This is a genomic window from Leptolyngbya sp. UWPOB_LEPTO1 (assembly GCF_017302695.1).
Lineage (GTDB): Bacteria > Cyanobacteriota > Cyanobacteriia > Leptolyngbyales > Leptolyngbyaceae > Leptolyngbya > Leptolyngbya boryana.
In genome coordinates this window covers 57,672-114,092 of the sequence record NZ_JAFLCJ010000015.1, presented here as the reverse complement: position 1 = coordinate 114,092, position 56,421 = coordinate 57,672, and the positions used below count along the sequence as shown (strand labels likewise).

General features: G+C 46.9%; 56 protein-coding genes and 2 tRNA genes (2 of these 58 running past the window's edge). 32 read left to right on the top strand and 26 right to left on the bottom strand.

The window, feature by feature from the left end:
• Together J0L70_RS21435 and J0L70_RS21430 are read right to left on the bottom strand one after the other, a co-directional pair.
• Positions 1-718, bottom strand: partial view of a DUF6671 family protein gene (locus tag J0L70_RS21435; protein ID WP_287455800.1) — the 5' portion only. It extends 98 nt beyond the left edge of the window; 718 of the gene's 816 nt are visible here — the first part of the coding sequence; its start codon is at positions 716-718; the stop codon falls past the left edge of the window.
• A gap of 80 nt (positions 719-798) precedes the next feature.
• On the bottom strand, positions 799-1,056 hold the full coding sequence (locus J0L70_RS21430) for a hypothetical protein (RefSeq protein ID WP_287455799.1): 258 nt from the start codon (positions 1,054-1,056) through the stop codon (positions 799-801).
• Positions 1,057-1,245: 189 nt separating this feature from the next.
• On the opposite strand from J0L70_RS21430, the gene J0L70_RS21425 reads away from it, so the two are divergent.
• The gene (locus tag J0L70_RS21425) at positions 1,246-1,857 is read left to right on the top strand and encodes a Uma2 family endonuclease (RefSeq protein ID WP_287455798.1); all 612 of its coding nucleotides are present in this window, start codon (positions 1,246-1,248) and stop codon (positions 1,855-1,857) included.
• Between the two features lie 77 nt (positions 1,858-1,934).
• Here J0L70_RS21425 and J0L70_RS21420 read toward each other — a convergent pair whose 3' ends face one another.
• On the bottom strand, positions 1,935-2,867 hold the full coding sequence (locus J0L70_RS21420; protein WP_287455797.1) for a HEAT repeat domain-containing protein: 933 nt from the start codon (positions 2,865-2,867) through the stop codon (positions 1,935-1,937).
• Positions 2,868-3,029: 162 nt separating this feature from the next.
• Between J0L70_RS21420 and ldpA the strand changes: the two genes are divergently transcribed.
• Positions 3,030-4,136 (top strand): circadian clock protein LdpA, encoded by a 1,107-nt coding sequence (gene ldpA, locus J0L70_RS21415; RefSeq protein WP_287455796.1) that lies wholly within the window; start codon positions 3,030-3,032, stop codon positions 4,134-4,136.
• Positions 4,137-4,220: 84 nt separating this feature from the next.
• Entirely contained in the window at positions 4,221-6,047 is a 1,827-nt protein-coding gene (locus J0L70_RS21410) for a R3H domain-containing nucleic acid-binding protein (protein ID WP_353736655.1), read from the top strand.
• Between the two features lie 65 nt (positions 6,048-6,112).
• Here the strand turns inward: J0L70_RS21410 and acs are convergent, their stop codons facing one another.
• Complete coding sequence (gene acs, locus J0L70_RS21405) at positions 6,113-8,080, bottom strand: acetate--CoA ligase (RefSeq protein WP_287455795.1); 1,968 nt, start codon at positions 8,078-8,080, stop codon at positions 6,113-6,115.
• A gap of 152 nt (positions 8,081-8,232) precedes the next feature.
• Between acs and J0L70_RS21400 the strand changes: the two genes are divergently transcribed.
• Positions 8,233-9,465, top strand: coding sequence for a glycosyltransferase family protein (locus tag J0L70_RS21400; RefSeq protein ID WP_287455794.1), 1,233 nt, complete (start codon positions 8,233-8,235; stop codon positions 9,463-9,465).
• Here the strand turns inward: J0L70_RS21400 and J0L70_RS21395 are convergent.
• Complete coding sequence (locus J0L70_RS21395; protein WP_017290946.1) at positions 9,451-9,660, bottom strand: hypothetical protein; 210 nt, start codon at positions 9,658-9,660, stop codon at positions 9,451-9,453. The two genes, J0L70_RS21400 and J0L70_RS21395, sit on opposite strands and share 15 nt — an antisense overlap.
• Positions 9,661-9,686: 26 nt before the next feature.
• The gene (locus J0L70_RS21390; RefSeq protein WP_287455793.1) at positions 9,687-10,592 is read right to left on the bottom strand and encodes a pentapeptide repeat-containing protein; all 906 of its coding nucleotides are present in this window, start codon (positions 10,590-10,592) and stop codon (positions 9,687-9,689) included.
• Positions 10,593-10,629: 37 nt separating this feature from the next.
• On the opposite strand from J0L70_RS21390, the gene J0L70_RS21385 reads away from it, so the two are divergent.
• From J0L70_RS21385 to J0L70_RS21370, 4 genes are all read left to right on the top strand, one after another.
• The gene (locus J0L70_RS21385; protein ID WP_287455792.1) at positions 10,630-11,556 is read left to right on the top strand and encodes a phosphodiester glycosidase family protein; all 927 of its coding nucleotides are present in this window, start codon (positions 10,630-10,632) and stop codon (positions 11,554-11,556) included.
• Positions 11,557-11,665: 109 nt separating this feature from the next.
• A complete protein-coding gene (gene mug / locus J0L70_RS21380) occupies positions 11,666-12,220 on the top strand; it encodes a G/U mismatch-specific DNA glycosylase (protein ID WP_017290943.1) in 555 nt (184 codons plus the stop codon).
• A gap of 148 nt (positions 12,221-12,368) precedes the next feature.
• On the top strand, positions 12,369-12,938 hold the full coding sequence (locus J0L70_RS21375) for a cytochrome b (RefSeq protein ID WP_242044268.1): 570 nt from the start codon (positions 12,369-12,371) through the stop codon (positions 12,936-12,938).
• Entirely contained in the window at positions 12,935-13,633 is a 699-nt protein-coding gene (locus tag J0L70_RS21370; protein ID WP_287455791.1) for an SGNH/GDSL hydrolase family protein, read from the top strand. Before J0L70_RS21375 ends, J0L70_RS21370 begins: the two co-directional genes overlap by 4 nt.
• Here J0L70_RS21370 and J0L70_RS21365 read toward each other — a convergent pair.
• Complete coding sequence (locus J0L70_RS21365; RefSeq protein WP_017290940.1) at positions 13,630-13,812, bottom strand: hypothetical protein; 183 nt, start codon at positions 13,810-13,812, stop codon at positions 13,630-13,632. The genes J0L70_RS21370 and J0L70_RS21365 overlap by 4 nt on opposite strands.
• Positions 13,813-13,954: 142 nt before the next feature.
• Between J0L70_RS21365 and J0L70_RS21360 the strand changes: the two genes are divergently transcribed.
• Positions 13,955-15,022 (top strand): glycosyltransferase family 2 protein, encoded by a 1,068-nt coding sequence (locus tag J0L70_RS21360; protein ID WP_287455790.1) that lies wholly within the window; start codon positions 13,955-13,957, stop codon positions 15,020-15,022.
• A 16-nt stretch (positions 15,023-15,038) separates the two neighbouring features.
• Here the strand turns inward: J0L70_RS21360 and J0L70_RS21355 are convergent.
• Together J0L70_RS21355 and J0L70_RS21350 are read right to left on the bottom strand one after the other, a co-directional pair.
• Positions 15,039-15,123 (bottom strand) — tRNA-Ser (locus J0L70_RS21355).
• 23 nt (positions 15,124-15,146) lie between these two features.
• Positions 15,147-17,369: a ComEC/Rec2 family competence protein gene (locus tag J0L70_RS21350; RefSeq protein WP_287455789.1), complete on the bottom strand. Its 2,223-nt coding sequence runs from the start codon at positions 17,367-17,369 to the stop codon at positions 15,147-15,149.
• 225 nt (positions 17,370-17,594) lie between these two features.
• Between J0L70_RS21350 and J0L70_RS21345 the strand changes: the two genes are divergently transcribed.
• The gene (locus J0L70_RS21345) at positions 17,595-18,761 is read left to right on the top strand and encodes an ETX/MTX2 family pore-forming toxin (protein WP_287455788.1); all 1,167 of its coding nucleotides are present in this window, start codon (positions 17,595-17,597) and stop codon (positions 18,759-18,761) included.
• Between the two features lie 205 nt (positions 18,762-18,966).
• Here the strand turns inward: J0L70_RS21345 and J0L70_RS21340 are convergent, their stop codons facing one another.
• Positions 18,967-19,443, bottom strand: coding sequence for a DUF4079 domain-containing protein (locus tag J0L70_RS21340; RefSeq protein ID WP_268179825.1), 477 nt, complete (start codon positions 19,441-19,443; stop codon positions 18,967-18,969).
• A 231-nt stretch (positions 19,444-19,674) separates the two neighbouring features.
• Between J0L70_RS21340 and J0L70_RS21335 the strand changes: the two genes are divergently transcribed.
• From J0L70_RS21335 to J0L70_RS21325, 3 genes are all read left to right on the top strand, one after another.
• Complete coding sequence (locus J0L70_RS21335; protein ID WP_017290935.1) at positions 19,675-20,238, top strand: DUF3727 domain-containing protein; 564 nt, start codon at positions 19,675-19,677, stop codon at positions 20,236-20,238.
• A gap of 259 nt (positions 20,239-20,497) precedes the next feature.
• A complete protein-coding gene (mltG, locus tag J0L70_RS21330) occupies positions 20,498-21,613 on the top strand; it encodes an endolytic transglycosylase MltG (protein ID WP_017290934.1) in 1,116 nt (371 codons plus the stop codon).
• A gap of 194 nt (positions 21,614-21,807) precedes the next feature.
• Entirely contained in the window at positions 21,808-22,335 is a 528-nt protein-coding gene (locus J0L70_RS21325) for a YqeG family HAD IIIA-type phosphatase (RefSeq protein WP_287455787.1), read from the top strand.
• A 229-nt stretch (positions 22,336-22,564) separates the two neighbouring features.
• On the opposite strand, the gene ccmA is transcribed toward J0L70_RS21325, so the two are convergent.
• The gene (gene ccmA / locus J0L70_RS21320; RefSeq protein WP_287455786.1) at positions 22,565-23,416 is read right to left on the bottom strand and encodes a heme ABC exporter ATP-binding protein CcmA; all 852 of its coding nucleotides are present in this window, start codon (positions 23,414-23,416) and stop codon (positions 22,565-22,567) included.
• Positions 23,417-23,710: 294 nt separating this feature from the next.
• Here ccmA and J0L70_RS21315 point away from each other — a divergent pair, with 294 nt between their 5' ends.
• Positions 23,711-23,983 (top strand): hypothetical protein, encoded by a 273-nt coding sequence (locus J0L70_RS21315; protein WP_071596191.1) that lies wholly within the window; start codon positions 23,711-23,713, stop codon positions 23,981-23,983.
• Positions 23,984-24,072: 89 nt separating this feature from the next.
• Positions 24,073-24,459 (top strand): response regulator, encoded by a 387-nt coding sequence (locus J0L70_RS21310; RefSeq protein WP_017290930.1) that lies wholly within the window; start codon positions 24,073-24,075, stop codon positions 24,457-24,459.
• 7 nt (positions 24,460-24,466) lie between these two features.
• On the opposite strand, the gene J0L70_RS21305 is transcribed toward J0L70_RS21310, so the two are convergent.
• The 5 genes from J0L70_RS21305 to J0L70_RS21285 form a co-directional block, all read right to left on the bottom strand.
• Complete coding sequence (locus J0L70_RS21305; protein ID WP_287455785.1) at positions 24,467-25,198, bottom strand: peptidylprolyl isomerase; 732 nt, start codon at positions 25,196-25,198, stop codon at positions 24,467-24,469.
• A 21-nt stretch (positions 25,199-25,219) separates the two neighbouring features.
• Complete coding sequence (locus J0L70_RS21300; protein ID WP_268179836.1) at positions 25,220-25,495, bottom strand: hypothetical protein; 276 nt, start codon at positions 25,493-25,495, stop codon at positions 25,220-25,222.
• Between the two features lie 134 nt (positions 25,496-25,629).
• A complete protein-coding gene (locus J0L70_RS21295) occupies positions 25,630-25,848 on the bottom strand; it encodes a CTB family bacteriocin (RefSeq protein WP_017290927.1) in 219 nt (72 codons plus the stop codon).
• 193 nt (positions 25,849-26,041) lie between these two features.
• Positions 26,042-27,118 carry a DUF1822 family protein gene (locus J0L70_RS21290; protein WP_287455784.1) on the bottom strand — a complete coding sequence of 359 codons (1,077 nt, stop codon included), beginning with the start codon at positions 27,116-27,118 and terminating at the stop codon, positions 26,042-26,044.
• Positions 27,119-27,120: 2 nt separating this feature from the next.
• The gene (locus J0L70_RS21285; RefSeq protein ID WP_287455783.1) at positions 27,121-28,293 is read right to left on the bottom strand and encodes a sigma-70 family RNA polymerase sigma factor; all 1,173 of its coding nucleotides are present in this window, start codon (positions 28,291-28,293) and stop codon (positions 27,121-27,123) included.
• Positions 28,294-28,390: 97 nt separating this feature from the next.
• Between J0L70_RS21285 and J0L70_RS21280 the strand changes: the two genes are divergently transcribed.
• The 8 genes from J0L70_RS21280 (at position 28,391) to J0L70_RS21245 (ending at position 35,810) form a co-directional block, all read left to right on the top strand.
• Entirely contained in the window at positions 28,391-28,828 is a 438-nt protein-coding gene (locus J0L70_RS21280; protein ID WP_287455782.1) for a hypothetical protein, read from the top strand.
• A 5-nt stretch (positions 28,829-28,833) separates the two neighbouring features.
• Entirely contained in the window at positions 28,834-29,193 is a 360-nt protein-coding gene (locus J0L70_RS21275; RefSeq protein ID WP_353736654.1) for a VOC family protein, read from the top strand.
• Positions 29,194-29,197: 4 nt separating this feature from the next.
• Complete coding sequence (locus J0L70_RS21270; RefSeq protein WP_287455780.1) at positions 29,198-30,466, top strand: recombinase family protein; 1,269 nt, start codon at positions 29,198-29,200, stop codon at positions 30,464-30,466.
• 88 nt (positions 30,467-30,554) lie between these two features.
• Positions 30,555-31,904, top strand: a complete 1,350-nt coding sequence (locus J0L70_RS21265) for a 1-acyl-sn-glycerol-3-phosphate acyltransferase (protein WP_026148980.1) — start codon at positions 30,555-30,557, stop codon at positions 31,902-31,904.
• 56 nt (positions 31,905-31,960) lie between these two features.
• Entirely contained in the window at positions 31,961-33,586 is a 1,626-nt protein-coding gene (gene murJ / locus J0L70_RS21260) for a murein biosynthesis integral membrane protein MurJ (RefSeq protein WP_287455779.1), read from the top strand.
• Positions 33,583-33,993 (top strand): thiol-disulfide oxidoreductase DCC family protein, encoded by a 411-nt coding sequence (locus tag J0L70_RS21255; RefSeq protein ID WP_287455778.1) that lies wholly within the window; start codon positions 33,583-33,585, stop codon positions 33,991-33,993. Before murJ ends, J0L70_RS21255 begins: the two co-directional genes overlap by 4 nt.
• Positions 33,990-34,415, top strand: a complete 426-nt coding sequence (locus tag J0L70_RS21250; RefSeq protein ID WP_017290918.1) for an MEKHLA domain-containing protein — start codon at positions 33,990-33,992, stop codon at positions 34,413-34,415. Before J0L70_RS21255 ends, J0L70_RS21250 begins: the two co-directional genes overlap by 4 nt.
• A 72-nt stretch (positions 34,416-34,487) precedes the next feature.
• Positions 34,488-35,810, top strand: coding sequence for an alpha-amylase family glycosyl hydrolase (locus J0L70_RS21245; RefSeq protein ID WP_287455777.1), 1,323 nt, complete (start codon positions 34,488-34,490; stop codon positions 35,808-35,810).
• A 15-nt stretch (positions 35,811-35,825) separates the two neighbouring features.
• On the opposite strand, the gene J0L70_RS21240 is transcribed toward J0L70_RS21245, so the two are convergent.
• Entirely contained in the window at positions 35,826-36,167 is a 342-nt protein-coding gene (locus tag J0L70_RS21240) for a winged helix-turn-helix transcriptional regulator (RefSeq protein WP_017290916.1), read from the bottom strand.
• 76 nt (positions 36,168-36,243) lie between these two features.
• Here J0L70_RS21240 and J0L70_RS21235 point away from each other — a divergent pair, with 76 nt between their 5' ends.
• From J0L70_RS21235 to pgmB, 3 genes are all read left to right on the top strand, one after another.
• Positions 36,244-36,690: a cupin domain-containing protein gene (locus J0L70_RS21235; protein ID WP_287455776.1), complete on the top strand. Its 447-nt coding sequence runs from the start codon at positions 36,244-36,246 to the stop codon at positions 36,688-36,690.
• 168 nt (positions 36,691-36,858) lie between these two features.
• Positions 36,859-39,264, top strand: coding sequence for a sucrose synthase (locus J0L70_RS21230; RefSeq protein WP_287455775.1), 2,406 nt, complete (start codon positions 36,859-36,861; stop codon positions 39,262-39,264).
• Positions 39,265-39,293: 29 nt separating this feature from the next.
• Positions 39,294-42,200, top strand: coding sequence for a beta-phosphoglucomutase (gene pgmB / locus J0L70_RS21225; protein WP_287455774.1), 2,907 nt, complete (start codon positions 39,294-39,296; stop codon positions 42,198-42,200).
• A 95-nt stretch (positions 42,201-42,295) separates the two neighbouring features.
• Here pgmB and J0L70_RS21220 read toward each other — a convergent pair whose 3' ends face one another.
• From J0L70_RS21220 to J0L70_RS21210, 3 genes are all read right to left on the bottom strand, one after another.
• Positions 42,296-43,336 (bottom strand): fatty acid desaturase, encoded by a 1,041-nt coding sequence (locus J0L70_RS21220; RefSeq protein WP_017290912.1) that lies wholly within the window; start codon positions 43,334-43,336, stop codon positions 42,296-42,298.
• Positions 43,337-43,533: 197 nt separating this feature from the next.
• The gene (gene panB / locus J0L70_RS21215; RefSeq protein WP_017290911.1) at positions 43,534-44,316 is read right to left on the bottom strand and encodes a 3-methyl-2-oxobutanoate hydroxymethyltransferase; all 783 of its coding nucleotides are present in this window, start codon (positions 44,314-44,316) and stop codon (positions 43,534-43,536) included.
• A 77-nt stretch (positions 44,317-44,393) separates the two neighbouring features.
• Positions 44,394-45,440 carry a ligand-binding sensor domain-containing protein gene (locus J0L70_RS21210; RefSeq protein WP_268179866.1) on the bottom strand — a complete coding sequence of 349 codons (1,047 nt, stop codon included), beginning with the start codon at positions 45,438-45,440 and terminating at the stop codon, positions 44,394-44,396.
• Between the two features lie 139 nt (positions 45,441-45,579).
• On the opposite strand from J0L70_RS21210, the gene J0L70_RS21205 reads away from it, so the two are divergent.
• The 4 genes from J0L70_RS21205 (at position 45,580) to J0L70_RS21190 (ending at position 50,378) form a co-directional block, all read left to right on the top strand.
• A complete protein-coding gene (locus J0L70_RS21205; RefSeq protein ID WP_287455773.1) occupies positions 45,580-47,700 on the top strand; it encodes a PP2C family protein-serine/threonine phosphatase in 2,121 nt (706 codons plus the stop codon).
• A 63-nt stretch (positions 47,701-47,763) separates the two neighbouring features.
• On the top strand, positions 47,764-49,380 hold the full coding sequence (locus J0L70_RS21200) for a CHAT domain-containing protein (RefSeq protein ID WP_287455772.1): 1,617 nt from the start codon (positions 47,764-47,766) through the stop codon (positions 49,378-49,380).
• A gap of 166 nt (positions 49,381-49,546) precedes the next feature.
• Positions 49,547-50,170, top strand: coding sequence for a hypothetical protein (locus J0L70_RS21195; protein ID WP_197693229.1), 624 nt, complete (start codon positions 49,547-49,549; stop codon positions 50,168-50,170).
• 123 nt (positions 50,171-50,293) lie between these two features.
• A tRNA-Ser gene (locus tag J0L70_RS21190) sits at positions 50,294-50,378 on the top strand.
• Positions 50,379-50,381: 3 nt separating this feature from the next.
• Here the strand turns inward: J0L70_RS21190 and miaB are convergent.
• From miaB to J0L70_RS21165, 5 genes are all read right to left on the bottom strand, one after another.
• Complete coding sequence (gene miaB, locus J0L70_RS21185) at positions 50,382-51,734, bottom strand: tRNA (N6-isopentenyl adenosine(37)-C2)-methylthiotransferase MiaB (RefSeq protein WP_017290906.1); 1,353 nt, start codon at positions 51,732-51,734, stop codon at positions 50,382-50,384.
• Positions 51,735-51,814: 80 nt separating this feature from the next.
• A complete protein-coding gene (locus tag J0L70_RS21180; RefSeq protein ID WP_017290905.1) occupies positions 51,815-52,132 on the bottom strand; it encodes a slr1957 family protein in 318 nt (105 codons plus the stop codon).
• Between the two features lie 330 nt (positions 52,133-52,462).
• Positions 52,463-53,218, bottom strand: a complete 756-nt coding sequence (locus J0L70_RS21175; protein ID WP_287455771.1) for a DUF6816 family protein — start codon at positions 53,216-53,218, stop codon at positions 52,463-52,465.
• Positions 53,215-54,420, bottom strand: a complete 1,206-nt coding sequence (locus J0L70_RS21170; protein WP_287455770.1) for a 4-hydroxy-3-methylbut-2-enyl diphosphate reductase — start codon at positions 54,418-54,420, stop codon at positions 53,215-53,217. The genes J0L70_RS21175 and J0L70_RS21170 overlap by 4 nt, the downstream gene beginning before the upstream one ends.
• A gap of 39 nt (positions 54,421-54,459) precedes the next feature.
• Positions 54,460-55,305: a GDSL-type esterase/lipase family protein gene (locus tag J0L70_RS21165; protein WP_017290902.1), complete on the bottom strand. Its 846-nt coding sequence runs from the start codon at positions 55,303-55,305 to the stop codon at positions 54,460-54,462.
• Positions 55,306-55,418: 113 nt separating this feature from the next.
• Between J0L70_RS21165 and J0L70_RS21160 the strand changes: the two genes are divergently transcribed.
• On the top strand, positions 55,419-55,643 hold the full coding sequence (locus J0L70_RS21160) for a DUF433 domain-containing protein (protein ID WP_017290901.1): 225 nt from the start codon (positions 55,419-55,421) through the stop codon (positions 55,641-55,643).
• Positions 55,640-55,972 (top strand): DUF5615 family PIN-like protein, encoded by a 333-nt coding sequence (locus J0L70_RS21155; RefSeq protein ID WP_017290900.1) that lies wholly within the window; start codon positions 55,640-55,642, stop codon positions 55,970-55,972. The genes J0L70_RS21160 and J0L70_RS21155 overlap by 4 nt, the downstream gene beginning before the upstream one ends.
• A 17-nt stretch (positions 55,973-55,989) precedes the next feature.
• On the opposite strand, the gene J0L70_RS21150 is transcribed toward J0L70_RS21155, so the two are convergent.
• A protein-coding gene (locus J0L70_RS21150) for a sterol desaturase family protein (protein ID WP_017290899.1) crosses the window boundary here: on the bottom strand, positions 55,990-56,421 show its 3' portion. It continues 66 nt past the right edge of the window; the window shows 432 of its 498 coding nt (coding positions 67-498); its start codon lies off the right edge, out of view — the gene reads right to left on this strand; the stop codon is at positions 55,990-55,992.

Below are 56,421 nucleotides of genomic sequence, written 5' to 3'. Positions count from 1 at the left end.
CCAAAATCAAATCAGTCGGTGCATGACACCAGCCACAGGGTAATCCTCGTTTGATGTCCGAGACTGAGAATCCCGGTTTTGAGCAGTTAGGACAGCTCGATTTCAGTTTTTTGACGAGATCCTGTGTGGCTTGTGCGATCGCGCTCATTCGCGTTGGATTATTCATAGCTCGCATATCGGTCTCCAGATGAACGGGCTTCGACGCTGCATTAATCAATTGCTCAAGCTGCTGAAAATCGCAAACGCCTTTGGTGATTTGATCTTGATCAATCACAACGAGCTTATGCTCTGGAAATCCAACTTTGATGGCAAATTCGCGAGCCTGCTCAAAGTTAGAAACGCTGCGATGAGCAAAATTTGTTTCAAGTGAAATTACTTCGCCAATGATTTCTAAATCGTGAACCGTATCGATTAAGAGTACAATTTCGCGATCGCTCGGCAGCATGGGCATGGCGGGATGCGGTGCGAAGCTCCCTTCTGACGCGATCGCGAAATCGAGTCCGGTTTGCTCGATCGCAGACAACGCTTTTCTGCGTGCAGCTTCGATCTGATCACCAGTTCGAGCAATTTCTCTGGTAAATGTTCCAAACTGATCGGTGTTGAAATCAGGTGGAACGATGATTTTGAGATCGAATTCAGATTCTAAGATGGGCGCGATCGCTTGTTCTTTGCAGTGCATTGTGGCAAGGACAGCCGTTCGACCTTTGAATAAATCCATAGCTCATTCATCTGCTTTTAGCGTTCATATGGTTGTTCGGTTACAAGCCCCGGAACAACTCGGTAATCTTAACTCTCTGCCTACTGCTCTCGCGTTTCAGCTTCAGCCCGCAGCTTTCGGACGTAAGTTTGGCTATCAATGATATCAGGTCGCGAATTAATGACTCCTTCACGCTGCCAGTAAGCAACTAATTCTGTACCTGTTTTAGGTAGGTTTTCTGGTACTTGCCTTGTTGTAAGAATACGCAGAACATACTCAGTTAGGGGCAAGTTTAACCGCGAAGCTTCCGTACAGAGTTCGTGCTCTAGTTCTAGTGGTAGGTTAAGGTTGAGAGGCATTTTTGCGCTCCTGAGTGGGCTTTGCTTCTACATTGATAGTAGCTTGAGCAGAAGACGGAAATCTTTACAAAATCAGCCAGTCGCGATCACACAAGCAGCTATCGGAGACAAAATCGCAGGTTTTTGAATTGGGCTTTGCCTTAGAAGGTTCCTATAATTGAGGCAAGACTTTTCTGGATGGAGCGGCTCATGCCTAGCCTAGTGGTCAAATCGGAACAGATGCCATTACCGATCGATCTTTCTTCGCTCACATCGATGCCAAAGCTGAGTGATCAGCAGTTCTATAATTTTTGCCGAACCAATCCAGATCTAAGAATTGAGCGCAATGCGAATGGAGAGATTATTGTAATGCCGCCAGCTTTTTCCGATACAGGAAACCGCAACGGTAGAGTTTTTGGACAGCTTTTTGTTTGGTCTGAAGCAGATGGAACTGGAGAAGCCTTTGATTCTAGTGCTGGCTTTACTTTACCGAATGGTGCAGTGCGATCGCCTGATGCATCCTGGATTTTGTCTGAACGTTGGAATGCGTTACTTCCAGAAAAACAGGCATCTTTTGCAGAGATTGTGCCTGACTTTGTTGTGGAATTGCGATCGAGCAGCGATACGTTGGTGAGTCTGCAAGAAAAGCTGGAAGAATATGTTGCCAATGGGGTGCGGTTGGGGTTGTTAATCGATCGGAAGAATTGTCAAGTTCATGTTTATCGATCGAATCAAGAACCCGAAATTTTAGATCATCCCGATTCTGTTAGCTGTGAACCTGAAATGCCAGGATTTACGCTGAAGATGGCAAAGATCTGGTAAGCCGGATAAGACCTTTGCATGATTTGCTGGTCAGAAATAAAGCTTGAAGTGTCAAACTCCTTCGTATCTATACAGTTTTAGAAATAGAAATTTTTCTGTGGAAAAGATGAGTTAGGGCTAAATACAGTGATTTGGAAATCTTGCGAGAGATTGTATCTGCGTAAAACCTTTTGAACGGCTGAAGATTTTAGTGCTGTGACACTGGCGCTGAGAAATAATTCCAAGCATCCTAATGATAGTCTGGACTTCTCAAACTCCTTCTGCATCCATTCTCCTAGAGTGCTAATTTCATACCCATGAAAGGGCAAATCATTTAATCGCCATTGGTAATAGTTTTTGTCATGGTAGGCTTCTGTCAGATCAAAATCTTCTTGGGCTGTGAGAAAACTCAATTCAAATTGCCCATACCAAGGAGTGCAGCGCAAGTCCAAACCATGCATGGTTTCAAACTTTAAACGCTTCTGCCATTGATATAACTCTTGCCGAAGTCCATCCGTAAGACGTTTCGTGAAATCATCAATTCCTTGGATTGTCTCTTCGTGGACTATTCCGATCGCAAATTTTCGCACTGCTTCATTCGGATGATCCACTGCTAATTCTAGGACAGACATCATCTCTTCATCGTTAATCTCACGCCAGAAAGACATTTGATCCAAAATCTCAGTAACATTCTTTTGTATGTGAGCATCTGGATCAGCAAGCAATTCAGGAATGTATTCTAAAACTTCTCGATTAGAGGTGTACTTCAGAAGCCATACGGCACTGCGCCGCTTTTCAATGTCATGGCTAGTTTTATAAATGTTGTAGCAATGTTTCATTCCTAGCGGTCTGAGAATTCGTAATATTCCTTCTGCTAGACCCCAGCCTTCTTCTAAATTAATGCAGCATTCAACAGCTTGGGCAAAGAAATCTTCACCAAGTAGTGTCTCGATTGCTTCCAAACTCACCTGACTGCCGTGAATATGAATTGCCCCAAGTTCTGTAGCTAATTTCTCCCAATCAACTTGCATAGCATTTCTAGAAAATCCAAAATCGCGATCGCTTGGCAGTGTAATCAAAGGTTGAGCATAATTTGCCCGAGGTGACCAATAGTCCTAGACTTTGCTCCTAAATTATAGCGATCGCCCAAAATTAATCGTCAAAAATCGCTCTAGGCGGATTAGCATAGAGGAGTGATAGATTTTAACTTGCCTCAACGATCGCTAAATCAAGGGCACTGGTTCAAACTTATCTGTGGAGCCAGTTTCCAACATCTGCCCGCCATTCGCACCTTGTCACTGGTCTATGCGCTTGCGGGGGCGGATTGTGTCGATGTCGCCGCAGATCCAGCCATCGTTTCAACGGCAAGAGAAGCTTTTGCAATTGCTAATCAACTTGCACCAGAAGCCATCCAGCGCGGATTCACCCCCTCAAATCCCTGGCTCATGGTCAGCCTTAACGATGGCGAAGACCCGCATTTTCGCAAAGCAGAATTTAACCCAGAAATTTGTCCGCCAGACTGTTCAAGACCTTGTGAATTGATTTGTCCAGCCGATGCGATCGATCAGACAGGCGTAATCGACGATCGCTGTTATGGCTGTGGGCGATGCGTGCCCATTTGTCCAATCAACCAGATTGTGACTCGATCGTATGTCTATACTCCGGAAGTGATCGCGCCGATGTTACTGCAATCAGGCATTGATGCGATCGAAATCCATACCCAGGTTGGTCGATACGATGACTTTAAACGAGTGTGGAATGCCATCCAACCAGGACTCGATCGCTTGAAACTCATCGCGATTAGCTGTCCAGAAGGCGAAGACTTAATTGATTACCTCTGGGCACTCTATGAATTAATTCATCCCCTACCCTGTGCCTTAATCTGGCAAACCGATGGTCGTCCAATGAGTGGGGATATTGGCGATGGCGCAACCCGCGCCTGTGTGAAATTGGGTGAAAAAGTTCTCGCTACAGACATACCCGGATATATTCAGCTCGCAGGAGGAACAAATCGGCACACTGTACCAAAGTTAGAAGCATCAGGGATGTTGCACAATAGAGATAGTACACCCGCTTCAAGGTGGGTTTCTGGAATCGCATATGGCAGCTATGCCCGCAGTTTACTTTCACCCGTTCTCACTCAACTAGAAGCAAAGGAGATGATGCCCCTGAGCGATTGCTCGAACCTTTCCCCAGGCGCGATAGAAACCGTTCCTGATTTACTCTGGCAAGCTGTTGAACTTGCATCCGAACTTGTCCACCAAATCAAATCCCCAAATCGAGTTCTGCAAGTGATTTAGCATACACAGAGATAGATCAAGCTCCCGTACTCTAAACACCAGATAGGTCTTTTTTCCTATCGTTTTCTCCCATTCTTAGAACACATGGTAGAACAAAGTTTCGTCCCTTTCGAGTCCAATGCCAGTCAGTCTTCTGACCCCGTGACCATGACCGCTTCAGAACATAATCGGATGCAAACAACTGACGACTTAACCAAGCTTTTAGACATTCTGCCGACTCACTTGCGCGATCGTTTAATCGAACATCCTGAACTCGATCGCTTAGTAGAAGTGGTGATGGATTTAGGACGATTCCCCGAAGCCCGTTTTCCAGGCAGAGCTGAATACCTCTCGGATACACCGATTACCAAAGAAGACCTTGCAGAAAGTACGCAAAAAGTCGGTGATTTTGGCGGGGACAACCGGGCAGGAATCGAGAAAACCTTGCACCGAATTAGCGCAATTCGCAATCGGCGCGGTGAAGTCATTGGCTTGACTTGCCGAGTTGGACGAGCCATCTTTGGCACGATCGGGATGATTCGCGATTTGGTCGAAAGTGGTCGATCGATTCTCATGTTGGGTCGTCCTGGGGTGGGTAAAACGACAGCATTGCGAGAAATTGCACGAGTGCTAGCCGATGAACTCGATAAGCGTGTCGTGATTATTGACACATCGAATGAGATTGCGGGTGATGGAGATGTGCCGCATCCTGCAATTGGTCGAGCAAGACGGATGCAAGTTGCACGCCCGGAATTGCAGCACCAAGTCATGATCGAAGCAGTGGAAAACCACATGCCGGAAGTGATCGTGATCGATGAGATTGGAACCGAGCTAGAAGCTTTAGCCGCTCGAACGATCGCGGAACGCGGTGTGCAATTAGTCGGAACAGCACACGGGAACAAGCTGGAAAACTTGATCAAAAACCCGACGCTTTCGGATCTCGTGGGTGGGATTCAATCTGTGACGTTAGGTGATGAAGAAGCTCGCAGACGAGGTTCTCAAAAGAGTGTTCTAGAACGCAAAGCACCGCCGACATTTGATATTGCAGTTGAAATGGCTGAGCGGCAAAAGTGGGTTGTGCATGAAGAAGTTTCAGACACGATCGACCTTTTACTCCGAGGCAGACAGCCTAGCCCTCAGACGCGTGCAACCGATGATGAAGGCAACATCACGATCACTCATGAAACTCCGCAGCCAGAGCCGGGAAAGACTCGTTTAAAAGCGCTTCCTGACAGTGGAGGCTATTCTGACTCGATGCAGGCGCGCGGTTGGCGATCGACGGGTCGGATGAAAGCCGTTGCCAGTTCGACGAATGTTCGCACCTTAACGCCGGAACAGCAATCGTTTGAACGGATGCTGGATGAATCGTTAGGACGCACTTTTGATTCGATGGAATCGGAATCTTTTCCGGGTCCGAATGGAGAAGAATTGCCCCTGCATGTTTATCCGTATGGCGTGAGTCGGCAACAGCTCGATCAAGTGATTCGGACATTGAATTTGCCGATTCATTTGACGAAGGATATGGAGGGAGCAGATGCGGTTTTAGCCCTGCGATCGCATGTGAAAAACCACGCAAAACTGCGTCACTTGGCGAAGACTCGTCAGATTCCAATTCATACTGTCAAGTCGAACAATGTGCCTCAAATTGCGATCGCGCTGAGACGATTGTTGAATATGGAGGAGCCAGGGTTGCCGAGCGAAGCAGAATTGAGTCTGATTGTGCGCGGGGACAATGAGGACGAGATGGAAGCTTTAGAAGAAGCGCGGCTAGCAGTCGAGCAGATTGTGATTCCGAAAGGGCAGCCTGTCGAGCTACTTCCACGATCGTCTACGGTGCGGAAGATGCAGCATGAGTTGGTCGAGCATTATCGCTTGACTTCCAGAAGTTTTGGCGAGGAGCCAAATCGCAGGTTGCGGATTTATCCTGCATAGATTGTTTGATTGACGAAACGATCCGAACTCTGAAAAGTGAAAAGCTCAGAGTTCGGATCGTTTTGCTATGCACCTTCTCGAAGTTTCTCCAGCACACTCCGATCTTCTAGCGTCGAAGTATCGCCTGAAATCTCAACGCCTGCCGCGAGATCTCGGAGCAATCGGCGCATGATTTTGCCCGATCGTGTTTTCGGCAAGGCATCTGCAAAGCGGATTTCACCGGGACGAGCGATCGCACCAATCTCACCGACGACATGCTTCTTCAACTCTTTCGCCAAGTCTTCGCTCGGTTGATAGGTTCCTTCTAGCGTCACAAAGGCGACAATGTCTTGTCCTTTAATTTCATCAGGCTTGCCGACGACTGCGGCTTCTGCAACAGCAGGGTGAGAAACCAATGCAGATTCGACTTCCATTGTGCCTAAACGATGTCCGGCAACGTTGATCACATCATCGACGCGACCCATGACCCAGAAATAGCCATCTTCATCTCGACGTGCGCCATCTCCAGCAAAGTAAATGTACTGGCCGTCTTGAGGTGGAATGTGTTCCCAGTAGGTTTTGCGGAAGCGATCGGGATCTTTATAAACCGTCCGCATCATGCCCGGCCAAGGATAACGGACGGCAAGATAGCCTCCTTCATTGACTCCAGCAGAATTGCCATCCAGATCGACGATATCTGCCAAAATTCCAGGGAAAGGCAAGGTTGCTGATCCGGGCTTGGTTGGAATTGCACCCGGTAGAGCCGTAATCATAATGCCGCCCGTCTCGGTTTGCCACCAAGTATCCACGATCGGGCATTTTTCCTTGCCAATAATCGTGTGATACCACATCCAAGCTTCAGGGTTGATCGGTTCTCCAACTGTTCCTAGTAAGCGCAGGGAAGAGAGATCGCGCGAGTTGGGATGCTCATCGCCCATTTTGATAAAGGCACGAATCGCAGTCGGAGCGGTATAGAAAATAGAAACTTTATGCTTCTCGATCACATCCCAGAAGCAGCCCGGATTGGAGGCACGCGGCGCACCTTCATACATTACAGTCGTCGCACCGTTGGACAGAGGCCCATAAACAACATAGCTATGTCCTGTAATCCAACCTACGTCAGCCGTACACCAGTAGACATCATTCTCTTGCAGATCAAAGATCCACTGAGCCGTCATGTGAGCATAGAGGTTATACCCGCCAGTGGTGTGAACAACGCCTTTCGGCTTGCCCGTACTGCCAGACGTGTAGAGAATGAACAGCATATCTTCACTGTCCATCGGTTCAGCCGGACAATCAGCGGAAGTGTCTTGGATCAAATCGTGCCACCAGATATCGCGATCGCTCATTGCAATATCTTGAGCGGTTCGCTTGACGACGACGACTTTCTCAACTGAAGTCGTGCCTTCTGCCAACGCTTTATCGACTTGGGGTTTGAGGGGCACGATCGCATCTTTGCGCCATCCGCCGTCAGCAGTGACAACGACTTTGACTTCGGCATCGACTAAGCGATCGCGTAAAGCTTCTGCACTAAATCCTCCAAATACGACCGAGTGAGGTGCACCGATGCGGGCACAAGCGAGCATCGCGATCGCGGCTTCTGGAACCATCGGCATATAGATGCCAACCCCATCGCCTTTTTTCACGCCTAAACTTTTTAGAACATTGGCAAATTTACAAACTTCTTGATGGAGTTCTGCATAGGTTAACGTTTTAGAATCGCCCGGTTCTCCTTCCCAAACAATTGCGGGTTTGTTGCGGCGATCGCTGTCTAAATGACGATCGAGGCAATTGTAAGAGAGGTTAATTTTTCCATTGACAAACCACTTGGCAAAAGGTGGATTGCTCCAGTCGAGTACGGTGTCCCACTTTTGGAACCAATGCAGTTCTTGTTCTGCCAATTCTGACCAAAATTTTAGCGGATCAGCTTTGGCGCGATCGTAGAGCGATTTATACTCTTCCAAACTCTTGATGCGAGCTTGCGCGGAAAACTCCGCAGTCGGGGGAAAGAGGCGTTCTTCTTGTAGGATAGATTCGATCGTCGGTTGTGACATCGCAGTATTTCAAAGTAGCTGAGACAAATTGAGAGATTGATCCCTCATACAAAACGATACTGGCTTCTCGCAATGGATCGGTAAATTTGTGAATTTATTAAACTCTTTTTAGATTTTCTACGTCGATTTAATGGTGTTCTTCTAATTTTGCTATGGCTGTCGATATTTTGATTTTGTCGAATGCACCCGGAGAGTTGGCAACTTGGGTAAAGCCAGTTGTGCGAGAATTACGCGCTCAGCTTGGCGATGCACCGAGAATTTCTGTGATGCTCTCGCCTTGCCCGAATGCGAGTGGACAAGAAGCAGAGATCGCGCTGAGTTATCCGGAGGTCGATCGCGTTCAAGCCGCAGAACATTTTTTCTCGTTTCTCTTGTGGGGCAAGACGGCAGACGATTGGGATTGGCACGATCGAGGAGTTGTGATTTTTCTCGGTGGCGATCAGTTTTTCCCCGTTGTGATTGGCAAACGATTGGGATATCGAACAGTCATTTATGCCGAATGGGAAGCGCGTTGGCATCGCTGGATCGATCGCTTTGGGGTGATGAAATCAGAAATTCTCGATCGCGCTCCGGCTCAGTTCGCGCACAAAATCACGGTTGTCGGAGATTTGATGGCAGAAGTTCAAACCCAACAGGTTGCCAGTGCAACTGAAGAATTGATTGGCATATTACCAGGCTCAAAACCTGCAAAATTGATGCAAGGTGTGCCGTTGATGATCGCGATCGCAGATCAGATCAAACTCCATCGTCCTCAGACTCGATTTGTCATTCCCGTTGCACCGACTTTAGATCTACCGGATTTAGCCAAGTATGCTGATCCAAAACAGAATTCGCTTGTGCCCTTGCTAGGGAATGTTTCAGCTCAGTTAGTGGGAGATCGCTTAGAAACACCAAATGGTTTGTCAGTCGAGCTTTGGCAATCCAAAACTGAGCGAGTTCCGATGTATGAAGTACTCTCACAATGTTGCTTCTGTTTGACAACCGTGGGTGCAAATACTGCTGAACTCGGTTCTTTAGGGATTCCGATGGTGGTTATCGTTCCGACTCAGCAAATGGATGCAATGCGGGCTTGGGATGGCATTCCAGGATTGCTTGCCAATCTTCCTGGAGTGGGGGGATGGTTTGCGAAACAGATTAACTCCGCCATGTTAAAGCGGTTAGGATTACTCGCTTGGCCGAACATCTGGGCAAAAGAAATGATTGTTCCAGAGTTAGTAGGTGAGCTAGACCCCAAAGAAGTTGCTAAGTTTATGATCGATTATCTGGATCATCCAGAAAAATTAGCAGCAATGCGCGATCTCTTACGTCAAGTGCGCGGAGAACCTGGAGCCGCAAAGAAATTAGTTGCGATCGTGGCAGAGGAACTCAACCTAATTTCCGGGTAAAAGGCTCCACAGCGATCGCACAATTTGCTCGACTTCAGCAAGAATTTTGTCGGAGCCGATTCCAAAAAATTGTAGAGCAAACACGATCGCAGCAATCAAAAGTGCAGTTTTTAGCGTTGCTTTGAGAACCCGTACTAGCCAGAGAAAGACTAAGACGGTTATGACGATTGAGCCGATTAGCAGAAAGAGATTCATGATGCTGAGCGGAAATTGAGCAAATCTTACTTTAGCGCACTGGCTCCAATGGATTTAGAAAAATCAGTATTTCGTAAATCCGCGTATGCAAAGCGCGCATGTGTTAATTCTGCACCTCGGAATGATGTGCCGATCGCATGTTGTAATTCATACACAATCCAATTGAGTGATACAAACGTCAATCCTAAATACATCAATGTAATGATACTAAAGACAATGCCAAGCGAAAAGTTTGAATTACCAAAATAAGCATTTGCGATCGTACTCCAGAAAAATGTCGCAACATAGCTTGCGATCGCGCCTAACAGACTCACACCCACTTTGAAGCTCGTTCGATACTGAAAGCGCGACAAAAATAACATCATTACACTGTTCAGGACAGTCAGCCCTACGGCAATCTGGATATGATGTTCATCCAAAGACAACAACAGTTGATGCAGCCATTCTGAAGTACTTGGGATGAATACATTCGGTGGAAAGATCAGAGTTTGAATCAGACCCGGATAAAAGAATCCCACTCCAAATCCCACGATCGCGCTAACCAGTACCGCTGTTACGCTCGTTAAAAAATCTCCTAGCTCTGATTTTCGATTGACAGCCGCGATCGCAGAACTGACTCCCGCTAAACTTGTAGCAGCATAGAAAATCGGAACATAAATCGTCCGCGAATCCAGAGGAGATTGTCCGATCGTATTAAAGAGCAATCGCACCATCACATCGCCTACAAATAGCGAAACGAAGATGACGAAGCCACCTAGATAAAATCTTTGCCGCAGCGATAGCCCTGCTTTTGTATCTGAGAAATCTGCTCCACTCAAGATCGCGCCTGTGAAATCGCACCCCCGAATATCTGCGCCTCGGAAATTCATGAATGCCAAATTCTTCCTGCGAAATGAGCGATTCCGGAGATCGTGATTAATATAGTGAGTCATAGGGCGTGAAGAATGACGCACATCTAATTTAATCGGTATGACACAGCGCGATCGCTATAATTTCGGAAAAATTCTGAGCGTTTTTATTCTTTTACTCCTGACGATTCCAATTTTGATCTATGGAGTGCGGCAAAATTCTCGCCCACCGCGGATCGATGAAACGCGATCGCTCTTTCCTGGAATTGCCTACGAACGGCAAGCGCTGTCCAGTCCGCGCCCGATTATGGTGCACAAAATCTCGATCGATCTGACGACTCCAGGCATTCGTCCTTTTGTTAATCCAGGCATTACTTCTAATGATGCAAAAAATTCTCCTAGAAATCGCGAAACAATCGCACGAACCGTAACAGAATTCGTTGACGAATTTGATCTTCAACTTGGGATCAATGCAAATTTCTTCCATCCATTTCGCGAAGAAACTCCTTGGGATTTTTATCCTCATGCAGGGGATGTGGTGAATGCTTTAGGACAAGTGACCTCTAACGGAAAAACCTATTCGGCTGCTGAAGAAGGTTGGTCTGCAATCTGCTTCTTGGCTAAAAATCGAGTTGTAATCGATGAGAAAGGAATTTGTCCAGCAGGCACAGAACAAGCGGTTGCGGGCAATGATCTGCTAGTCAAGAAGGGTCAGCCTTTAGCACCCCCAGATTACGAAGCTGTGAAAGATAAGCCTTATCCTCGGACAGTCATTGCGATCGACAAAACTGGAAAAAAACTCTGGCTCGTCCTGATCGATGGCAAACAGTTCCAATACAGCGAAGGCATGACCCTAAATGAAACATCAACGTATCTGCAAAAACTAGGCGCAGAAACAGCCCTGAATTTAGACGGCGGCGGATCTGTCACGATCGCAATCCAGACTCCCAAAGGTGCAAAAGTTCTCAATTCTCCCATTCAAACGCGCATTCCCCTACGCGAACGCCCTGTTGCAGTGCAGCTTGGCTTTTTTGCTCAAAAAACCTGATTTCCCTACTCCCCACTCCAACATCTGAAAATTGCTGCTAAATTGGGATTTCGATCGCCATCATTCTCCAGATTGAACTTAAATTTTTGCCCAAAGCCCTACCTTCACTGTGATTCACAAGCCCACGAAAGCAGAAATTGCTGCTGCATATCGTCAAACCCTTCCTGATGTCATCGCGCCCGATTTGAACATTCTCTTTAGCGGAATCAATCCCAGTCTTTACAGTGCAGCCGTTGGACATCATTTTGCCCGTCCTGGAAATCGATTTTGGAAGGCAATTCATTTAGCTGGATTTACAGAGCGATTGTTGTCCCCGTTTGAAGATCGGACGTTACTCGATCGAGGATTTGGTCTAACGAATTTGGCGGAACCTGCCACCGCAAGAGCCGATGAACTGACTTCTGAAGATTTCATTGCAGGTCATGAGAAACTTGCCCAAAAGCTCCAGCAATACAAACCGAAGTATTTAGCGGTTTTAGGTGTGAGTGCATATCGGATCGCATTTAATCAGCCAAAAGCTCAGATGGGACGACAACCCGAGACTTTGTTTGACACCACAATTTGGGTCTTGCCAAATCCCAGTGGACTCAACGCGCACTATCAAGTCGATGGGCTGGCGCAGATGTACAAACTTTTACATATGGCAGCCCTAAATCAATTGTGATCTGGGGTGTGAGATGGTGTTGCCTGACTAGCCCCCACTCTCCACTCTTTTTAGCCTCTGAAACTCAAACAGATTGCTACCTTTTCGTAACACAATCTTAATATCTGTCATCTAAGCTTTATGAAGTTTTATGATGAAGGTGGCAGCTATGGCATTAGCCCAATCGTTCAAGCCTAGATTGAATAACGCTTTCAAGCAGTTGATGTCTGTTCACTGGTGGATGAGTGGTGCGTATCTTGTCTTGTTTGTGACGGGCACATTTATGTCACAACTCGATCGTTCTGTAGCTTATCGAGGTTCACTCTACGATTTTCATAAATCGATCGGTGTTATATCGATGGCACTGCTGACTTGGCGAATCTTTCTACTCTTGCAAGTTTGGTGGAAGAAATACACCAAGCGATCGCCCAAATTTACGACTGCTTGGTTTAAGACAGTTGCACTCCATAGCAGTTTATATCTGTTGATGTGGGCAGTTCCGATCGCTGGATTTTTGCTGTCAAATTCATTTCGCCCGAACAACGTAAAATTCTTTGGGATTGTTCTTCCTGATCTCTTTCCGCAGAATGAAGCGATGGTAGAGATTGGTCGAAGTGCGCATTTCTGGCTGGCTTACACGTTCTTAGCGTTGATTGTTCTGCATCTGGTTGCACAATGGAAAGTCGTGCGTGCAAATTGGCGACGATTGATCAACTTACTAAAACCCAGAACCGCATGAAGAAACTGATTGGGAGTACGGCATTATTTTTACTTGTGGGCTGTACTCCGGTTTCGCAAGTCGATGGCGCGCAGTCAGGCATTCGCATCATGCCGCTGGGAGATTCGATTACTCAAGGCGATCGCAATCACAATAGCTATCGGCGATCGCTCTGGCTGAAACTGCGACAAGCTGGATATGACATCAATTTTGTCGGTTCAACGCGATCGCACTATCTGGGCAATCCGCCAAATTCTGATTTTGACCTTGATCATGAGGGACATTGGGGTTGGCAAGCCGATGAGGTTTTAGCGCAAATTGATGGCTGGACAGAACAAGCTAATCCTGACATTGTGCTGATTCATTTAGGCACGAATGACATTCTGAGAGGACAGAGTTTTGAAAGTACGATCGCGGAATTACGATCGCTGATTCAAACAATGCGAAAACGCAATCCGAATCTGAAAATTCTGCTGGCTCAATTGATTCCTTCTCAAGGAGGAGAAACACTGACGCAGCAATTTAATCAGCAGATTTTTGTGCTAGCTCGATCGCTAAATTCCAACACTAGCCCGGTCATTTTGGTCGATCAATTTAGTGGATTTAATGTCAGTCAAGATACTTACGATGGCTTGCATCCAAACGAATCAGGCGAACAGAAAATGGCAAGTCGTTGGTTTCAAGCCTTACAGACTGTAATCTCGAAAAAGCCCTAGCGATTCCAGGCATCTCTGAAGAGAACATGTCCTAAAACGAACAATGTAATGCCTACACCTAGAAATAGAAATTGTAGAAAACTTCCGACTCGAAAGCTCAAGCCAACGGGAATAAAAGCTGAGCCGAGCATCCATAATACGTAGGTAAAACTGCGGCGTGTTCGCGATTCATAATCCATAGGTTTATACCCCAATTTAGTGATTCGATTGTGAACATTTCGCTGATTTTCTGCCTCTCCCTTCTGTTAGAAATGCAAGCTTGATTTTTTGTTCCTCGTCCATAAGAATGATCACAAGAATGCTGAATTGTGGAGAAATGAAATGGCTTCTGATCCGCTCGTTTCCGTTGTAATTGCCGCTTACAACGCAGAAGCATTCATCTCAGACACAATCAAATCTCTGCAAGCACAGACCTATCGAAACTTTGAAGCCATCATTGTCGATGATGGTTCACAGGATCGCACCGCAGAAATTGTGCGATCGTTTGCTCGAAATGACGATCGCATTAAACTGATCCAGCAACCTAATGCTGGAGTTCCAACGGCTCGCAATCTTGCCATTCAGCATTCTTCTGGCGAATATATTGCTCCAATTGATGCTGATGACATTTGGTATCCAGAACGCTTAGCAAAGCATGTTCACTGTTTAGAAACTGCTGATGCGACTGTGGGACTGGTTTACTCTTGGTCGGTGTATCTCAACGAAAAAGGCGAAATCAAAGGCTATTCTCCGTTTGGACAGCTTGGAGCCGTTGAAGGGAATGTGCTTCCGATGCTGGTGTTTTATAACTTTCTCGATAATGCTTGTTCGACGACCTTTCGGCGAGAATGCCTCGATCGAGTCGGTTACTATAATTGTGAATTTGAAACCTGTGAAGATTGGGATCTCTATCTGCGGATTGCAGAATGCTATCAGTTTCGGATTGTGCCAGAGTATCTGATTGGCTATCGGCAATACAGTGGCAGCATGTCTACAAAATGCGTCACGATGTCGAAATTTTATGAATTGATCATGTCTCGCGTTTATCAACGCCACCCAGAATTGCCTCAATATGTGCGGCATTGGGCAAATACAGCGTTCTATAACAATCTGCTGAGTAAGAGCTATTTAGCAGGGGATTATCGATTGATGTTTCGCTGGATGTTTTGCAGTTTGAGAAATGATTATGCGCTGTTGCTGCGTCCAGGAATTTATAAAGTGACTTTGATCGCGATCGTGAAAACGCTGCTCAAACCCTTCCTGATTCCATCAAAACCGACAGAGATCGAGTCTCGAAGTGCCATTGATCAGAATCAGCCCGATTCATCTCCTGAACCGAATTTTTGGAAACCTTATGATCTCGTAATCCAACGCCGCTGGCAGCACGTACTCAAAACGACTCAGATTTAACATCAAACTTTAGGGACGGAGAGGGGGGGATTCGAACCCCCGTTGAGTTGCCCCAAAACGCATTTCGAGTGCGCCGCATTCAACCACTCTGCCACCTCTCCCGATGACATGCCTACCTAATATACTACAGGAACGAACCGTCTGACTCATCAACTTCTAAACTTGTTTGAAACCCTTGATTTTTCGTCCATTGCAGCGCTCCATCTGCCTCGGTTTGATAAATCTGGACACGATTTTGCTGCAACTGCGTCAGGGTTTCGGGATGAATGGTTTTAGAATAAGCGATCGCGGTTTTCGGCTGCAATTTCTCAATCAGCTTAGGGTGCAATTGCCGTCCAGACCACCAAAGAATTTCATTTCCGACTAATGCACTTCCCAATGCCTGGGACTGCGAAACGTTCGGCGCATCTCTGAGCCATAACCATCGCTGCTGCGCGATCGCAATCTGTACGATCGTTGGCTCCACGCTTAAGAACTGCATTTTGATCGTCCCAGATTCAATCTTCTGCCCAGGCGTAATCGAGACATACTTGCCATTGCGCTGCGCTAATTGCTCGACCACGTTCAACGAAATCACCTGCTGCTTTTTCCCGGAGAAATCGTAGAGTGCGCGAATCGGCACGGCTTCTAAAAGCGCCTTCCAACCGTCTGACATTGCGGGAGAAGCCGCGATCGCCCAATCGATGTGATTGATGCCTTCTTTGCGCAAAAACGGCAAAACTGTGAATTTTACGGCTTCGGCTTGACCGCTATTGATGAGTCCCACTCGTCCGTGATCTTGCACTACGATTACAGGCTTTGCACCCGCAGAAAGCGCCGTAATTTGAAGTAAGTTCGATCGCGTATACCAAGCTGGAATAAACACTAAATTCATTCCAACTAGCAAAAAAGCCCACCATTGCCGCCGAAACTTAGGAAACAACCAAGGCGTACAAATCAGCGCATATAAAGTAATCAGCAACCCGGTCGAGATGGTTCCAACGGCAATCGAGTTTCCGGGCAGTTGGCAGAAAAACTTGACTAGCTCAATCAACCAGTGAGTTGGATAGTAGAGAATTGGAGACGCGAACTTCGTGATCGCTGGAAGCACAAAGTTCACCCCCGCGCTGACAATCCCACCCAAACTAATAAACGAGATCAATACAGTGGTGAGCAGATTCGCCAGAATGCAGTACGGCGAAACGATTCCGAATGAAAAAAGCTGAAGTGGCAGCGTCCAAAGTAAAGCCGAAATTGGAACTGCGATCGCGGGAACAATCACCGTCGGCAGCCAATCTAATCGTTTTGACAAGGCTGGAACTGTAATCAATAAACCTAACGTGGCGAGAAAGCTAAATTGAAAACTTAAACTCCAGATCCATAATGGATTCCAGATTAATAAAATGATTGCAACGATTAATAGCGATTGTAATGGCTTAACTTTTCTCTCAAACGCTAAACTAATCAAGATTGCAAATCCCATCAAAACTGCTCGCATCACTGAAGGTTGCAGTCCTGTTAATCCCGCAAAACAGATCAAACCTGCTCCGCAACAGCTAATTTGTATCACTTTCGGCAATCGTCGCGTCAAAGCGAGTAACACACCTAAAATTAGCGTCACTTGAAATCCAGATGCAGCAAGCGCGTGAGAAAGCCCAATTTTAGAAAAAGCTTCTTTGACATCAAAAGGAATATCGACAACTTGTCCGCCAATCACCATTGCAGCAACAATCGCACCTTCTGCTTGTCCAAGTTGTTCAGTTTGCGATCGCACAATCTGTTTCTGCACCATCCACCAACCCCATTCTGGTTTCTGATTCAGATCAAGTAATCGAATCGATTTGCCACTCAATCCTGCAAAACTACCTTCTTGTGCCAAGTACTTCTGAAAATCAAATCCACCCGGATTCATCTTGGGCTTTGGTTTGTAGAGATTGCCCGTAATGGCGATCGCTTGTCCTGGAAATAAGTCTTTTCCTTCGATTTCCGGCAATGTGACATAAAGCTTCCCCTCTGCTTTCTGCTCCCCGACTGCTGCTACATCGAACCAGACTTGTAACTTCCCACTCTGCGTCAGTTTCGGTAATGCTGCTACTTTTCCAGAGATAGTAACTTCCTGCTTTTCTTGGGGAACAAAGCGACTAACATCAATTTGACTCGGCTGAGGTGTCCGAAACTGGAGATAAATTCCTGCAAGTAAGCCGACGCATCCAGCGATCGCAAAAATTCGCGCATACTTTCGGCTTTTTTTCAGCGCAACGATCGCACTGATGACTCCGCAGCCCAATACGATCGCTCCTCCCATCGGAATTGCGGTGAGCAACAATCCCACAATGTAAGCCAAGCCCCAAACCACCACAGGCTGCATATTTCCTCTCTATCCGTTACCATGCTCCCTAGAATTCCCAACTCCCCTACGCACAAACTAATCTGCTCTCTCTTCCAAGCAGATGTGCACGCTTCTCAATCTTTTCCAACAGATTTGTACGCCACTGCATAATCGTGAAAACCGCAACGTGTCATTGATTAGCGCGATGAGCTACTCAACTCAAACTCGCCATCATCCAACTTCATCATTCAGGAAAATGACACCATGCCTCAAATCACGACCACCATCTCAGAAGAAACGGTCAAAGAGCTTAATGCTCGACTCAGTGCTAAAAATAGCCCCTATCAAATTTTGGTTCAGCAATATCCAGGTATCGAATATGGCACTGACATGCAAGTTGAAACCCCAATTCAACAGCCTCAGCCCTTTATCGTTGGCGAAGTGATTCATACAAACGATTCTGCAATCAATCAAAGCTTTACCGATGTGGTCAGCCAATCGTATGAAGTGGCTCAAACCTTCTCAATTACCGCAGGCTTGAAGTCTAGCTTTTCTATCAAAGGAAAGACTGATTTTTTGATATTAGGCGCAGAAACAACAGCCTCAGTTGAACTGTCCCTCACGGCTGGATTCACTCACAGTACAAAAGAGACTATCACCCTCCAAAAAAGCATTCCGCTAATCGCTCCGCCCCATAGCAAAGTGACGATGCAAGTGATTGGACAAATCTTGAAGGTTAGCAATGTCCCCTTCACAATTGATGTCACAGTTGGCAATGGCAATTGGAAGATTTACACCACGGACATGTTGCCCGTCTATCGAAAATTTGCCAGAGGGAATCATTTCTATACGACGACTCCGCAAGAAGGAGAAGTGCATGGCTATGTGAATGAAGGAATTTTGGGCTTTGTCTACATGACTCAGCAATCAGGAACAGTTCCGGTCTATCGCAAATTTGGCAGTGGCGATCACTTCTACACAACTAACCTACAAGAAGGTAAAGATCAAGGCTATCAAGATGAGGGCATTTTAGGCTACGTTTACCCCAAACAAGTAGATAAAACGATTCCGGTCTATCGCAAATACAATGGGAAAGACCATTTCTACACAACTAACCTACAAGAAGGTAAAGATCAAGGCTATCAAGATGAGGGCATTTTAGGCTACATCTATCCGCAGACTGGACTCAATCAATCCCTAGATAGCATCTTGTCTGAAAGCGATCGTACTTTTCGTTCAACGGGCATCTTCAATGGAACGCTGATCAATCAGAAAACTGAAATTGCTATCAAGCAAGAAGAGCGCCCCCCTGTAAAAATTCCAGCCCATGCGGCAATCTCATCTCAAGGCAATTCTCTGGTTTCGACGGAAAGGACACCAGCTGCTTTGCTATCTACCTCAAACATCATTGAGGTGAGTCGAGTCAGGTAATTCTGAAAATCTAGTTGTTAACCGCATGAATTTTGCGAAGTGGGGATTTGCGAAGTGGGGAGATGGGGAGAAGCCAGATTTAGATTGATCTCTATCTCCCTATTCGATTGATTGTGGGCAATGACTAGCGATGTCAAGCATGTGCGATTTGAGCTAAAAAAGCGGGATAGAATCACCCCGCTTTTTCTCATGATTTGGGCGTGAGTTAAATGGACAGACCCAACTTCAGTCCAAACACTCCATGCAGAATCAAAATTCCTGCGATCGCAGTTCCTAAATAAGCATGGAACAAGCGTAATCCAGGTTTGTTGCCTGCAAAATTGAACAACGAAATTGCGCCATTCAAATACAGCAGCGCTAACACCGCATTCGCCGTCCAAAAATGCGGACTCTCCAAAATGGGCTTGTGCTGCATCACCAGCGATAGCACGCCGCCTGTGTATCCCATTGTCAAAAACACCACGACCCAAGGCATAATCTTGCGATGATCTGCCCGACTCTTCTCGGCGACTTCCTTATCTTGCGCGATTCGGCTCTGCCAGCCCGCCCAAGCACCATAGCCTCCCATCACCAACACCACAATACTCATCATGGCTGGATGACCCCAATGCACGATCGGTTCCGGCACATTCAGCGATCGAAAAAACGCAGCGATCGGCTCTAGCATCTCCGTCAAGCTCATTTCTCGTTCTCCCGTAAAGAAATATGAACATATTGTACGGAAAGTAACGACACGAAATGAATAAATTCTTCAGCAAAGTGTCAGGGTAATCAAATCTAAGAATCAATCCGCCTCGCACCCTTGTACCTGAAACAAAGTGCCCATTCTACGAGATACTTTTGTGAGGGCAAACGCGATTTATCCCGCCGAGTCCGCAATTCGTTTAATAAAGAGAGAGATAGAGAGAGTCCAATGGACGAAGACAGCATGGAAAACATGGATGCTCCCACCGTAACCCTGACGGATGACGCAGGCTTAACGCTGACCTGCTATGTCGAGCATTCTTTAGACGTGGAAGACCAAGAATACGTGCTGCTGCTTCCCGTTGACTCGCCGATCGAGATTTTCGCTTGGCAAGAAAATGGCGAAGAAGATGAAGCCGTATTAGTCGAAGATCAGGAAACTATAAACCTCGTTTTTCCGATCGCCAAAGCTGTTCTAGAAGAACAGAATCTAGCGCTCAAGCAAACCGCAGTTGTTTTAACGGTTGAAGGCGACTTGCCAGATCTCGACGACGAAGAAAGCTGGGAAGGCGTGGAATCTGACGGTGAGGATGACCAAGAAGAACTGCAACTCCTCGCGAGCTTCTGGCATGAAGAACAAGAATATGCCATTTATACCCCGCTCGATCCCTACTTCATCTTGGCGCGGCTGGATGACAACGGAAATCCGCATCTCCTTTCCCAAGAAGAACTGAAAAAAATCGAGCCAATGCTACCCATGATCGAAGATCAGCTATTCGATGAAATGGAGTAATTACCCGGACAGTTGGGAACGGGGGATTGATTTGATCCGAATCATCCCCGCCCACTTTCTGAAGTTAAGAAAAAAGTTTTTCCTGATCTGAAATAAAGGCTACAATTACTGACTGGGTTTGATCCCCCGGAATCAAATTTGTTAAAAATCTTGCTATAAAACTTTATTCAAAGCGGTTGACAGGTTGACAAACTGAATTAATATTTGTTCTGAACGAAGGCATCAGCTGCAGTTCTCCGCATCTCACATTCATTTACTGATGAAAATCGCTAAAAGCTTTGCAAGATTTTCGTTTTTCCTAGCTCTCGTCGGGGTTGCACTTGGACTCTCTGCATGGCGCGCTCAAGCCTGGTGGAGTTTTGCGAGTTCGCCTATGACCCCGCAAGCGACAGCAGACCAAGGAAAACGAATCCTGATCCAAATTCCCCAAGGAACTTCGGCTCAACAAATTGGACAAGAACTCGAAGCTGCTGGGCTGATTCGTTCAGCGAAGGCTTGGGATGTTCTGGCACGCTGGATGATGTGGCAAGACCCAGATGGCGGATTCCAGGCTGGAAATTACGAACTTTCGACCGGAGATTCTCTGCAATCGATCGCGAACACCATCTGGAACGGGCAAGTTGCACAGCGCAGCTTCACCATTCCTGAGGGTTGGTCGATGAAGCAGATGGCAAATTATTTTGAGAAACAAGGCTATTTCAAAGCGAAAGACTTTCTAGCAGCCGCGAGCGAAATCCCGAATTCTGATTATCCTTGGCTGCCTGCGAATCTGCCATTTCTGGAAGGATTTTTGTATCCAGATACCTATCAGATCGAAGCGGGGAGCGCGATTACCCCAAAACAAGTGATTCGCCAAATGCTGAATCGCTTTGAGCAAGTGGCGTTACCGCTCTACAACAAAAACCGAGCCAATACTAATTTGTCTCTGCTGCAATGGGTCACGCTCGCTAGCATTGTTGAGAAAGAAGCCGTGATTCCGTCTGAGCGGGGAATTATTTCTGGAGTCTTTCACAATCGGTTGAAGAAGAATATGACCTTAGGCTCAGACCCCACGGTAGAGTATGCGCTTGGTGTTCAACAAACGCCTGAAAATCCGCTGACCTACGCTCAAGTTGCGACTCCTTCTCCGTATAATACTTATGTCACGCCAGGCTTGCCTCCGACCCCGATCGCGGCTCCTGGGGTTGCAAGTTTAAAGGCAACCTTAAATCCTGAAGCGACCGACTATCTCTATTTCGTGGCGCGATACGATGGGTCGCATGTGTTTAGTCGAACGTTAGCAGAGCATGAATCTGCGCAGGGTAAGATTCGCGATCGCGTCGATGCCCAAGCGCAGAAAGAACAGCAAAAAACTCCGCAAAAAACGGGAAATTAACGCAGCTTCACAATTCGATCCGTGGTCTTCAGGTATGAGATTATAGCTGCAACGTTCTAGACTAGAACCTATAGCGTTGTTTAATAAACTGACAAAATGCGCAAGAATGTAATTGATTCTACGAATTGCAGCACTTACGCGAGTCGTCAGTATTTTTTCACTTTCTTCTGTCCAATCTCACCCGATAACCTGCTATGACTTGGGGCAAACTCCTTCAACCCGATCTTCTTCTCGATACCACGATTTTAGGTTTGACACCTGAAATGCTATCTGAGCGCAACTTGCGTGGTCTTGTGTTAGATGTCGATGAGACGCTGGTTCCAATTACGACCGCGCAGATTTCAAGCGAGTTATTGCCTTGGGTTGAGCAGGTGCGCCAAGTGACAGAGATTTGGCTTGCAAGTAACAATATTAGCGAGAATCGCATTAAGCGCATTGCTGATATTTTGGGTGTTCCTTATATTATCGGAGCAGGCAAGCCTTCTCGACGTAAGCTGAGACGAGCCGTAGAAGCGATGAATTTGCCGCCGGAGCAGGTAGGAATGGTGGGCGATCGCTTATTCACCGATGTGTTAGCAGGCAATCGGTTGGGAATGTGTACGATTTTGGTGCAGCCAATGGTCGATCCGACGGCTGAAGTGGCGCGAAAATACCCGGTTCACGCGATCGAGGTCTGGCTCTCTCAAGCTTTGGGTGCGACTTTGACTCCTTACAAGCCGTAAATCTGTAGAAAAGATTATGAAACCCGAGAGTCAAGGAAATTGCTGGCATCCTAGATAAAGATTAAATGGAGCCAGCTAATTTAAAGGCTCTAAACGATAAATCTCAGTGAATACTAGCGAAGTGCCGTTCCGAAAGGAGTCGGCACTTCGTTTATGCAAAGCTTTTCAATTGGCAGAATTTGCTAGCAGGATGCCAGGGCTGAGCTAAGTCCAGTTTGTTTGGAGATTGCTAATCTAGATTTCGCCCGGTCAATTCTACAAAAATATCTTCTAGATTCGATGGGCGCACCATCATTCCCGTTTTATCGGGCTGTTGATCCAAAAATTGATTCGCATCTTCGATGGTTGGAAAAAACTTGTAATCCCAAGAATCGCTTGCCTGCTTCATGACAATGCCTTTTCCATGCTGCTGCCGCAATTCTCCTAGCGTGCCGAGTGAAATCAGTTTGCCGCTGTCCATGATGCCAATGCGATCGCACAAATATTCCACTTCATCCATATAGTGAGTGGTCAGAAGGATTGTCATTCCTTGCTTGTTCAAATCGCGGATAATTTCCCACAAGCGGCGACGCGTTTGTGGATCAAGTCCAACGGTCGGTTCATCCAGGAACAAAATTTCAGGTCGATGGAGTAAAGCGCGTGCAATTTGGAGACGGCGCTTCATCCCGCCAGACAGCGTTTTTGCCGGATCATTTCTGCGATCGTTGAGTTCCACATATTCCAATGCCTGATCAATCTCTTGCTGGCGGACTGGATTGGGAATGTGATGTAAGCGCCCGTGGTATTCCATGTTTTCCCAGACGGTTAGATCACTGTCGATACTAATTTGCTGAAGGACAACTCCGATACGGGACTTCACCAGCGATCGCTGACGAGCCACATCATATCCAGCAACTTGAATCTGACCATCTGAAGGCTTGGTCAACGTGGTTAACATCCGAATTGTGGTTGATTTTCCTGCACCGTTCGGTCCGAGCAATCCAAACATCTCTCCTGCTTGAATTTCAAACGAAAGCCCATTCACGACTGGAACTTTGTTGTAAAACTTATGCACATTTTGAAGCGAGACAGCAGCAATCATTGATCTTAGCGTTTTAGAAATATTAGTTAACAATATCGTATGGAGTCGGAAGGTGGGGAGTGGGGAGTAGAGAGGGGTTTTCTGATGAATGGTTGTGAACTACCTGTAAATCTGGAAACTTGCCGTCAAATTCGACTCGTAATCTTACGAAAGGTATCGAATTGTGACTAGAAGGGGATGCCTGCTCATTTCCTCATCAATTCCTCAATTTTGAGGCATAGTGTTGAACTTAATACCTTTGCTGACCCTATTTCTCATTCCGACAGAATTCCGATTCTATACCCGAGATAAAAAATGTCTAATTGTCCTTGCTGCTCAGATCGACTTCTCCGCCATATTCGACGCGGATCTTTGTATTGGTTCTGTCGCTCCTGCTGGGCAGAAATGCCTAATCTTGAGATGGATGATCCTGCGACCACAGTCTCTTCTCCTATACTAGAACCTGCTGGATTAAAACCTTTTGTGATTCACTCTGGGCGAAGTGCAGCGCTTCAGCCGATCTCTCATTTTGCAAAAGTCATTCAACATCATCGTTCTGACAAGCCGAATCATCTTCTAGTGAGTTGATCTTCTGATGGTTGATCGCTTTTTTTGACAGCACAAACGAGGAAAATAGAAGATGGAGAACCTGTCTCTCGTTTAGAAACTTCAAGCACATGAGAAAACGCATCTTAGTCGTGGATAACGAAGAGTACATTCAAGAAGTGACAAAGATCTGCCTTGAAACTGTTGCAGGCTGGGATGTGCTGACCGCAAGTTCTGGCTTAGAAGGGATTCAAACCGCGGAACTTGAGCAGCCGGATGCGATTTTGCTCGATGTGATGATGCCAGATATGGATGGTATTGCAACATTTAATCGGCTGCGGGAAAATCCTGCTACTCAGCACATTCCAGTTATGTTCTTCACAGCTAAAGCTCAAGTGAGCGACTATCAGTACTACGAAGAACTCGGAATTAAAGCTGCGATCGCAAAACCATTCGAGCCGATGGTACTTGCGAAGCAAGTCGCTCAGGCTTTGGGCTGGAACTTTGTCCCTTGCTAAGCTGTGCTTAGGTATGGATCAGATAGTTCAATTCGGTGGTTAACCATTCATTGAACATACGATCGAGGATTTCTTGCTGACGCTCAGGAGTAAACTCGGCTGGAATGAACTCTTCGACGAGCAGTAAATGACTGGCTTGATCCATCTCGATCGGACCAATCACCTGTCCTGGAGTCGCACTAAAGACGAGTGCAGAAAGTTCGGGTTTGAGGTTCCAACGGTAGAGCTTGCCTTCATACCCACATTGAAATCGACGCTGATCATCTGAATCATACAGATGGGCAGCTTCATAAAAGCTGATTTCGTCTTCTTGGATTTGATAGGCAATCTCTTGAGCAAGTTGCTGATACGGAACCACAATCCGGTAAAGCAGCACTTGATCGAATTCGCGCTGATTTTCTGTGAAAAAGCGATCGGCTTCTTTTGCAAATAAGATTTGAGCGAGTTTTTTAGTCAGCAAGCGATCGCGAATGCCTGCTTCCCATTCTTCAGGCGTCACGAGTTGATCATTGAGCCACGCGAAGGTATCAGCGGAGCGGAAGAGCCGATTTTCATAGCGAATGTGGTCTGCTTCCGCTTGGATTTCTTCAGGAGTGACGGTGATCTCACGCGACTCGATCGCTTGATCAATGATTTTCTGGTAAGAGATGTTGCGGCAAATTTCTTTCAGTTGCAAAGTTTTTTTTAGCGTTGCAATGATGGTTTCTGAGTGAATCGTTTCCCCCTTAAAGCTAGTCATTTTCTTAGTCCTTTGCGCGTATTACCAAAAAATTTGTCCGTCCCCAAATTGGTTGATCACAATGAAGATAGGCATCGAAATATTGGTTGAAATTGCAGTATTGCCGATGGAATTGCCACCGAGATTGGCAATGGTAGCTGAGGCTGCAGGATTGATATTTAGGGATTGTAGAAGGGGTTGAAATAACGAGAAGAGAGAGAGATTACTTTGTCGTTTTTTGCGACGGCGACCTCCTTGAATCGTGGTGGAATGTTCTGCGATCGCGTCTTCTGTATAGTCGATATCTGCAATGATCATAAAATCGCTCCTTGGCTAGAGATAGAGGGAGTTAGAACTCCGACCTCTTCAAAGAAATCGGAGTTCGAGAGTTTGGGAGCATGGAGTTTCACAAGTTCACATCAGGCAAGGGTGTGAACTTATTGGGCAGTCAATTAAAGACCTAGAACAATCCCGCCAAAGCCGGACGTATCAATTTGCAAGCTACCACCGGTTGCAAAGGAAGTACTTCCGCCAGGACCAGATGTGGAACCTGTTTGCATCAAAGTTGTGTGTTGTTGAAATTGAGTGTAGTTGAGAGAGAAGTCAACTCCGCCTTCGAGTTCGTTAGCTTCGGTTGCGATTTCTTGATAGGTCAATTCGTTGATAATCATGATGGTCTCCGTTGTGGTTGAATGTTTTTTTTGAGAGTAGCAACTGCTGTTTGAGTTGCTATGTATATAAGGTATCTGCTGAATTTCTGGGATGGGGGAATTCTTGCTGTATATGTAGCCAATTTGGCGGACTTATTTTTGGGTTGAAAAAGACCCCCGAAGTTGTCAAAATTTCGGGGGTCTCAGAACACGATTAAAAGCGGAGAATTTCTCGATCGTAGCCTTCACTCAGCGGCTCAGTCTCCCAGACAATGCCTTCTCCAGGGTCTAGCGCGACTTCGATCGAGAGCGATTCAACGCTTGTTTGCGCGATCGCTTCATTGCCTTCAAAGCTCTGCAAATCTTCTGTGAGTAAACGCAGCTTAAAGCCACCTGGAACCATTCCACCGGGTGAAAGATTGTGCAGTTCAAATCGCCAAGTCTGATCCGCTTGCAGAATGACTTGTAACTCATATTGCTGTCCGGCGATTTCTAGCACCCGAGATAAAACATTCGTTGGTGCTGTCAGATCTGCACTTCGGGCTGCTGCATAGCCGGGTTGGAGTTCGAGCCGTTCCCAGTTGAAGAGTTGAGAAACCCCCGACTGTAACCATTCGAGAATCGAGGGTTGAGTGATTCCTTGGCGCGATTGATATAAGCGTTGTCGCCAGCCACCATGCTCGATCAATGCTCCCCACGTCTGAAAGGGAAGTGCTAAGCGTGGAGAAAGTAACTCAGGATTGCTCAGCCGAGTAATGAGATTGTTCGCTTGTTCGATCGACAATGCAGGTAGTGCTGCAAGCTCGGCTCGAAGTTGGGGCTGACAAAGTTCTGAAGTTAGCCAAATCAGTTCTGGATTGGCAAGTTGATCTGAGGTGAGGCAATAAGTACGATCGTTGAAATCTAAGTGTCCTTGCGTTTTAACAGTATGGTGAGTCGCATAGCCCCAAACGCTGACGCGCCCTTCGTCTGGTTCAACTTGTGCCGCTAAATAGTAATCGCCTGCCCAAGTGGGTAAATCAATCCATTCTTGCGGAATGCGAAGTTCATCATGGTCGATCGATTCAGTGGGAATCACAACGAATCGCAATCCGTTGACGGTGAAAGCTGTTCCATTTACGAATTCCCAAAAGCTAGAAAGTGCGTTGGCGTTGACCCAGGTTCTAGCACTGGGCGTTTCGGATTGAAACCAGGGAAGTAGAGCACTCAAACAAAGTTGATTGAGATAGGCTGTCCAATTGGGTTGCCAGAGTTGGGTCGGATCAGTTTCGAGAAAAAGGTCGAGAGACATGGCTAGTTCTCCAGGTTTTTGTAGTGGGTTTGTAGCCAGTCTTCAAGGACGGCACTCATGCTTTGAAGTAGGGCAGGGGTGAGGGAAATATGCAGTGTTTCTTGACTCCAGGTAGCAAGGCTCTTGAGGAGGAGTTCTTTGGCTTTGGTGAGGCGACGAGAAATCGTGTATTGCTTGATGTTCAGACGAGTTGCCATTTGCTGCTGCGTACAATTTTCGGCATAGTACAAGCGCAAAATTGAGCGCAGTTCTTCGTCTAGCTGTGCGATCGCAGTTTCTAAGACTTGGTTGAGGTTCGATCGTTGGGCTTGGCGTTCTTGTATTTCCTCTTCTGCAATCAAATCTGCGATCAGAGATTCTCTTGGACTTTCAGGCACATCGTCGAGGAGTTCCCCGGAGTCATATCCAGGTTTCGGCGTATTGATAGAAACTAAAGTTGGATTCAGATAATTTCGGGCAGCATTCGCACAAGTGATGAGCCATTTCTCGATCAGAGTGGGAGTTGCTTCGAGTAGAGCTTCGCGATTTTTGTTGTACTGGTGTGCGATCGTTGTCCAGGTCTGATCATCGGGTCGAGGTAATTTTCGCGTACCTGTGGCTTGAGTCGGAACATACAAGGTTTTGAAACAGTTCCACGCAAGGACATAAGATGCGATCGTTTCTGCGCTCAATCCAGCATTTTCCAGCGATTCGACTAAACGCTTTTGGCTGACTTTCCGAAGCAGTGCCCAGTTCGTGCAGATATCAACTTCTTGCCGCTGACGTAAGGTATCGCGAATCGTACTGGAAAAAATTGCACTGGCGTAGTTTTGTAAGTTGAAGCCTTGTTGGGCGTTGAAGTTTTGGAGAATTTTCTCAACTTTGACGATCGCGACTTGGAAGCAATCTGGCAATGTATATTGCACTGCTGCGAAATTCAGCAGCATCTTATGAGCTGACCAATAGCAGGTTTCTTGCAGGTAAGCGGTCAAATGATCAACTGCACCGCGATCGCTCTTTTCCTGCCAAATTTTCAACCAATAGAGCGCCCAAAAATTAAGGGAGCCAGAGGCAGATTCTAAGCATTTCTGCATTCTGCGGCGCAATCGGGCATCGGTTGCCCAGGTGGAAGCACGATCGCCTTCAAATTGCAGGAAAGTGGAAAACGTTTCTAACGGGTCTTGGCGCGATCGCATAAATCAAAGAAGTGATTCCTATTGAATCAGTGTGATGACTTCTCAATTTTTTAACTCAGATTGAGGCTTCTGATTCAATTCTCAAAAGGAAATCGACATGAAACGTAAACTAATTGCTTTGATAATCGGTGCTGTTGCCTTGATTCCCGGTACGGTGAAAGCTCAAGAGTATGGCATTCCGCACAATATGCTTGACTCTTTTTCAGATGATGCAGATAGCCAAATTGTGATTCGAGTCAGGAAACCGGGCGATCGTTCAAATCTTTGTGGCAGAAGAATGGGAATGATTGACGATGGCTATAGCTTCCCGCGTCCGGGAAGTGCTGCTAATAATTACGATTATCCGCGTCCAGGCGGCTCGAACTATTTTCAATTGCCGACAGGGGCGCGCAATCCTGACATTATTGGCTGTGTCGATCGGTCGCGAAATATCTTGTTTATCAATATTTTTAAGGTTGTCGAACAGGTGCAACCGACATCTGAACCTACGCCTTATAATCCGAATCAGATGCCCATTTATGCACCGAAACGTTAATGGTTATGCAACTCACCCAATTTTTACATGCTGCGATCGTGGTTTCTGACTTGGAGAAATCAGAGCAGTTTTATGGAACCGTGTTGGGGTTGAAAAAGATCGATCGAGTGTTGAAGTTTCCGGGGGCTTGGTACGAGATTGGAGCGTTTCAAATTCATTTGATTGCAGATTCGGCTCCTGTTTCGGAAACGCTCGTCGAAAAGTGGGGTAGGAATCGGCATTTAGCGTTTTCGGTCGAGAACATTGAAACTGCTAAAGCAACATTGATTCAGGCAGGATGTGAGATTCAAATGAGTGCTTCGGGGCGACCTGCTTTATTCGTTAAAGATCCGGATGGAAATATGATTGAATTAGGAGAAGCATAACCGCATGGTGATTGCTTATCTCTACTCTGATCCATTGCTAGAAGAATCGTCAGAGTTAGTATTTTCGGAATATAAGGTTGATCGCATTTATCAAGATTTCACAACGCAAAGAACTCAATTACAGCAACTCATTGACGATCATCAAAATGAATCGGTTCAATTACTCATTCGACAAATCGAGGATCTCGGAGAATCGATCGCTGAAATTCAAACTAGACTTGCCCAACTCGAAACTCTGAATATCGAACTGATTACGCTCGAATCTGAAACCCTTTCTGCGACGGCGCTCGAACAATTACAGGACTTACAGTACAACCAACGCAGCCGCAAAATCCGGCAAGGTCACGCCCAAAATCGAGTCAAAACCCTTGCTCCACCCGGAAAAGCCCCTTACGGCTATCGTCGCAGTCGAAATCGCTACATTCTCGATCGCACAACTGCCCCAGTCGTGAAAGAATTCTTCGATCGCTTTCTCCTCTACGGTTCTCTACGCGATGCTGTCCGATTTTTAGAAAAGAAATACGGCAAAAAAATTTCAGTCTCGACCGGACAACGCTGGCTCACTAGCCCTGTTTACCGAGGGGATTTGGAGTATCAAACTGGCGAAACGATTCCAGACACTCATCCTGCTATTCTGTCTCGCGATGAAGCCGCACAAATCGATCGCTTACTGCGCCGCAACCGTCGCTTACCTGCTCGAACTGCTAGCGCACCCCGATCGCTTGCAGGTCTTGTCACTTGTGGTGAGTGTCAATCGGGAATGACGGTGACACGAGTGACATCTCGAAAGAAAGGACAAAAAGAATACTTGTATCTTCGCCCGATGCAATGTCCGAAACAATGCAAAGCGATCGCGTATGATGACATCCTGCAATCGACGATCGAGAGAATCTGCGAAGATCTCCCACGTGCCGTTTCAGAAGCGGGAATTCCTGATCTTGATGCCATCAAGCAAAGAATTAACGGTGCGATCGTCCAAAAGCAATCAATTCTTGAACAAATTCCACCTTTGATTGAAACTGGAATTTTAGACTCAGAAACAGCAGATTTGCGATCGTACAAATTGCGAAGTGAAATCGCTCAATTACAAGCGCAACTGTCTCAACTGCCTCCGGTGAATTTGAAAGCGATCGCTCAAACGGTTTCGATTCCTCAATTCTGGTTGGATCTTTCAGAAGCAGAACGCCGATTTTATTTTCGAGAATTCATTCGACAAATTGAACTGATTCGCACAGAAACAGGCTGGCAGTTAAAACTGAACTTTATTTTCTGAACCGATTATCAATCTGTAACGCGATCGTGATCATCTGAAAAAACTGCATCTAAGATACTGACATCTCTTGTGTTAGGAGCAGTTTACTGTGTCGCGTCCTCGTCAGTTTGTCCAACCCCCACTTGAATTTATCCCGCCCGACCTGAACATGAGCATCCTGCGCGGAATGCGATCGATTCTCCCGTTCTGGATGCGACACAGAACTGCGATTTCCCGAATCGAAGCGATCCAGGTCGAAAAACTTGTTGATCTGTACGAACAATTTCAATCCGGCAAAATCCGCTTACTCATGGCTTTTCGGCATCCGAGTTCGGATGATCCGTTTTGCCTAATGTATTTGATGCACTATCTGCTGCCTCGGACTGCTCGTCGCCAAGGCATTCGGCTCAGATTACCGACTCACTCTCACTTCATGTACGATCGCGGCATTCCGTTATGGGCAGGGTCTAGAGTTGGCTGGATTTACTCGAAACTGGGCGGAACTCCGATTCATCGCGGCAAGCTCGATCGCGTTGGATTGCGCTCAGCCCGCGACCTTTTAGCCAATGGACAATTCCCGCTGATGGCTGCCCCTGAAGGCGCAACCAATGGACATAACGAAATTGTCAGCCCGCTGGAACCCGGAATCGCACAGATGGGTTTTTGGTGCGTCGAAGACTTACAAAAAGCAAATCGCAATGAAGAAGTGATCATTGTTCCGATCGGAATTCAATATCACTATGTCAAACGCGATTGGACTCCGGTTGATCAACTGTTAGGTGAATTAGAAACCGATACAGGAATCACACCGAAAAATCCTGATCGCTATGCAAGACTGTATACGATCGCAGAACATATGCTAACGGTGATGGAATCGTTTTACAAGAAGTTTTATCATCAAGATCTACCCTCAGTCGAACATGCTGAACCGAATGCGAGACTGGCACTGCGGCTGCAAGTCCTAATGGATTCAGCTTTGACTGTTGCAGAACAGTATTTTGATATTCAACCGAAAGGAAGCGTCATCGATCGCTGTCGCCGCTTAGAGCAAGCAGCCTGGGATTTAATTTTCCGAGAAGATCTGAAATTAGGCGAACTCTCTCCGGTCGATCGAGGACTTGCCGATCGCGTTGCTGAAGAAGCCAGTCTGAGAATTTGGCATATGCGACTCGTCGAGAGTTTTGTTGCGGTCACCGGAAGATATGTGATCGAAAAACCTTCGCTCGATCGCTTTGCGGAAACGACTTTACTCTTATGGGATATGATTACCCGCATCAAAGGCGGTGATGCATTCAAACGTCCCAAACTCGGGAAACAATCGGTCTTAATCACCGTGGGAGATCCGATTTCAGTCAGCGATCGTGCGGCGGCTACCAAAGGCGATCGACGTGCTACAAAACAAGCCGTTGCAGATCTTACTCAGGACTTGCAGACTGCAATGGAGAAAATGATCTTGTAGTGCTGAATGATCGGGTAGGTGCTTAAATAAGTGAAGCCAATTTTGCCGTATTTAATGTGACTGAAACACAACCCAAACCGAAACGCTCTCTTGCAGGAATCGCAGGAATCGTTGCGCTTGCAACTCTTATCAGCAAAGTTGTTGGACTGGTTAGACAACTCGCGATCGCCTTTGCATTTGGAGTCGGTACGGCAAAAGCCGCTTATGATATTTCTGCCATTATTCCGAGCTTTTTCCTCATTCTGCTTGGCGGAATTAATGGGCCTTTCCATAGCGGCATGGTGAGCGCTCTAGCCAAGCGGAAAAAAGAAGACTCTGCTCCTTTAGTAGAAGCAATTTCAACCTTAATTGGCAGTGTTTTTCTCGTTGTTGCGATCGTCGTTTTTATCTTTGCACCGTTCTTTATTGATCTACTTGCCAGTGGATTGCAGCAAACTGCACAGGGACTTGAGACGAGAGCGATCGCCATTCAACAATTGCGCATCATGGCTCCAATCGCTTGGTTCGCTGGAATGATTGGCATCGGATTTGGCACATTAAATGCTGCTGATCAGTACTGGCTGCCGTCGATTAGTCCTTTGCTGTCTAGCCTGACGCTAATTGCGGGCATTGGAATTTTTATCCTAACTGCGGGATCTGCAAGTACCAATCCGAATTATGCACTGATTGGAGGAATAGTACTCGCATTCGGAACGCTGATTGGAACAGTTTTGCAATGGTTAGCTCAGTTCTGGGCACAGCGCCAATCGGGATTAGGACGATTCCGAATGCGATTTGTCTGGAATGATCCGGGCGTTCAAGAAGTGCTGCGAGTGATGGGTCCCGCTTTATTCTCGTCTGGAATGCTGCAAATTAATGTGATTACGGATTTAACGTTTGCAGCATTTTTACCGAATGCTGTTGCCGCGATCGCGAGTTTGGATTATGCGAATCTGCTCGTTCAAACGCCGTTGGGGATTCTCTCGAATATGATCCTCGTCCCGCTGTTACCGACATTTTCTAGATTGGCTGATCCGAGTCAGGCTGACCAATTAAAACAGCGGATTCGCCAAGGGATACTTGGAACTGCGGTTGTGATGCTGCCGTTAAGTGCATTGATGATTTCACTCGCAACTCCGATCGTGCGAGTGGTCTACGAAAGAGGCGCATTCAAACCCGAAGCATCTCAGCTTGTTGCGTCTGTCTTAATGGCATATGCGGTTGGGATGTTTGTATATCTCAGTCGGGATGTTCTTGTGCGGGTGTTCTATGGCTTGGGAGATGGCGACACCCCGTTCAAAATTAGTATGGTCAATATCTTTCTCAATGCCTTGTTCGATTTTCTGTTTTACAAACCGTTTGGCATTGTTGGGATCGTACTAGCAACCGTGAGCGTGAATATTCTCTCAGTTTTCGTACTGCTCTATTTTCTAAACCGTAGATTGGGAGGCTTACCGTTGTTCCAATGGGGGTATTCGATCCTAGGCTTAGCGAGTAGTAGCATTCTTGCTGGAACTGCAAGCTGGTTTATTTCTAACGCGATCGCCAATTTATCCGGGTTCAAAGGGTTCTTCTTAGCGCTGGCTCAAACAACGATCGCGGGCAGTATCGGTCTTGTCGTCTTCGCGCTCTTAGCGACTCAGCTAAAATTAGAGGAAGTCGATCAATTTGTCGATCGTATTCGTCAACGTTTTAGCCGATGAAACCTTACACCGTCATTTACGATGGGCAATGTAATCTTTGCTCGAATCTCGTTCAAGTTCTTGAACAAATTGATCAAGGCAAGCTCTTTCAATATCTCCCCATGCAAGACGAAGCTGGATTAGCTCAGTTCAATGTCACGGCTAAAGATTGCGAAATGGGAATGATTGTGATCGATAACAACCAGCCCGATCGACGCTGGCAAGGCAGTGATGCCGCAGAAGAAATTGGACGACTCTTACCGACAGGCAATGTATTTGTGACAGCGTATCGAAATTTGCCGGGAATGAAATGGGTGGGCGATCGCGTCTATGCCCAAGTTCGAGATAATCGATATGCGCTGTTTGGTCGGCGATCCGAGACGTATCAAACCGCTTATCCTGCTTGCGACTGTAACTTCCCCCAATGATTTCTCGAATTCAACAGGCTCAACGCTTGATTACAAGCTTTCAGCATTGGACAGGCAAACCGTTAATCGAAACGCCTGAAGCCTTGTTTGAAGCTCCTTTTGTCGTGGTTTCGCATGGAACCGAATCTGATCCCATTTTTAACTATGCGAATCGGCAAGCGTTAGACCTCTGGGAAATGGACTGGGACACCTTTACACAATTGCCATCGAGATATTCCGCAGAACCGATCAGCCAAGAAGAGCGATCGCGTCTGCTCGCGCAAGCAAAAGCCCAAGGCTATATCAGTGACTATCGGGGCGTTCGGATTTCTAGCACCGGGAAACGATTCTGGATTGAAAACGTCATCCTCTGGACGGTTTTGGATGAACTCGATCAACCTTGTGGACAGGCTGCAACCTTCTCAAGTTGGAAATTTATTTGACGATCCCTAATTCTGTGGTTAGTGTGGGTTATTGTTTTTGCCCCGTTAACCGAGACTAAGGAGCGGATCGACATGCGGAATGTTACTCTTCACGCTTTCAATTGGCGGTATACCGAGATTATTGAAAACCTCGATGCGATTCGTGCGGCAGGTTATGGAGCAATATTAATCCCGCCCCCTCTTTACTCTGATCCCAAAGGCGATCAATGGTGGCAACGCTATCAGCCAAAAGATTATCGGGTCTTGTTGTCTCATCTGGGAGGCAAGCGAGATCTAGAAAATCTGCTTGAAGCTTGTCATAGTGGGAGTTCTAGAATTCAGGTCTATGCAGATTTAGTCATCAATCACATGGCAAATGAAGCGCGCGCAGATCATCTTAACTTTCCAGGAGAAGCCGAGCTTGAGCGCTACAAAGCGGAACCTGCTTTATTTGCAGAAAACCGATTGTATGGGGATTTGAATGAGGGCTTGTTTTCGCCTTGGGATTTTAATCAAGCTGGAGAAATTGAAGGTCACGAATGGGGCGATCGCGGAGCCGTGCAATATCAAAATCTGTCCGGTTTGCCAGATCTCAAAGATTCTGATTGGGTCTTAAAACAGCAGTATTTAATGGTCAAAGCCCTAGTCGAAATGGGATTTGACGGGTTTCGGGTTGATGCGATCAAACATATTACAGAGCGCATGATCGATAGTCTTGCAGATACTCCAGATTTTCAAGGTCGCTTCTGGTTTGGTGAAGTGTTAACCGGGAGTGAGAACGACGAAAAGGTGTTTCTCGAACCCTTTCTGCGAGAAACCTGGATGTCTGCCTATGATTTCCCGCTGTTTCAAACGATCCGCGAAGCCTTTGGATTTGGTGGTTCATTGCGGGCTTTAGCCAATCCTCAAGATCAAGGCAATGCTTTACCTTGGAATCGAGCTGTTACCTTTGTCGTGAACCATGATATTCCTCACAATGATGGCTTTCGCTTCTGGCTGCTCGATCCGCAAGATGAACATTTAGCTCATGCTTATATTTTGGGTCGAGATGGCGGTGTGCCGCTGATTTACTCGGATCATAACGAGTCAAAACATGATGTCGATCGCGATCGCTGGCTCGACTTCTACAAGCGTCCCGATATTGTTGCGATGATTGCTTTCCACAATGCAGTTCAGGGAGAATTGATGCACATTCTCTACGAAAGCGATGTTTTGCTCGTCTTCCGAAGAGGAGAACAGGGAATGGTTGCGATTAACAAGAGTGGTACAGAGCAACGAGTAGATTTGAGCACTTGGGGCTTAAAGAATCCGGGTCAGTATCGCGAGCTGATTCAGGGGCAAACGATGACACTTTCAGGCAATCAGTTCTCCCTGAGTGTGCCAGCTCGATCGGCTCAAATGTGGTTGCTAGGCTGAATCGCGTTCAATAGTTTACTGAGTCTGTTGAGACGGAATTGAGGTAGCGGGGAGATTTTCGAGTCCCCATTTGATCATCGATCGTAGAACAGGCTGCAAACTTTTCCCTTTTTCGGTCAGTTGATAGTCCATTCGACGGGAATGACTACTGTAAGGTTGCTTTTCAATTAATTCGGCTTCTTCAAGTTTGCGAAGTCGATCGCTCAAAATATTGGTAGAAATTCCTTCCGGCGATTCGAGAAATTCATCGAATCGCCGTTTTTTCATATAAAGCATGTCGCGAATGATGAGAAGTGTCCAACGATCGCCAATGAGATCTAACGTTGAGGCGATCGGACAATGCGATCGAGCAGTCATAATTGATTTCCTCCGATTACTTGCATTTTACAAGTCAATTTGTTACTTTTAACTTGCAATTTACAAGTAATGAGTCATGCTCGAACCCAAAACCGGAGAAAACTTTGCAGTAGTTGATTTAGGTAACTTAGAGAATTTAGATCAATTCAAATTTGAAGCGCCCAAACTCCAAGTAGACGGAAAAATCTTTTTAAAAGATCTCCTTCAGCTGACGGGAGCAGAACTCTCATTCAATAAGTTGCCGGTAGGGAAATCCGTGCCCTTTTATCACAAGCATCAGCAGAATGAAGAAATTTATATTTTTATCAAGGGGAAAGGCGAATTTCAGATCGATGGTGAGATTTTCCCGGTTCAAGAAGGTTCGATCGTGCGAGTTGATCCAGCAGGAGAACGGTGTTGGCGCAATTGCGGAGATACTGACCTCTATTGCGTTGTGATTCAGACTCGATCAGGTTCTTATCAAGGCGCAACAATTCAAGACGGAGTTGGGGTGAAGAAGCAGGTTACATGGAGTCAGAATTGAGAAAACTCTATCATCGGCTAGGTGTAATTTCGCGATCGAAGTTCTATAACGAAATTAAGTAGTTGTGGCTTGATGGCGTTGGGTTGGAATTCTTTTAGTGGTTTTTAGATAGTCCATCGAGTCGCGAGTCAGAATCGATCGAACTCTAGGTACTCGATGGATAGTTCTATGCAACAGTTAATTGAAGCAGTTTTACATCATGCTGATGAGCAAGCAGTTTTACAGCAGTTGATTCAAACCCTGAGTCGCTCTAATCAACGGTATTTCCTGAAAAATGAGATCATTCATGCGTTTGCTGATTACTGTCATGAAGCCCGCAAACCGGCTCATTTTTTCCACTCTTCACACCTCGGAACGTTGATTCAATACAGCCATGAGTTGCTGTTAGAAGAAGATTGTATTTGGTTGCTGCTGCGTCCTTGGATTGGAGGACAGCAAATTTGGTGTCTCGATTCAGAACTAACTAAAGCTCAGGTCATGCCGCCGAAAGCTTTACTCGAAGCGCGCGATCGCTTTGTGGGCCGGGCGCAAGATCAACTGTTTGAAATCGATGTCACACCGTTTTATGAGCATACGCCGAAGGTTGACGATCCCCGCAATATTGGTCAAGGCTTAGCGTTTCTCAATCGATATCTATCCAGCCAGGTTCTCAACGATCGCTCCTATTGGCTCGAAACCTTATTTGATGTGCTGCATCGGCATCACTATGACGGAATTCCGCTGCTGATTAATGATCAAATTGAATCGGGAGAACAGTTAGCCGAGCAGATTCGCCAAGCCATTCAAATTCTGAAATCGAAAGCTTCAGACGAATCATATCAAAGCGTACATGCAGAATTACAGCCTTTAGGATTCGAGCCAGGATGGGGAAATACGGTTGAGCGCGTTCGCGGAATGATGGAACTCGTCGATCAAATGGTGAACATGCCGCAGCCTGCGATCTTAGAGGCATTTGTTGCCAGATTTCCATCTGTGTTTCGAGTTGCGCTCTGTTCCATTCATGGCTGGGTGGGACAAGACTACTTAGGGCGATCGGAAACGTTGGGACAGGTTGCTTATGTGTTAGATCAAGCCCGAAGTCTCGATCGCAAACTCCAAGAAGAGATTCATCTGGCTGGATTAGACATGCTGAATATCCAGCCGCAAGTTGTAATTTTGACGCGACTCATTCCCAATTGCGAAGGTACACAATGCGATTTACCGCTTGAAAAAGTAGATGATACGAACAATACTTGGATTCTGCGAGTTCCGTTTCGAGAATTTAATTCTAAAATTACCGATAACTGGATTTCTAAATTTGAGATTTGGGGATATTTAGAAACTTTCGCGATCGATGCTCAGTCTCGTCTCTTAGAACAATTAAATGGAAAACCAGACTTAATTATTGGCAATTACAGCGACGGCAATTTAGTTGCTTCATTGATCGCACGTCAGCTTAACGTGACGCATTGTAATATCGCACATTCGCTCGAAAAGCCGAAACATTTATTTAGTAATTTATATTGGCAAGAGTTAGAGCCGCAGTATCATTTTTCCGCGCAATTTACCGCAGATTTAATCAGCATGAATGCGGCAGATTTTATTGTCACTTCATCGTATCAAGAGATTGTTGGTTCCCCAGATACGTTCGGACAGTATGAATCATACAAATGCTTTACGATGCCGCAGCTTTACCATGTGATCAATGGAATTGAGCTTTTTAGCCCCAAATTTAATCGCATTCCACCTGGAGTCGATGAACGGGTATTTTTCCCGTATTCGGACGCCCGATCGTCAGAACACCGCGATCGCTTGACTTATCTCTTATTCGAGCAAGAAGCGTCTCATATTCTCGGCAAACTCGCAGATCCAAGCCTCACGCCTATTCTGGCGATCTCGCCCTTAACAGCCGTGAAAAATCTTTCTGGGCTAGTTGAATGTTTTGGGCGGAGTCCAGAATTGCAGCAGCGTTGTAATTTAATTCTCGTCACTAGCAAACTCAGTGTTGATGCTGCAATTAACGCGGATGAAGCCGAAGAGATTGAAAAAATCCATCGCCTGATTGATTATTATCAACTGCATGAGCATGTGCGCTGGATTGGTGAACGCCTGTCTAATCCTGATCTCGGAGAAATGTATCGTAGCATTGCCGATCGCAGAGGTATTTTTGTACATTTTGCTCGCTTTGAAGCATTTGGACGAGTATTACTCGAAGCGATGGTTTCTGGATTGCCCTCTTTTGCCACCGAATTCGGCGGAACGACCGAAATCATTGAAGATGACAAACACGGATTCTTGATCAATCCGACGGATCTCGACGGTTCAACGCGCAAGATTTTAGATTTTCTCGATCGCGCTTACGCTGATCCCAACTATTGGGAGCAACTCTCTGCGAAAAGTATTCAGCGCATTCATGATGAATACAACTGGCAACATCACACCCGACAGCTTTTACTGCTCACCAAACTATATAGTTTCTGGAACTATGTTCACCGAGAAAGTCGCGAGTCTTTGTTACACTATCTCGACGCTCTATTTCACCTGCTGTATAAGCCTAGAGCTGAATCAATTTTAGAAGAACACCAGAAAATTTGATCTTCCCGATTTCCCGGAGTACCTGCATCATGACTCAAATCGACCGCTCGCCTTTGGTCTACACAGATTGGACAGTTATCGAAACGGAATTTGTCCCCGAATTGCTCAATTCGCGCGAAACCGTTTTTACGATCGGCAATGGCTATCTTGGAACCCGTGGCAGCTTTGAAGAAGGCTATGCTCAATCTCAGCCTGCTACGTTAATTCATGGGGTGTATGATGACGTTCCGATTGTCTATACCGAACTGGTCAATTGTCCGGATTGGCTGCCACTGCTGATTATTGTCGATGGCGATCGCTTTCGTTTAGATCAAGGTGAAGTTCTGAGTTATGAGCGTCAGTTAGATGTGCGCCGAGCCGTTCTGAGTCGAACGATTCACTGGCGCAGTCCGAGTGGCAGAACCATCCGGCTGCATTTTGAGCGATTTGCTAGTCTTGCCGATGAGCATGTGGTCGGGTTGCGCTGCCAAATCACTGCGTTAGAAGCAGATGCGATCGTGGAAGTGCAAGCGAGTATCAATGGCTATCCAGAAAACCAAGGCTTCAACCATTGGGAACAGCTAGGACAGGGGAAAACCGAGCATGGCGTTTGGTTGCAAGTCCGCACGCGAACGTCTCATATTGAACTGGCAATGGCATCAAGTTTGTCATTGAGTGGCGCGCAGGGAAATGTCCAAGTCACGAATGTTCCGGGTTATCCGACTTTGACGACGACCTTTACGGCTCCGGCTGAGCAAACGATTACGATCGAGAATTTGATCACCATCTACACGTCTCGCGAGGTGGAATCTCCGGTTCAATCCGCTCAAAGTAAGCTCGCCGCTTTGACCAACTATCAAGACTTGTTTGATGCTCACGAACAAAGCTGGGCAGAAGCGTGGCAGCAAAGCGACATTGTGATTGAAGGCGATCTCCGCGCTCAGTTGGCGGTGCGATATAACCTATTTCAGTTGTTGATTGCCGCTGCGCGCCATGACGATCGAGTGAGCATCCCCGCGAAAACCCTTTCAGGCTTTGGCTATCGCGGTCACGTTTTCTGGGACACCGAGATTTTTATTCTGCCGTTCTTTACCTTCACTCAGCCGCATCTTGCTCGCAATCTATTGACCTACCGCTATCGAACCATTCAAGGGGCGCGTCGGAAAGCGACTTACTACGGCTACAAAGGCGCAATGTACTCTTGGGAAAGCGCGGATACAGGTGATGAAGTCACCCCACGTTGGGCATTGCCAAAAGATCCTTATGGCGAAGATATTCGGATTTGGTGTCGCGATCGCGAAATTCATATCAGCGCAGACATTGCCTATGCGTCCTGGTACTACTGGCAAGCGACTCAAGATGATGAATGGATGCGCGACTATGGCGCAGAAATCATTCTCGATACTGCTGTGTTTTGGATGAGCCGTGTTGAGTGGAGTACTCGCTATGAACGCTATGAAATTCGGGAAGTGATTGGTGCAGATGAGTACCATGAGCACGTGAATAACAATACATTCACGAATCGCATGGCGCAATGGCATCTGGAAAAAGCGATTTATATTTATGATTGGCTGAAACAGACGCAACCTGAGAAATTAGGCGAATTGTGCGATCGCTTAAAAATTACCTCCGAACGGCGATCGCGCTGGCAAGACATTGCAACGAATATGTTTATTCACAGCCATCCCTCGGGCTTGATCGAGCAATGCGATGGCTTTTTTGATCTCGAAGATATTAATCTGGAGGACTACGAGCCGCGCACGAAATCGATGCAGGAAATTTTAACGATCGCGGGAGCCGACAAAGCTCAAGTGCTCAAACAACCGGATGTCTTGATGCTGCTGTACTTAATGCGGCAATCTCAAGAGTCTCCTTATTCTCTCGAAGCGCTAGAGAAAAATTGGAACTACTATGCGCCTCGCACCGATATTACTTACGGCTCATCTTTGGGTCCTGCGATTCATGCCATCCTTGCGTCGGATTTGAATAATACGGTTGAAGCCTACGATCGATTTATGCAAGCTGTGATGGTCGATCTTGAAGATACTCGCGGCAATGCGGACGATGGCATTCACGGCGCGTCGGCAGGCGGAATCTGGCAAGCTGTTGTTCTCGGTTTTGGAGGCGTGCAATTTGGCGAAGAACCCTTTGCTCATCCTCACTTACCTCCGGGCTGGACACGGTTGAAATTCCGCATTCACTGGCGCGATCAATGGCATGAATTTGATTTGAGAGCAGATCCTACAACCCCCAAAAGAACTATGACTTCTTCTGACATTCAAGGCGTGATTTTTGATCTCGATGGTGTTTTGACCGATACGGCTGAGTATCACTATCGAGCTTGGCAACGATTAGCGGATGAAGAGGGCTTGCCTTTCGATCGCGAAGCCAACGAGGCGTTGCGAGGCATTTCACGCCGAGCTTCTTTGATGAAGATTATCGGCGATCGTGTTTACAGTGAAGCTCAGATCGAAGACATGATGGAGCGCAAAAACCAGTACTATGTTGACTCGATCGACGCAATCTCACCGACGGATTTACTCCCCGGCGTTTTAGATTTCTTGAAAGAGATCAAACAAGCTGGAGTCAAAACTGCGTTAGGCTCTGCGAGTAAAAATGCGCGTCCGGTGATTGAGAAGCTCGGAATTGCAGAATACATTGATGTGATTGGCGATGGACATAGTGTAGAGCGTCCCAAACCTGCACCGGATTTATTTTTATTTGGGGCAAACGAGTTAGGAGTTGATCCTGCGGCTTGCGTTGTGTTTGAAGATGCGGCAGCAGGCATCGAAGCAGCGCTGGCAGCAGGCATGTGGGCAGTCGGACTCGGACCCGTTGAGCGGGTCGGTGAGGCTCATGTTGTTTTATCGAGTTTGGAAAATGTGCATTGGGCGGATCTGCGGGGAAAGTTGCAGCAGCTTGCAAAGGCGGAGCGGACGGCTGAATTGATTCGATAGCACACCCGAAATATGAGTGTTCAATTTGCCTAGAGAACTAAAAAAGCGCGATCGACACATCTGTCGATCGCGCTTTTTAACTCAATTTCTCAAATCTACTTGTTCGCGTAAGACTTGAACGATTGATAAGCCTCTTCAGGATGATACAGATGACATTGATCTGTGATCTCCTTCATCAATCCCCAAGAGAACTGATATCGTCTCAACTTCGATCCCCAAATCTTCATCAAACTGCTGTCTGCCAATCGCAAATTGTAAGAAGGAATCGCAGTGGAAAGATGATGCGGGATATGCACATTGATGTCGTGGCAGAGAAACTCAACCCACTTCGGATAATCACAATGCACCGTTCCAAACAGTTGCGCCTGTGCTGCATCCCATTCTTCCGGCTCTTTGAATTGGATATCCGGCAAGGTGTGGTGAACCAAGGTGAACGTGCTCATCCAGAAGTGATAGACCAACCAAGGCATCAACCAGAATTTCACAAAGCCCCAAACCCCAACCGTGAGGAACAAAGCCGGAAATACAATGGCGGCAAATGCGACGACAACTGCGATCGACAATTTCACTTTGCCGTGGTCGCGAGTTTTATAGTTCGACAGCTTAAAGTGAACCAAAGCCCAATGCAGAATCGAAGCGAGCCACCATAAGCGTCCGCGCGTCGTGGTGTAAGCGGTCTTCGTAATCGGATCAAGGTTGTCATAAACCTCTGTCCGCCAAGGCTGCCACGCATTATCCACATCCATTTTGTTGGTGTGATTATGGTGCTGGTTGTGCCCAATCCGCCAGCAGTGGAAGGGATAGATCAACGGAGCCATAAAAATGTGACCGACGAGATCATTGACCCATTTGCGCTGTGCAAACGATCGATGTCCACAGTCATGCCCAATCACAAAAAATCCGGTCAACGCAGTTCCTGTAAAAATCCACGCGATCGGCAAAAGAAACCAAGGGGAAGCAGCAATACTCCAATACCCCAGACCAACCATCAAAACATTGACCACAACGGCAGTCCAAGCTTTCCGCATATCTTTCTGAAAGCATTCGCGGGGCAAAGTTTTGATAATGTCTTTTAGGCGAAGCTTCGTGTCGGGACTGGTGAGGGTTGTGTAATCGGGCGTGAGCGATACCGTCATGAGCGATTCTTCTCTCCGGGAGGACTGTAATAACCACAATAAGTAGGGCAAGTTTCGACCGAAATTTGCCACTAAAAATCAGGCTGAAATCCCCAGCCCGACTTACTCTGTGAGTCAGTGTTGTTTTCTGTAAAGAAACCTTAATTGTTATATCACGATTCTGGGATCGAGGAGGAGTGATCTCAAGCCGCGATCGCTCAAGTTTCAGGCGGAAACTTGTGCGCTCGTACCTCTTCCCCAAACTCTTGCACCGCTTGCGTAATCAACGCATTCAGATCCAAATAGGTCTTGGCAAACTTCGGCTTCCAAGTTCCTAATCCCAAAACATCTGAGGTCACCAGCACTTGTCCATCGCAATGAATTCCTGCGCCGATTCCAATCGTGGGAATCGTTAGACTCTCCGTAATCGTTTTGGCTAAATCCGCTGGAACATGCTCGATCACAACCGCAAAAGCCCCTGCCTGCTCCAGCGCGATCGCTTCGGCTACGATCTTTTCTCCCGCCTCGTGCGATTTACCTTGCTGACGAAATCCCGTCTGTCTGACTGATTGCGGCGTTAATCCTACATGTCCCATGACAGGAATGCCCGCTTGAACTAATCGAGCGACAGTTTCCGCGATCGCGGGATAGCCGCCTTCTAATTTGACTGCGCCTGCATTCGTTTCTTTCAAAATTCGTCCTGCCGAATGCATCGCCTGCTGCCAGCTTTCCTGATACGTCAGAAACGGTAAATCGACGACTAACAAGGCTTCTTTCACGCCGCGCCGCACTGCTTTTGCATGATGAATCACTTCATCCAGCGTTAACGGCAAAGTTGTCTCATGCCCAAGTGCCACCATGGAGAGCGAATCCCCGACCAGAATCACTTCGATTCCAGCGCGATCGAGAATTGAAGCGATCGCATAATCCCAAGCTGTGAGAACTGCGATCGCTCTGTTTTGCTGTTTCCACTGAATCAAATGCTGCGGCGTAATGAGCATCAGAACTCCGAAAGAATGAAGAGAGTTGAAGATCTATCTTAATTCTAGGAGTTCCTCTTCAACGCTGCGACTGGACATTATTCCGAGGGGTTCTCTTCAACACTGCGACTGAACATCAAATGCGGCTTTGTTTGATAAGTGGTCATACTGACCCAAGCCAAACCCTCGGTTGTTCCGACCCACAATTTATTGCCCGTGTCAGGCGCGAGAGACATGACTTGATTCGAGGGAAGATGAGGAACTTGACCGATAATTGCGCCATTGTAAGGATTGACCCGAAAGAGTCCAGCGCTTGTGCCGACCCAAATGCTTCCAACCCCGTCAAATCCTGCTGAGACAATATCGCGTCCTCTGAGTTGAGTTACTGATCGTAAGCGGCGGCGCTGCAACGGATCGATTTTTACCAGTCCGCTGGTGGTTCCTGCCCACAGTGAACCATGTCGATCGAGTGCTAAAGACTGTGCTGTTCCTTCCTCTAAACTCATCCGGTGCAAAATTTTCGCACTTGCTGTATCGACCTGAACCAAGCCGTCCAACGTCCCGACCCAGAGCTGACCTTCAGGATCAAGACTTAAAGCATTAGCGCTAATCCCAGGCAGATTTTGTAGCGTCGTCATTTTTAAGCCTTGATCCGGACTAATCAGGGCAAGTCCAGAATCGGTGCCGACCCAGAGAAAGCCACGACGATCAACTAATAAGGACAACACCCGGTTCGAGGGCAGCGTCAGAGTTTGTGCTGTGACCGTATTGGTTTTTGGATCGATGCGAAACAGCCCTTCTGCTGTACCGACCCAAATGCGTCCGACTTTATCTTGCGCCAATGCCGAGATCGACAGATTCGGCAATTTCGTCTGAGAGATTACCCGTCCTGTGTTGGGATTAATCCGGCTTACGCCCTGCGGGGTTGCCAGCCAGAGATTGCCTTGAAAATCGCGTTGTAGCGCGGAAATCCGGAAATCAGGTTGAACGAAATTCTCTTTCAGCGGGGGAGCAACGGGGGGTGGAGCCGTTGGCACAAATGTAGAGGGTGTAGAAGAAACTGGGTTTGCGATCGATTTTGGCATCGATACCAATAACCCCAATATCAGCGAAGCAAACCCCAGATGGCGGAACACGGAAGACATAGCCAATCTCACTAAAATCTGGCTTATTGTGCCTCAGAAAATTGCGATCGCAACGCGGGGAAACTCGGAAATGCTATCTCCGACCGAGGGCAAAACTTGCTAGAGTGATGAATTGAGCAAATCACATGCCACTTTGTCAATGCAAACTGATCCGATCGTGCAATGCCCGAATTACTTTTGTCAGGCGCTCAACCCCGTCACTCAGGAGTTTTGCCATCACTGCCAAACTCGGATTCCCAAACGCTATCTCTGGGTCATGGGGGTAAAAGCAGGTCAGCCTGGTGAACGGCTCGACGATCGCTATTTGCTCAAATCATCCCAAATTGTTCTAGATACCAAACCCGGAATTCCACCGAATCCAGTCGAGGTTCCTCCCCAACTCGAACCCTATTTGCATTTGATGGCAGAGCGCCCTACGATTCCTCAGCCTTATGCTGTTTTGTCTGATCTGATTCTGCTCGAATCGGCTCCGATTACCACAGATGGGCAACTCATGCCTGCTTTAACTCAAGTGTGGAATGCAAGTTCTGGATTTCGCCAATTACATTTTCTTGAGCAAATTGCGCGACTCTGGCAACGATTGAGTGTTGAAAACGTTGCTTCAACTTTGCTTGATCCGAAGCAACTGTTTGCCGATGGCGACACCCTGAGACTGTTGGAATTGCGATTTGATCGGCAATCTCCCGCTCTGACGCAGTTAGGAGAATTGTGGACAACTTGGCAGCCGCACTCTGCGATCGCGGATTTCTTTCAGCAAATCTGCCAGAACTTAGTTGACGGAGAGATTTCGAGTATTGAGTCGTTAATTTCAGTCTTGGATCAAGCGATCGCCCATCAAGCCCAATATCAAACTCGCCAGATTCACATTGCAACGGCGACCGATCAAGGACCGAGCCGTCAAAGTAACGAAGATGCGTGCTATCCACCGAGTGCAACGAAGGCAAAGACGAATCTCGTGATTGTCTGTGATGGGATTGGTGGGCATGAGGGTGGAGAGGTTGCCTCACATTTAGCGATCGAGACGATCGCGCGCCAAGTTCAAGCGATTCAATCGGATGAGATTGAGCAGGAATTAGAAGCCGCAGTGTGCGAGGCGAATGATGCGATCTCCGAACAGAACGATGCGGAACGGCGGCAAGAACGGCAGCGCATGGGCACGACTGTGGTCATGGGATTAGTTCGAGGGCATGAATTCTATCTCACGCATGTGGGGGATAGTCGCGCCTATCGCATTACTCGCAAGGGCTGCTATCAAGTCACTTTAGATGATGATGTTGCGTCGCGTGAGGCTCGCTTGGGATATTCCTTATACCGAGATGCGTTACAGCGTTCTTCTGCGGGATCATTAGTGCAAGCTTTGGGGATGGGGAGTTCGAGCTATTTGCGCCCCACCGTACAGCGATTGATTCTTGATGAGGATTGTGTCTATCTGCTGTGTTCAGACGGATTGAGTGACAACGATCGGGTCGAAGAAGTTTGGCAAACCGAAATTGCTCCGATTCTAGACGGGAAGATTGATGTGGCTGTAGCCGCACAGCAATTAATCAATATCGCAAACACGCGCAACGGTCACGATAATGTCACGGTCGGTTTGATTCATTGTCAAACGAAAGAATCGCGGCGATCGCAGAATGCTCAAACGATTTCGCCTGCTTTAGCTCAGCCCACTCAAATGCTGGCTGCTCGCGAAGTGTCTCAATTGAGAACTCAGATTGCAGAACCCCGTCGGATCAATTGGTTCAAAGTTTTGTTCATCGTATTGGCATTATTGGGCATTGCAGGTGCGATCGCGACTCTGCTTGCTCCAGAATTGATTGCTCGTTTTACCAATCGAATGCCTGTGCCTTCTGCGACAGTGCCGCCAGTTCCCGCTTCTCCGACTGTGACTCCGCTGACTTCCGGTTCATTTATCCAAATTCAGACCGCAGATCAAACAGCAGGTCTGCCGCTGTTCAAAAATGCTGCGCAATCGACTGAGACGGCAAATGAGATTCTGGGTCGCATGTCTTCTGGAACCGTTCTGCAAGTTGTCGGACAACAGCGATCGACTTCGGATCAATCGAATTGGTTGAGATTGAAAGTGTGTACGCTGCCGACTGAGGGGAAACTGGTGAACTCAGTTAGGCTAGGAAATATGGGGTGGCAAAGAGAAAGCGCGATCGCGAATTTCACCCGCATCTCCCCCAAACCTGACCAGATTGGAGCTTGTGCTGAGTCTGCTGCTGAGTCTGCAAAAGAGAACCCATCGGCTACGCCATAGATTAATTACCGGATAGCCTTTAAGATTAAAGTTCCGGAGTGTTAACCCAGCCTTTGCCGATTCATGTCACCGTCTGACCTTCCTTGCCTAAGTTTAGCGATCGCACGATTACGCGCCTCTCAAGCTGAACATTTTGCAATTCATGTGATCGAAGCCCCTTACCGAGGCGGCTATCTCTTACGCGATTGTCTATGGACGGCTGAACTGAAACAACATTGGCGATCGTGGCAAGAAATGTTTTCGACGCGCGGGGTTCCGGATGTGCCGCATATCTCCCAGGTGAGTACTCCTCCCATCGAGGTAGCCGAAACACCTGTGGGACAGCCAATTTCGCGAGGTGCGCGGTTGATGCAGAATCTGGGCATCAATTTGTGGCAATGGCTGTTTGATGGCGTGATTGAAAGTAGCCTTAACCGCAGTCAAGGGATCGCTCAAGGGCAAGGAAAAGCGCTGAGATTGCGTTTAGAAGTGCGCGATCCGGATCTGATTTCACTGCCGTGGGAGATTATGCAGCCTGATGCCGGAAAGCAGGCAATTTCGTTGAGTCAGCAGCTTTTATTTAGCCGCACGACGAGCGATGTGGATGCTTTGCCCGTTTTGCGATCGGAGTCGAGTCTCAATGTTTTACTGGTTTTAGGACAAGATGCGGCTCCCGACCTGTCTCAAAGCGGCGACGAATTAAAACGGCTCAAACTTGAGCAAGAAGCAAGCGCGCTGACCCGAATTCTCAAGGAGCGACAGGGAATCAATCGCCTAGCTGCGCCTTGTTTTGTCGATACGTTGTTACAGCCAACTTCGGGGGAATTAATCGATCGCTTGGAAAGCGGTCAATATAATGTGCTGTTTTATGCAGGTCACGGGGTTCCGGCTCCAGATGGCGGCTTGTTATTCCTTCGTCCGAATCTGCCGATGAATGGGACAGAATTGGCGCAGGTTCTGACTCGTTGTCATGTGAAACTGGCAGTTTTTAATGCCTGCTGGGGCGCACAACCCGAGCAGCAAGGGGCAGAAACGATTCCCCGGAGCAGTTTGGCGGAAGTTTTGCTGCATCATGGGGTTCCAGCAGTTTTGGCGATGCGGGATTCGATTACGGATCAAGAAGCGCTGAGTTTTATCGCGACTTTTGCTCAGGCATTGTCAGAACGGATGCCGATCGATCAAGCTGTCGCTGTTGCACGTCAACATTTGCTGACTTTATTTCGGTTTAATCATCAAGCTTGGACGCTGCCTGTTTTGTACATGCACCCTGAATTTGATGGCGAATTAATTAAGCCGATCGCAGAAGGACTCACGCAAATTCCGCATACGCCGAGCCAGTTAGGAATGCAGAATCCGGTCGCCTCGATTCGATCGCTAGAAAATGCCAAAGTTTGGACGATTCGGGGCGGCTTAATGCGCGTCGGAATGAGTGCTGAGAATGATTTAGTCTTGGCGAATGAACCTGGAGTGTCCCGGAAACATGCGGAAATTTTCTACCGCAGTGCCAACCCAGACACGCTGCAACCCAGTTATTTTCTGCGCGATTTTTCCCGGTATGGAACCTGGGTTTCTACCTCAAAAGGGTGGCAGAAAGTCCATAATTATGAAGTGCCACTACAATCTGGGGCACAAATTAAGTTTGGTGGCTCGCAGAATTCGGTTTTAGAATTTTTGGTTTCGCCTGCGGACGGACGGAATTAGGGAGGTCTCCCTACTCCCCACCCCCCACTCTTCTCTCCTAAGAACTTTGAAATTTTAGGAGAATTCGCGTAAATTGTGAGGTCAGTTACGGAACTGGTAACGATCGGCTTGAAGTCATAGCCATCAAACATACCCACCCTTAGTTCACTCGATGCGGAATATTGTCATGGCACACGAAGCAAGTCCCTCTAACTCTCTCGAACTCCAACTTCGGCAGGCACTCGCAGCAGCGTTGCTTGACTCGGAAGCCGTGACAGTGCGGTGGAATGAGCCAGGCAATGTTGAGACGGTCGAAGTTGAAATTGCGGAAGTCTCTCAAAGTAAGATTGCCTATCCGTGGAATCCAGCCGATGCGGAGGCGGAATCTTTCTTTAATGCTTTAGATCAAAAGTTCTCGCTCGATGCGCTGCCAGAATCCGAACTCAACGATCGTGCCGATGCGTTCTTCTCTCATTTAGATACCTTGTTCGCAGCTCCAACTCTGGAAGCTTCTTTGGCTCAGAAGTTTGCAACTGTGCCGCAGGCGATTCTGAATATGATCGCGCGTCAGGCTGAGAAGTTGGCAAACTCTTCAGCAAGTCTGGCGGATCAGTTGGTACTTTGTGTACAAGAAGCATTGCCGCAGTGGGCAGAAGATGATTTACACGTGCTGGCGCGTCCTTTGGCATATTCGATGCGCGGCGAAGAACAGAGCGTAAAATCGACCGATTGGGCGAAATTGTCAGAAACCGAGCAGGCGCGGTTAACTTTGGCGATCGCGCAATATGCCTTGAAAGAAATTCAAGACTAATCGTTCCCCACTCCTAAATTGAACTGAACGAAAAAGCCGCGATCGTATTTGAAAGCGATCGCGGCTTTTTGCTGGAAATCAATCCAAAATCGCCTGAATAGGATAAGATAATACACGTCCCTTGGAGAGGTGGCAGAGTGGTCGAATGCGTTCGACTTGAAATCGAATGAACCGAAAGGTTCCGTGGGTTCGAATCCCACCCTCTCCGTTTCTACAGACGAGCCTCAATCAGAGGTTGTCCCGTCAAACTGAACGATCTTACTTCGGTAATTCTCACTTTGACGGTTTGACCTCTGAGTTCGTCGATAGAGCCTGCAAAGAACGTCAACCGATTTCCGCGCGTCCGCCCCATCACCTGCGTTGGATCTTTCGGATTCTGAGCTTCTACCAGTACTTCTTCAATTCGTCCTGCATATCGCTGCGATCGCTCTGAGGCGCTTTGCGACACCAAATGATTCAATCGTTGTAAGCGATCGGCTTTGACTTCTTCAGATAACTGATTCTCCCAAACTGCCGCAGGAGTTCCGGGACGTGGAGAATATGCCGCTGTATTGATCAAATCAAATCCGATATCGCGCACCAAACTTAAGGTGTTCTCAAATTGGGCTTCAGTCTCACCTGGGAATCCAACGATCGCATCAGCGCTAATCGACGCATCTGGCATATATTCGCGAATCGTGTCAATGATTCGACGATATCGTTCGTGCGTATACCCGCGTGACATTGCCTTCAAAACATCGTTATCGCCGGATTGGAACGGAATATGGAAATGCTCACACACTTTCGGCAATTCCGCACAAGCTCGAATCAAACGCTCTGTGAAATAGCGTGGATGACTGGTTGCGAATCGAATGCGATCGATACCCGGTACATCATGCACAAAGTACAACAAATCTGTGAACGTATGCAGATGTCGTCCTTCTGGAGTGGCTCCCGGCAAATCTCGCCCATACGCATCAATGTTCTGACCCAATAAGGTGATTTCTTTGTACCCTTGGGCTGCAAGCTGTTCAATTTCCGCTCGAATCGCTTCCGGTGTCCGAGATTGTTCGACCCCACGCACACCTGGAACGACACAATACGTACAACGCTCATTACAGCCATAAATCACATTCACCCAAGCCGTGACATCGCTATTGCGTCGCGGTTTTGTAATGTCTTCGACAATATGAATGGGATCAGTCGCAACGACTTGCTGACCACTAAAAACCTGTTCCAGCAAATCTTCGAGCTGGTTGGCATATTGCGGTCCCATGACTAAATCGAGTTCGGGCACTCGTCGCAGTAAGGCTTCACCTTCTTGCTGTGCGACGCATCCGGCCATGACGATCGTCAAATTCGGATTTTCTTGTTTCCGCTGTGCCTGCCGTCCGAGATAGGAATAAACTTTTTGCTCTGCATTGTCCCGAATCGTGCAGGTATTGTAGAGAATCAGATCGGCTTCGTTGGCTTCTTCTGACCATTCAAAGCCCATTGTTTCTAGAATTCCAGCCATACGCTCGGAATCTGCCTTGTTCATCTGGCAGCCAAACGTCGTGATGTGATAGCGGCGAGCAGCAGTCATGGGCGTTCTCGAAATCTTTGACAGATACCCATTCTAGCTGAATACGACAGAAGCCTCGCATCCCGAAGCTTCTGCCTCATCTAAACTTCTTCACTATCTAATTGCGCGAATACAATTGCACATCCCACAAATGCGATTAATAAAGGCATCGGAGACGCGATCGCGAATCCTAAAGCTGCGGCAAGACCCGTTCCTACCAATGCACTTAAGCTCCAGAATCGTTCGTCCTGGCTCAAGCCTTTTTCAGCTTTAATGGCGTGTAAAACTGAGCTGGGGATCGGAACAGGCATGACAGAGTTGGGCGGAAATGCCCAATAGCTGGAGCGTTCTCTAAACCAGTCTGTCCAGCCATTTGTTTGACACCAATCGGCAATCCATTGTTCGCAGTAAGGGTTCATCTCTAAAAATCGGGTGGGGTTCAAAAGTCAAAAATAGAGTTGTCGATCGTTCAAGATCAGCAACTTCTTCAAATCGCGGTCATGAATCAGATTTTGTGAGAGAGCCGCACGTGGCTCGCTAACACTCACGAAAACGGAATAGTTAAAAAGGGTCAGAAAACTTCGATGCCTCGGATCTTTAGGAACTGTGAGAGTAACAACTCCTTGATCTGTATCGTGAGAATAACAAACTCATGCTTGCCTTTCTAGCGTAAGAAATTAAAGTTTACTTTGGAACTAAGCAGCAATTATCTGTAACATTCACAACAGAAATTAAGTTTTTTGATGAGTCTAATTACTTATTTTGAGTGGCGAGAATTCTAGGCGATATCGATACAATGCGACAGGTGTATTTCCTGCATTGAAATAGTCAGGATCTTGCGGCGAAAGATAGATAGCAGTAATTTGATCTGCGCCAATTTTTCCATCGACAAACTGATAGGCAGTCGTGGTTTCAACCTGGTTTAAGTAGGGTTGAGATGTACTTCTAAAGACTTGTTGAAAAATCTCGCTCGTAATGAATTGTTTGGGATCAGGAGTCTCGATCGCTCGACCTGTAATCGTTGAAGTCAGAATGCGATCGTCTCTCAAAACGGTAATTTGTTTATTCGGAGAATTTGGATCAACTTTGACGGAAAGTACAGCGCGATCGCCCAAATATGCCCGCGCAATATTCAATCCGTTAAAAGCGCGATCGGCAACGACTTGGGTTGGATTCGGTTTGAATCGCACATCAAATTCGATCGGCTGATTCACATATTGCCGATTACTCTCGAATCCTGGCGTGACAATTTTAGGAGCGAGGGGAGCAACGAGATCGATTAAGGTGCTTTTCACATGCCAAGTTCCCGCGATCCAATCGGGGTAGATCAGATCGCCTGTCGCTTGAGAAACGGGCGGTTTATTGTGCCAATCCGGGTAAGCAGAAACGCGATCGGACAATGCACCTGCCCACACTGGAGTCGTGTAAAAGCAGGTGAAAAGCCAAATCAAGCTACACAGCAGAATTTTATAAAGATTTAGGAAGCTGCATCGAACCGATTTCATGCTGGAACAGCCGCTTTCAATTCAAAAATTCGCTCAATAATGTCTGCAACAACTTTATCGGGAGTCGAAGCTCCAGAAGTAATACCTACAACGATTTCGCCTTCAGGTAGCCAATGCTCAGCGATTTCCAAATCTTTGTGCAGTGGCTTATGCTCAATGCGATCGCGAGACAGAATCCGTTCCACACTATCGATGTGATAAGACGGAATTTTGTAGTCGATCGCAATTTCCTGCAAATGTGTTGTATTCGAAGAATTGTAACCCCCAATCACAATCATCATGTCCAGTTTCTCTTTGACGAGATCGAACATTGCATCTTGCCGTTCTTGAGTCGCATCGCAAATCGTATTAAAACTCAAGAAATGCTGATTCAATTCATTCGGCGGATACTTCTTCAGCATCGTGTGTTCAAACAATTTGCCGATTTGCTCAGTTTCGCCTTTGAGCATCGTGGTTTGATTCGCGATGCCGATTTGAACTAAATCACGATCGGGATCAAACCCAACAGAAGTCGCTTTCTTGAATTTGGTCAGAAATTCTTCGCGATCGCCCCCGTTCAAAATGTAATCAGCAACGTATTGCGCCTCAGCGAGGTTCAATACAATCAAATACTTTCCAGCAAACGAACTGGTTGCAACCGTCTCTTCGTGATTGTATTTGCCGTGAATGATCGAGGTGTAATCACCTTTTTTGTGCTTCTCAACGGTGTTCCAAACTTTAGAAACCCAAGGACAAGTGGTATCGACGATCGTACAACCGCGATCGTTTAATAACTGCATTTCCTGCACGCTTGCCCCAAATGCAGGCAAGATTACGACATCCCCTTTTGCAACCTCTGAGAAATCTTTCTGCCCAGCCACAACAGGCGTAAACAAGACGTTCATTTCTCTCAATCGCTGATTCACCGAGGGATTGTGAATAATCTCATTGGTAATCCAGATCCGTTCGGTTGGAAAATGCTGGCGGGTTTCATAAGCCATTGCGACAGCGCGTTCAACGCCCCAGCAGAAGCCAAACGCTTGCGCCAGTCGAATCGTCACATCGCCTCGTTTGAGCGTATAAGCTTGCTCACGAATTTCCTGAATCAAGTTGCTCTGATATTCGGACTGCATAGTATCTGCAACTTCCGCATCATGTCCGAATCCTTTGCGGTGATAATTTTCAGAACTATTGAGCGATCGCTTAAACGCCTTGGTATCCATTTCACAACTTCCTCGCGCCTACGATCCGATCATAAAACACTAACGCAGCGCCAATTGATTGAAAGTTTGAATTGCTGATCGCCAAACTAAATATCCTTGGGTGCTGAGATGCAAGCCATCGGTGGTTAAGTCCGATCGCAAAAATCCTTCTTTGTCAGCAAAAAGCGGCTGCAAATCTAGAAATTCAACCTTGGTTTGATCGGCTAATGCGGCTAAACGGCGATTAAATTGGTAAATTCGAGCATTTGACAGGGCTTCAACCTGAGTTGCATTGGCAGTGGTAATTTCTTCTTTTGCACGAGGCAGCAACGACTGAAGAACAATTTTTGATTTGGGATGAGATTTCTGCAATTGAGCAATGATGTCGGCTTGGGCATCGAGAATCTCTTGCTCAGAATTGCCTTTGAGCAAATCATTAATTCCGACCATGACGAAGATCGCTTCGGGTTGCGTTTGATCAAAGAGTTTCAAGCGTTTTGCTAAGCCCGACGCGGTTTCACCAGAAATGCCTTGATTGAGCCAAGTGCGATCGCTTGGTAGCAGATCTTGAGGAAACCAAAGCGTCAGCGAATCTCCTGCCATCACGATTAAGCGATCGGGTTTTCGTTTGATCATGGCTTTCGCTTCTTTTTCAAGCAGATCGACCCAATCCTGATACGTCAAAGATCGACCCAACGGCATCGAAGCAGCTTGCGCGACAATCTCTGGGGTTTCAACTGCTTTTGCAACGGTTGCAGTCCGAGCGGCGGGGGGATAGAGCAACGTTTCAGTGAAATAGCGATCGCCTAAGAACCACAATCCTAACGTTGTGCCGAATACGACATTGGTGACAACAGATAGATAAACCCAACCTGGAACGGTTTTAGAAATCGGAGACACTGCCACGATGATTCGCTTTGTATAAAAAACACTGTCGGATCTTATAGCCCAAAATCCCCCTGTTAATAAAGAAATTTAGAAGATACTAAAATGGAAGAAATTTTGTAGGCAAGCGACCTATGCGCTATCAAGACATTATTACCATCGAGCCTGGGAAGCGCGGTGGCAAGCCTTGTATCCGGGGAATGCGAATCACCGTTTATGATGTTTTGTCCTACTTGGCTTCAGGGATGACTTATGAAGAAATCCTAGACGATTTCCCATATTTGACCCATGAAGATATTCTGGCTTGCTTAAGTTATGCCGCTGAGCGTGAACGTCAAACGCTGGCAATTCAAGCATGAAATTGTTGTTTGATCAAAATCTCTCGCCTCGATTAGTTCAACGGCTTGCTGATTTGTATCCTGACTCTCAGCACGTTTCATTCCTGGGACTGGATCAAGCAGACGATCGCATCCTCTGGCAATATGCGGAGCAGAATCATTTCACAGTTGTCACTAGAGACTCAGATTTCAGTGAGTTGATTACCTTGCAAGGATTTCCACCCAAGGTAATTTGGATTCGACGAGGAAATTGCCCAACTCACCAAATTGAAGAGATTTTGCGATCGCACTACGAAGACATGATTCAGTTCAGCGCAGATCCCAATCTTGGAATACTAACGCTGTACTAAGTTCACTCGCTTCAACCCTACCGCCAACGCAGTTCTAAATATCCCCGTTCCGGTTGGCTCAATTCTTGCTCTGTCAACCAATCGACGAGCTTATAAGTTCCAAACACATGATCCCACCAATCGACAGCTAAGCCAAAATTGTGATGCCACATGCCATATTTGTGGTGCACGTAATGTACAGGCATCTTCATCCAAAAACATTTCGTCGGATTTTCATGCTGGAGTTGATGCGCGTAAGAAGAAAACGCAGCGTAAACTAATCCGCCTAAGAACCAGCCGATGCCAGCCTCGATCGACACAAAAAACAACAATCCCATAATCAGAATCGTGCCTTTGAGATAATCAAAAAACTCCCAAATCACGCCTTGCCCTTCATTGCGGCGATGATGATCGCGATGCCGTTCGCCCAATTTGTAAGGCTTGTGCATGAGTCGGTGCACCCAGTACTC

What these genes read in the sequence shown, in the direction of transcription:
- J0L70_RS21430 (WP_287455799.1), bottom strand. Translation starts at nt 1,056, where the DNA reads ATGCCTCTCAACCTTAACCTACCACTAGAACTAGAGCACGAACTCTGT.
- J0L70_RS21425 (WP_287455798.1), top strand. Translation starts at nt 1,246, where the DNA reads ATGCCTAGCCTAGTGGTCAAATCGGAACAGATGCCATTACCGATCGAT.
- J0L70_RS21420 (WP_287455797.1), bottom strand. Translation starts at nt 2,867, where the DNA reads ATGCAAGTTGATTGGGAGAAATTAGCTACAGAACTTGGGGCAATTCAT.
- J0L70_RS21410 (WP_353736655.1), top strand. Translation starts at nt 4,221, where the DNA reads ATGGTAGAACAAAGTTTCGTCCCTTTCGAGTCCAATGCCAGTCAGTCT.
- acs (WP_287455795.1), bottom strand. Translation starts at nt 8,080, where the DNA reads ATGTCACAACCGACGATCGAATCTATCCTACAAGAAGAACGCCTCTTT.
- J0L70_RS21400 (WP_287455794.1), top strand. Translation starts at nt 8,233, where the DNA reads ATGGCTGTCGATATTTTGATTTTGTCGAATGCACCCGGAGAGTTGGCA.
- J0L70_RS21395 (WP_017290946.1), bottom strand. Translation starts at nt 9,660, where the DNA reads ATGAATCTCTTTCTGCTAATCGGCTCAATCGTCATAACCGTCTTAGTC.
- J0L70_RS21390 (WP_287455793.1), bottom strand. Translation starts at nt 10,592, where the DNA reads ATGACTCACTATATTAATCACGATCTCCGGAATCGCTCATTTCGCAGG.
- J0L70_RS21385 (WP_287455792.1), top strand. Translation starts at nt 10,630, where the DNA reads ATGACACAGCGCGATCGCTATAATTTCGGAAAAATTCTGAGCGTTTTT.
- J0L70_RS21375 (WP_242044268.1), top strand. Translation starts at nt 12,369, where the DNA reads ATGGCATTAGCCCAATCGTTCAAGCCTAGATTGAATAACGCTTTCAAG.
- J0L70_RS21370 (WP_287455791.1), top strand. Translation starts at nt 12,935, where the DNA reads ATGAAGAAACTGATTGGGAGTACGGCATTATTTTTACTTGTGGGCTGT.
- J0L70_RS21365 (WP_017290940.1), bottom strand. Translation starts at nt 13,812, where the DNA reads ATGGATTATGAATCGCGAACACGCCGCAGTTTTACCTACGTATTATGG.
- J0L70_RS21360 (WP_287455790.1), top strand. Translation starts at nt 13,955, where the DNA reads ATGGCTTCTGATCCGCTCGTTTCCGTTGTAATTGCCGCTTACAACGCA.
- J0L70_RS21350 (WP_287455789.1), bottom strand. Translation starts at nt 17,369, where the DNA reads ATGCAGCCTGTGGTGGTTTGGGGCTTGGCTTACATTGTGGGATTGTTG.
- J0L70_RS21345 (WP_287455788.1), top strand. Translation starts at nt 17,595, where the DNA reads ATGCCTCAAATCACGACCACCATCTCAGAAGAAACGGTCAAAGAGCTT.
- J0L70_RS21340 (WP_268179825.1), bottom strand. Translation starts at nt 19,443, where the DNA reads ATGAGCTTGACGGAGATGCTAGAGCCGATCGCTGCGTTTTTTCGATCG.
- J0L70_RS21335 (WP_017290935.1), top strand. Translation starts at nt 19,675, where the DNA reads ATGGACGAAGACAGCATGGAAAACATGGATGCTCCCACCGTAACCCTG.
- mltG (WP_017290934.1), top strand. Translation starts at nt 20,498, where the DNA reads ATGAAAATCGCTAAAAGCTTTGCAAGATTTTCGTTTTTCCTAGCTCTC.
- J0L70_RS21325 (WP_287455787.1), top strand. Translation starts at nt 21,808, where the DNA reads ATGACTTGGGGCAAACTCCTTCAACCCGATCTTCTTCTCGATACCACG.
- ccmA (WP_287455786.1), bottom strand. Translation starts at nt 23,416, where the DNA reads ATGATTGCTGCTGTCTCGCTTCAAAATGTGCATAAGTTTTACAACAAA.
- J0L70_RS21315 (WP_071596191.1), top strand. Translation starts at nt 23,711, where the DNA reads ATGTCTAATTGTCCTTGCTGCTCAGATCGACTTCTCCGCCATATTCGA.
- J0L70_RS21310 (WP_017290930.1), top strand. Translation starts at nt 24,073, where the DNA reads ATGAGAAAACGCATCTTAGTCGTGGATAACGAAGAGTACATTCAAGAA.
- J0L70_RS21305 (WP_287455785.1), bottom strand. Translation starts at nt 25,198, where the DNA reads ATGACTAGCTTTAAGGGGGAAACGATTCACTCAGAAACCATCATTGCA.
- J0L70_RS21300 (WP_268179836.1), bottom strand. Translation starts at nt 25,495, where the DNA reads ATGATCATTGCAGATATCGACTATACAGAAGACGCGATCGCAGAACAT.
- J0L70_RS21295 (WP_017290927.1), bottom strand. Translation starts at nt 25,848, where the DNA reads ATGATTATCAACGAATTGACCTATCAAGAAATCGCAACCGAAGCTAAC.
- J0L70_RS21290 (WP_287455784.1), bottom strand. Translation starts at nt 27,118, where the DNA reads ATGTCTCTCGACCTTTTTCTCGAAACTGATCCGACCCAACTCTGGCAA.
- J0L70_RS21285 (WP_287455783.1), bottom strand. Translation starts at nt 28,293, where the DNA reads ATGCGATCGCGCCAAGACCCGTTAGAAACGTTTTCCACTTTCCTGCAA.
- J0L70_RS21280 (WP_287455782.1), top strand. Translation starts at nt 28,391, where the DNA reads ATGAAACGTAAACTAATTGCTTTGATAATCGGTGCTGTTGCCTTGATT.
- J0L70_RS21275 (WP_353736654.1), top strand. Translation starts at nt 28,834, where the DNA reads ATGCAACTCACCCAATTTTTACATGCTGCGATCGTGGTTTCTGACTTG.
- J0L70_RS21270 (WP_287455780.1), top strand. Translation starts at nt 29,198, where the DNA reads ATGGTGATTGCTTATCTCTACTCTGATCCATTGCTAGAAGAATCGTCA.
- J0L70_RS21255 (WP_287455778.1), top strand. Translation starts at nt 33,583, where the DNA reads ATGAAACCTTACACCGTCATTTACGATGGGCAATGTAATCTTTGCTCG.
- J0L70_RS21250 (WP_017290918.1), top strand. Translation starts at nt 33,990, where the DNA reads ATGATTTCTCGAATTCAACAGGCTCAACGCTTGATTACAAGCTTTCAG.
- J0L70_RS21245 (WP_287455777.1), top strand. Translation starts at nt 34,488, where the DNA reads ATGCGGAATGTTACTCTTCACGCTTTCAATTGGCGGTATACCGAGATT.
- J0L70_RS21240 (WP_017290916.1), bottom strand. Translation starts at nt 36,167, where the DNA reads ATGACTGCTCGATCGCATTGTCCGATCGCCTCAACGTTAGATCTCATT.
- J0L70_RS21235 (WP_287455776.1), top strand. Translation starts at nt 36,244, where the DNA reads ATGCTCGAACCCAAAACCGGAGAAAACTTTGCAGTAGTTGATTTAGGT.
- J0L70_RS21230 (WP_287455775.1), top strand. Translation starts at nt 36,859, where the DNA reads ATGCAACAGTTAATTGAAGCAGTTTTACATCATGCTGATGAGCAAGCA.
- pgmB (WP_287455774.1), top strand. Translation starts at nt 39,294, where the DNA reads ATGACTCAAATCGACCGCTCGCCTTTGGTCTACACAGATTGGACAGTT.
- J0L70_RS21220 (WP_017290912.1), bottom strand. Translation starts at nt 43,336, where the DNA reads ATGACGGTATCGCTCACGCCCGATTACACAACCCTCACCAGTCCCGAC.
- panB (WP_017290911.1), bottom strand. Translation starts at nt 44,316, where the DNA reads ATGCTCATTACGCCGCAGCATTTGATTCAGTGGAAACAGCAAAACAGA.
- J0L70_RS21210 (WP_268179866.1), bottom strand. Translation starts at nt 45,440, where the DNA reads ATGTCTTCCGTGTTCCGCCATCTGGGGTTTGCTTCGCTGATATTGGGG.
- J0L70_RS21205 (WP_287455773.1), top strand. Translation starts at nt 45,580, where the DNA reads ATGCAAACTGATCCGATCGTGCAATGCCCGAATTACTTTTGTCAGGCG.
- J0L70_RS21200 (WP_287455772.1), top strand. Translation starts at nt 47,764, where the DNA reads ATGTCACCGTCTGACCTTCCTTGCCTAAGTTTAGCGATCGCACGATTA.
- J0L70_RS21195 (WP_197693229.1), top strand. Translation starts at nt 49,547, where the DNA reads ATGGCACACGAAGCAAGTCCCTCTAACTCTCTCGAACTCCAACTTCGG.
- miaB (WP_017290906.1), bottom strand. Translation starts at nt 51,734, where the DNA reads ATGACTGCTGCTCGCCGCTATCACATCACGACGTTTGGCTGCCAGATG.
- J0L70_RS21180 (WP_017290905.1), bottom strand. Translation starts at nt 52,132, where the DNA reads ATGAACCCTTACTGCGAACAATGGATTGCCGATTGGTGTCAAACAAAT.
- J0L70_RS21175 (WP_287455771.1), bottom strand. Translation starts at nt 53,218, where the DNA reads ATGAAATCGGTTCGATGCAGCTTCCTAAATCTTTATAAAATTCTGCTG.
- J0L70_RS21170 (WP_287455770.1), bottom strand. Translation starts at nt 54,420, where the DNA reads ATGGATACCAAGGCGTTTAAGCGATCGCTCAATAGTTCTGAAAATTAT.
- J0L70_RS21160 (WP_017290901.1), top strand. Translation starts at nt 55,419, where the DNA reads ATGCGCTATCAAGACATTATTACCATCGAGCCTGGGAAGCGCGGTGGC.
- J0L70_RS21155 (WP_017290900.1), top strand. Translation starts at nt 55,640, where the DNA reads ATGAAATTGTTGTTTGATCAAAATCTCTCGCCTCGATTAGTTCAACGG.